Origin of the sequence: Streptomyces sp. SM1 (assembly GCF_002910825.1) — a bacterium.
Lineage (GTDB): Bacteria > Actinomycetota > Actinomycetes > Streptomycetales > Streptomycetaceae > Streptomyces > Streptomyces okerensis.
In genome coordinates this window covers 1-42,473 of sequence record NZ_NEUB01000967.1, presented here as the reverse complement: position 1 = coordinate 42,473, position 42,473 = coordinate 1, and the positions used below count along the sequence as shown (strand labels likewise).

39 protein-coding genes and 1 pseudogene are annotated in these 42,473 nt (G+C 69.0%); 11 read left to right on the top strand and 29 right to left on the bottom strand.

Annotated elements, in window-relative coordinates; translation table 11 throughout:
- Positions 1-176: 176 nt before the first annotated feature.
- From B9S61_RS34055 to B9S61_RS34000, 13 genes are all read right to left on the bottom strand, one after another.
- The gene (locus B9S61_RS34055; protein ID WP_181007656.1) at positions 177-1,067 is read right to left on the bottom strand and encodes a 2-hydroxy-3-oxopropionate reductase; all 891 of its coding nucleotides are present in this window, start codon (positions 1,065-1,067) and stop codon (positions 177-179) included.
- A gap of 34 nt (positions 1,068-1,101) precedes the next feature.
- Positions 1,102-2,304 carry an NAD(P)/FAD-dependent oxidoreductase gene (locus tag B9S61_RS34050; RefSeq protein WP_103545632.1) on the bottom strand — a complete coding sequence of 401 codons (1,203 nt, stop codon included), beginning with the start codon at positions 2,302-2,304 and terminating at the stop codon, positions 1,102-1,104.
- Positions 2,301-3,644: an FAD-dependent oxidoreductase gene (locus tag B9S61_RS34045; protein WP_103545631.1), complete on the bottom strand. Its 1,344-nt coding sequence runs from the start codon at positions 3,642-3,644 to the stop codon at positions 2,301-2,303. The genes B9S61_RS34050 and B9S61_RS34045 overlap by 4 nt, the downstream gene beginning before the upstream one ends.
- A gap of 4 nt (positions 3,645-3,648) precedes the next feature.
- Positions 3,649-5,736: a molybdopterin oxidoreductase family protein gene (locus B9S61_RS34040; protein WP_103545630.1), complete on the bottom strand. Its 2,088-nt coding sequence runs from the start codon at positions 5,734-5,736 to the stop codon at positions 3,649-3,651.
- A complete protein-coding gene (locus B9S61_RS34035) occupies positions 5,729-7,105 on the bottom strand; it encodes a NarK/NasA family nitrate transporter (protein ID WP_103545629.1) in 1,377 nt (458 codons plus the stop codon). Before B9S61_RS34035 ends, B9S61_RS34040 begins: the two co-directional genes overlap by 8 nt.
- A 178-nt stretch (positions 7,106-7,283) precedes the next feature.
- Positions 7,284-8,105 (bottom strand): PAS domain-containing protein, encoded by an 822-nt coding sequence (locus tag B9S61_RS34030; protein ID WP_103545628.1) that lies wholly within the window; start codon positions 8,103-8,105, stop codon positions 7,284-7,286.
- A 25-nt stretch (positions 8,106-8,130) separates the two neighbouring features.
- On the bottom strand, positions 8,131-8,871 hold the full coding sequence (locus B9S61_RS34025) for an SDR family NAD(P)-dependent oxidoreductase (RefSeq protein ID WP_103545627.1): 741 nt from the start codon (positions 8,869-8,871) through the stop codon (positions 8,131-8,133).
- Entirely contained in the window at positions 8,871-9,107 is a 237-nt protein-coding gene (locus B9S61_RS34020; protein WP_103545626.1) for a phosphopantetheine-binding protein, read from the bottom strand. The genes B9S61_RS34025 and B9S61_RS34020 overlap by 1 nt, the downstream gene beginning before the upstream one ends.
- Before the next feature lie 15 nt (positions 9,108-9,122).
- Positions 9,123-10,280 (bottom strand): cytochrome P450, encoded by a 1,158-nt coding sequence (locus tag B9S61_RS34015; protein ID WP_181007655.1) that lies wholly within the window; start codon positions 10,278-10,280, stop codon positions 9,123-9,125.
- Positions 10,268-10,732 (bottom strand): hypothetical protein, encoded by a 465-nt coding sequence (locus B9S61_RS40490; protein ID WP_146065021.1) that lies wholly within the window; start codon positions 10,730-10,732, stop codon positions 10,268-10,270. The genes B9S61_RS34015 and B9S61_RS40490 overlap by 13 nt, the downstream gene beginning before the upstream one ends.
- Positions 10,733-10,794: 62 nt before the next feature.
- Positions 10,795-12,330 carry an amino acid adenylation domain-containing protein gene (locus B9S61_RS34010; protein ID WP_103545624.1) on the bottom strand — a complete coding sequence of 512 codons (1,536 nt, stop codon included), beginning with the start codon at positions 12,328-12,330 and terminating at the stop codon, positions 10,795-10,797.
- 55 nt (positions 12,331-12,385) lie between these two features.
- Positions 12,386-12,754 (bottom strand): cupin domain-containing protein, encoded by a 369-nt coding sequence (locus tag B9S61_RS34005; protein ID WP_103545623.1) that lies wholly within the window; start codon positions 12,752-12,754, stop codon positions 12,386-12,388.
- A gap of 201 nt (positions 12,755-12,955) precedes the next feature.
- Positions 12,956-14,161, bottom strand: coding sequence for an MFS transporter (locus B9S61_RS34000; protein ID WP_258040005.1), 1,206 nt, complete (start codon positions 14,159-14,161; stop codon positions 12,956-12,958).
- A gap of 290 nt (positions 14,162-14,451) precedes the next feature.
- On the opposite strand from B9S61_RS34000, the gene B9S61_RS33995 reads away from it, so the two are divergent.
- Entirely contained in the window at positions 14,452-15,309 is an 858-nt protein-coding gene (locus B9S61_RS33995; protein WP_103545621.1) for a hypothetical protein, read from the top strand.
- A gap of 60 nt (positions 15,310-15,369) precedes the next feature.
- Here the strand turns inward: B9S61_RS33995 and B9S61_RS33990 are convergent, their stop codons facing one another.
- A complete protein-coding gene (locus B9S61_RS33990) occupies positions 15,370-16,179 on the bottom strand; it encodes an ABC transporter ATP-binding protein (RefSeq protein WP_258040004.1) in 810 nt (269 codons plus the stop codon).
- Positions 16,176-17,975, bottom strand: coding sequence for a 2-isopropylmalate synthase (gene leuA / locus B9S61_RS33985; protein ID WP_181007654.1), 1,800 nt, complete (start codon positions 17,973-17,975; stop codon positions 16,176-16,178). Before leuA ends, B9S61_RS33990 begins: the two co-directional genes overlap by 4 nt.
- Positions 17,976-18,163: 188 nt before the next feature.
- Here leuA and B9S61_RS33980 point away from each other — a divergent pair, with 188 nt between their 5' ends.
- Together B9S61_RS33980 and B9S61_RS33975 are read left to right on the top strand one after the other, a co-directional pair.
- Positions 18,164-18,853: a FadR/GntR family transcriptional regulator gene (locus B9S61_RS33980; RefSeq protein ID WP_103545618.1), complete on the top strand. Its 690-nt coding sequence runs from the start codon at positions 18,164-18,166 to the stop codon at positions 18,851-18,853.
- Positions 18,765-19,685: a thioesterase II family protein gene (locus B9S61_RS33975; protein ID WP_103545617.1), complete on the top strand. Its 921-nt coding sequence runs from the start codon at positions 18,765-18,767 to the stop codon at positions 19,683-19,685. Before B9S61_RS33980 ends, B9S61_RS33975 begins: the two co-directional genes overlap by 89 nt.
- Here the strand turns inward: B9S61_RS33975 and B9S61_RS33970 are convergent.
- Positions 19,639-20,670 carry an NADPH:quinone reductase gene (locus B9S61_RS33970; RefSeq protein ID WP_103545635.1) on the bottom strand — a complete coding sequence of 344 codons (1,032 nt, stop codon included), beginning with the start codon at positions 20,668-20,670 and terminating at the stop codon, positions 19,639-19,641. The two genes, B9S61_RS33975 and B9S61_RS33970, sit on opposite strands and share 47 nt — an antisense overlap.
- 319 nt (positions 20,671-20,989) lie before the next feature.
- Between B9S61_RS33970 and B9S61_RS33965 the strand changes: the two genes are divergently transcribed.
- Both B9S61_RS33965 and B9S61_RS42910 read left to right on the top strand, forming a co-directional pair.
- Positions 20,990-22,189, top strand: a complete 1,200-nt coding sequence (locus tag B9S61_RS33965) for a transposase (protein WP_103545616.1) — start codon at positions 20,990-20,992, stop codon at positions 22,187-22,189.
- A 90-nt stretch (positions 22,190-22,279) separates the two neighbouring features.
- Complete coding sequence (locus tag B9S61_RS42910; RefSeq protein ID WP_103545615.1) at positions 22,280-22,465, top strand: chorismate-binding protein; 186 nt, start codon at positions 22,280-22,282, stop codon at positions 22,463-22,465.
- Here B9S61_RS42910 and B9S61_RS33955 read toward each other — a convergent pair whose 3' ends face one another.
- From B9S61_RS33955 to B9S61_RS33930, 6 genes are all read right to left on the bottom strand, one after another.
- Positions 22,466-24,481: an anthranilate synthase family protein gene (locus B9S61_RS33955; RefSeq protein WP_103545614.1), complete on the bottom strand. Its 2,016-nt coding sequence runs from the start codon at positions 24,479-24,481 to the stop codon at positions 22,466-22,468.
- Positions 24,481-25,107, bottom strand: a complete 627-nt coding sequence (locus tag B9S61_RS33950) for an isochorismatase family protein (protein WP_103545613.1) — start codon at positions 25,105-25,107, stop codon at positions 24,481-24,483. Before B9S61_RS33950 ends, B9S61_RS33955 begins: the two co-directional genes overlap by 1 nt.
- Positions 25,108-25,136: 29 nt before the next feature.
- Positions 25,137-25,907: a 2,3-dihydro-2,3-dihydroxybenzoate dehydrogenase gene (locus B9S61_RS33945; protein ID WP_103545612.1), complete on the bottom strand. Its 771-nt coding sequence runs from the start codon at positions 25,905-25,907 to the stop codon at positions 25,137-25,139.
- A 91-nt stretch (positions 25,908-25,998) separates the two neighbouring features.
- Positions 25,999-27,171 carry a 3-deoxy-7-phosphoheptulonate synthase gene (locus tag B9S61_RS33940; protein ID WP_374936268.1) on the bottom strand — a complete coding sequence of 391 codons (1,173 nt, stop codon included), beginning with the start codon at positions 27,169-27,171 and terminating at the stop codon, positions 25,999-26,001.
- 392 nt (positions 27,172-27,563) lie between these two features.
- Positions 27,564-29,153: a class I adenylate-forming enzyme family protein gene (locus tag B9S61_RS33935; protein ID WP_103545610.1), complete on the bottom strand. Its 1,590-nt coding sequence runs from the start codon at positions 29,151-29,153 to the stop codon at positions 27,564-27,566.
- 16 nt (positions 29,154-29,169) lie between these two features.
- Complete coding sequence (locus B9S61_RS33930; protein WP_103545609.1) at positions 29,170-29,715, bottom strand: SRPBCC family protein; 546 nt, start codon at positions 29,713-29,715, stop codon at positions 29,170-29,172.
- Between the two features lie 171 nt (positions 29,716-29,886).
- Here B9S61_RS33930 and B9S61_RS33925 point away from each other — a divergent pair, with 171 nt between their 5' ends.
- From B9S61_RS33925 to B9S61_RS33915, 3 genes are all read left to right on the top strand, one after another.
- Positions 29,887-30,378, top strand: coding sequence for an Rrf2 family transcriptional regulator (locus B9S61_RS33925; protein ID WP_103545608.1), 492 nt, complete (start codon positions 29,887-29,889; stop codon positions 30,376-30,378).
- Between the two features lie 75 nt (positions 30,379-30,453).
- A complete protein-coding gene (locus tag B9S61_RS33920) occupies positions 30,454-31,698 on the top strand; it encodes an MFS transporter (protein WP_103545607.1) in 1,245 nt (414 codons plus the stop codon).
- Positions 31,695-32,795, top strand: a complete 1,101-nt coding sequence (locus tag B9S61_RS33915) for a thiamine pyrophosphate-binding protein (protein WP_103545606.1) — start codon at positions 31,695-31,697, stop codon at positions 32,793-32,795. Before B9S61_RS33920 ends, B9S61_RS33915 begins: the two co-directional genes overlap by 4 nt.
- Before the next feature lie 78 nt (positions 32,796-32,873).
- Here the strand turns inward: B9S61_RS33915 and B9S61_RS33910 are convergent, their stop codons facing one another.
- Positions 32,874-34,445, bottom strand: a complete 1,572-nt coding sequence (locus B9S61_RS33910) for a class I adenylate-forming enzyme family protein (RefSeq protein WP_103545605.1) — start codon at positions 34,443-34,445, stop codon at positions 32,874-32,876.
- 85 nt (positions 34,446-34,530) lie between these two features.
- Complete coding sequence (locus tag B9S61_RS33905; RefSeq protein ID WP_103545604.1) at positions 34,531-34,965, bottom strand: GNAT family N-acetyltransferase; 435 nt, start codon at positions 34,963-34,965, stop codon at positions 34,531-34,533.
- A gap of 589 nt (positions 34,966-35,554) precedes the next feature.
- Between B9S61_RS33905 and B9S61_RS33900 the strand changes: the two genes are divergently transcribed.
- From B9S61_RS33900 to B9S61_RS33890, 3 genes are read left to right on the top strand one after another with little or no spacing between them, the layout of a single operon-like run.
- Positions 35,555-35,887: a hypothetical protein gene (locus tag B9S61_RS33900; protein WP_103545634.1), complete on the top strand. Its 333-nt coding sequence runs from the start codon at positions 35,555-35,557 to the stop codon at positions 35,885-35,887.
- Between the two features lie 13 nt (positions 35,888-35,900).
- Positions 35,901-37,415, top strand: a complete 1,515-nt coding sequence (locus B9S61_RS33895) for a helix-turn-helix transcriptional regulator (protein ID WP_103545603.1) — start codon at positions 35,901-35,903, stop codon at positions 37,413-37,415.
- Positions 37,415-37,987, top strand: a complete 573-nt coding sequence (locus B9S61_RS33890) for a transcriptional regulator (RefSeq protein WP_103545602.1) — start codon at positions 37,415-37,417, stop codon at positions 37,985-37,987. Before B9S61_RS33895 ends, B9S61_RS33890 begins: the two co-directional genes overlap by 1 nt.
- Before the next feature lie 98 nt (positions 37,988-38,085).
- Here B9S61_RS33890 and B9S61_RS33885 read toward each other — a convergent pair whose 3' ends face one another.
- The 5 genes and pseudogenes from B9S61_RS33885 to B9S61_RS33865 form a co-directional block, all read right to left on the bottom strand.
- Positions 38,086-38,859: an NAD(P)H-dependent oxidoreductase gene (locus B9S61_RS33885; protein WP_103545601.1), complete on the bottom strand. Its 774-nt coding sequence runs from the start codon at positions 38,857-38,859 to the stop codon at positions 38,086-38,088.
- Between the two features lie 154 nt (positions 38,860-39,013).
- Positions 39,014-39,424 (bottom strand): ectoine synthase, encoded by a 411-nt coding sequence (locus tag B9S61_RS33880; protein ID WP_103545600.1) that lies wholly within the window; start codon positions 39,422-39,424, stop codon positions 39,014-39,016.
- A gap of 63 nt (positions 39,425-39,487) precedes the next feature.
- Positions 39,488-40,729 carry an NAD(P)/FAD-dependent oxidoreductase gene (locus tag B9S61_RS33875; RefSeq protein WP_103545599.1) on the bottom strand — a complete coding sequence of 414 codons (1,242 nt, stop codon included), beginning with the start codon at positions 40,727-40,729 and terminating at the stop codon, positions 39,488-39,490.
- Positions 40,726-40,902 (bottom strand): annotated as a pseudogene (locus B9S61_RS33870) (ferredoxin); the annotation flags it as partial. The gene B9S61_RS33875 and the pseudogene B9S61_RS33870, both read right to left, overlap by 4 nt.
- 66 nt (positions 40,903-40,968) lie before the next feature.
- Positions 40,969-42,270: an IS4 family transposase gene (locus B9S61_RS33865; RefSeq protein WP_258039752.1), complete on the bottom strand. Its 1,302-nt coding sequence runs from the start codon at positions 42,268-42,270 to the stop codon at positions 40,969-40,971.
- Between the last annotated feature and the right edge of the window lie 203 nt (positions 42,271-42,473).

Here is a 42,473-nt window from a genome sequence, read left to right as displayed (position 1 = left end):
CATGAGCACCCTCTCTTCGTGCCCGCAGGCATTTGGAAAGACTCGTCTAGGCCATCGTGGTTCTCCTCGGTGCCGGTACGACCCATGGTGGTCGGGTTCGCCTCGGGGACGGAGCCGGTCATGGGGTCTTGACATCGCCGCCCGAAATTTTTTGGCAGTCGGGCCGGACGTATCTCCTACTCCTGCGGTCGGCCGTGTCCGCTCAGGAGTTCGACGCCACGCAGCAGGGCGGAGTGATCGAGCCCTCCGTCTCCGCGGGCCACGGCGGACGCCATGAGCTGCGCAGCGACGCTGCCGAGGGGGATGGCGGCACCGATGGCACGTGCGGTGTCGGTGACGATGCCCATGTCCTTGTGGTGGAGGCCCATCTTGAAGCTGGGCGTGTAGTCGCGGTTCAGGAAGGTGATCTTCTTGCGGGTGAGGACGTTCGAGCCAGCGAGGCCGCCGCTCAGTATGTCGAGGGCGGTTTCGAGATCCACGCCCGACTTCTCGAGGAAGACCACGGCTTCCGCGCACGCCTGCATGTTGATTGCGAGAACCAACTGGTTGGCGGCTTTCACTGTTTGACCAAGACCATGGGTACCGCAGTGTGTGATGGTCCTGCCGAGGGCTTCGAAGACCGGCCTTGCCTCCTCGAAGGCGTCGGCATCACCGCCGACCATGATCGACAGGAGTCCTTCGACCGCACCGGCCTCACCGCCTGCGACCGGGGCGTCCAGGACACGGATGTCGTGTGCGGCGGCGTTGCGCGCAAGTTCGATCGAACTCTGCGGGGCGATGGTGGACATGTCGATCAGCAGCACCCCCGGCAGGGCATTGGCCAGGATTCCCTCAGGGCCGTAGGCGACCTCCTCGACCTGGGGCGCGTCCGGAAGCATGGTGATCACGACCTCGGCGTCGCGGACCGCTTCGCGTATCGACGCGGCGGTTCGTCCGCCTGCCGCAAGCAGAGGCCCTGTCCTGTTGTCGCTGCGGTTCCAGCCGTGCACGGTGTATCCGGCTTTGCACAGGTTGACAGCCATCGGACTGCCCATGGTGCCGAGGCCGAGGAAAGCGATCGTCTTCAACGCAGAGTTCCTTTGTGATGGCGATGGGGAGGGTTCAGGGCAGGAGCAGTTGCTCCAGGTCCGCGGGGGGCCGACGGCCGATCAGTGATCGGACCGTCGTCAAGGAACCGGTGTCGCCTGCCAGGATTCCTCCCAGCAGGTCACCGCTGTGCCGGCTCAGAAGGATCTTGGCGTAGCGGTCGGATCCCTCGGCGAAGACGGCTTCGACCGCGGGGCCGTCGTCGGGACCGGTGGTGCCGAAGGTGGCGATCTCCACGCCGAGAAGCTTCAGAGTGGTCGAGGCGTCGGTGCCGTCGAAGGGCTCAGGGGTCTGCCCCGTCAACTGGCGTGCCACGCTGTCGGCCATGCGGTATCCGGGAGCGACCAGGCCGTGGCAGCGTCCGTTCACGGCAGCGCATTCACCGATGGCCCATACCCGCTCGTCACCGGTGTGGCAGAGATCGTCGACGGCGATGCCGCCGCGCTCGCCGCGCTCGAGGTCCATGGTGCCGGCCAGTTCGTCCCGTGGCCGGATGCCTGCGGCGAAGAGCACCACGTCGGCCTCCAGGACGGTCCCGTCCGAGAGCGTGACAGCACGCACCTTGCCATCGGCGCCGGCGTCGATCGAAGCTGTGGCCGTGCCGCAGTGCACCCGCAGGCCAAGCCTGGTGACATGGCGGAGCAGCACCCGTGCGGCGCCCGCATCGAGCTGCGCCGGCATCAGGTGAGGGCCCGTTTCCACGACATGGGGGCGCATACCGAGCAGACGCAGGGCGTTCGCTGCCTCCAGGCCGAGAAGCCCGCCTCCGACGACGACGCCCGGGCGCCCGGGACGCGCGGCGGCGCGTAGGGCATCGAGGTCGTCGAAGGTGCGGTACACGAAGCAGCCGCTCAGGTCGCGTCCGGGAACCGGGGGAACGAACGGACGCGAGCCGGTGGCCAGTACCAGGGCGTTGTAGGGGATGCGGTCGTCGTGGGCTGTCCGGGCCGTACGGGCGGCTCGGTCCACGGAAACGACAGGGCAGCCCAGAAGGAGGTCCACCCGGGGGTCGTTGAGGAGATCCGCCCCGGCAAGGGTGAGGTCACTCTTGCTCTTGCCGTCCAGATAGGAGGAGAGGCCGACGCGGTCATAAGCGGGGTAGTGCTCCTCGGCCGCGATGACGATGCGCCAGGTACGGTCGGTGTCCAGGGCTCTGAGCTGGTCGACGAGCCGGTGGCCGACCATGCCGTGCCCGGCGACGAGGAGCGTCCGCGTCACGATGCCTTCTCCAGTTCGCTTCGGGTTTCCCGCGCCCAGGCGCCGCACAATTCCTCCACGGACCGGCTGCAGCCGCCGCAACCTGTTGTGGCCCGGGCCGCCTCGGCGAGCGCCGTGACGGTGTGAGAGCCGGCCTGCCATGCCTGGAACAGCGTCTGCCTCGAGACGTTGTTGCACAGGCAGACCGGCGCGTTCTCGTTCACTTCGGCGCTGTGCGACGCCGGCCTGGGAGGCAGGCCCAGCAGCAGGCCGAGCCGGTCGGAGGGAAGCCGCTGCCCCTGCCGGTGGAGCAGTCTGATCGTGGCGATGGCCTGCGGCAGGCCGAACAGCACGGCGGCAATGACGCGCTCGTCACGCAGTGCGAGACGTGCATAGCGCCGGTTGGCCCGGTCGGTGAGGCTGATCAGCCGAGTGCCGGGCTGGTGCAGATCGGCGAGTGAGCCGATGGTGCACACGTCGGCCACGTCGGTGCCCAGGCGCAGCGCGGACGGGCGAGGCCTGTACGCCGCAGCGCGGCCGGTGAGGATCTCGGCGAGGGTTTCGGCCTGCTCCCAGGCGGCACCGACGCCCGCCATGAGGTGGCCGTCGTACTCGGCACAGTCACCGATGGCGTGGATACGGGGGTCACTCGTACGTAACTGGTCATCGACCACGATGCCGTCGTGTACGTCCAGATCGGCGTCGAGGGCGAGCCGGGTGTCGGGGGCGGCTCCGGTGCACAGGGCGAGCGTGTCGGCGCGGAGCGTGGTTCCGTCCTCCAGACGGAGGTGGCCTGGCACGCGGCGCACAGCGGTCTTGCCGCCGATCACGGTGACCCCGGCCTGCTCCAGTTGTTCGGAGAGCATTGCGCTGCAGGTTTCGCCCAGCCGCGTGTACAGGGGATAGGGGGAAGCGCAGACCAGGGTGGTGTCGACGCTGCGAGCGGCGAGCGTGCTGGCGGTTTCCACCGCGAGGGCGTCCTCGCCGAGGACGACCACGGTGTCGCCGGTGATCCGGGCCCTGCCGGAGGCCGTGCCCAGTGCGACAACTCCCTCCGTCAGGTACCCCTTTGCGCTGACCAGACCAGGGATGCCAGGGATCAGGGGTCTTGCTTCCGGTGCGAGGACCAGCGTGTCGTAGGGATACGCGGTCTCCGTCCCGCTCACGTGTGCCAGTACCCGGTGCCGTTCCCGGTCCAGGGCAGTCACCGTGCGGGTGCCGGAGGGGAACGGCGGCCGGCGGCGGGAGTCCGCGGGTTCAGCCGCCAGCGTGGTGAGGGTTCCCTCGTAACCGTGGTGGCGCATACGTTCCGCGAGCCGCTGGGCCACCGCCCCGTTGTCGACGATCAGGACGTTGTTCAAGGCGTCACTCCTGGTAAGGGGCGATCCGCACGGCGCACACCTTGAATTCGGGCATGCCGCTGCGCGGGTCCAGAGCCGGGTGGGTGAACAGGTTCGCCCGGCCTTCGTCCGGAAAGTGGAAGGGCACGAACACGGTGTCCAGACGCATCGTCGCGTCCAGCCTCACCCGGGCCGTCATACCGCCGCGCGCGGAGGTGACCCGCGCGAGGCTCCGGTCGGCCAGCCCGCACCGGGCCGCGGTGTCGGGGTGGACTTCGAGGAACGCCTCGGGAACCGGCTCGTTCAGCTCCGCGACCCGGCGTGTCTGGGCTCCCGACTGGTAGTGGGCCAGAACCCTGCCGGTCGTCGCGTAGAGGGGGTACGAGGGGCTGATCTCTTCTGCCGGTCCTCGATAGTCCACGTCTGCGAACCGGGCCCTGCCGTCGGGGTGGGCAAACCGGTCAAGGAAGAGCCGAGGTGTGCCCGGATGCGGCGCCCGAGTGTCCGGGCAGGGCCAGTGCAGGGTCTCTCCGGCGTCCAGACGCTCGTAAGTGATGCCTGAATAGTCGGCCCTTCCGCCGCGGGACGCGGCGCGCAGCTCCTCGAAGACCTCGCGCGGATCAGCAGGGTAGCGGCCGGCCCGCTCGCCCAGCCGCACGGCCAGGTCGTGCAGGACCTGAAGGTCACTTCGCACCTCCGGCGGAGGCGGCAGCAGCGGACGGCGGCGCAGCACCCGGCCTTCGAGGCTGGTCAAGGTTCCCTCCTCCTCCGCCCACTGCGTGACGGGCAGCACCACATCGGCCATGCGGGCTGTTTCCGAGGGCACGAAGTCGGCCACGACCAGGAGGTCGAGTGATGCGAGCCGCTCGGTCACGTGCGAGGCGTGCGGGGCTGAAACGGCCGGGTTCGAGCCGAAGACGAGCAGTCCTCGCGGTCCTTGCTCCCTGCCCAGCACGTCCAGAAGCTCATAGGCGCTGCGCCCGGGACCTGGCAGGCCGGTCGGTGCCACGCCCCATACACGAGCGACGTGGGCCCGCGCCGTCGGATCGCTGATGGAGCGATAGCCAGGCAACTGATCGGCCTTCTGCCCGTGTTCCCGGCCGCCCTGACCATTGCCCTGCCCGGTCAGGCACCCGTACCCGCTGCCGATCCGCCCCGGCAGTCCGAGGGCGAGTGCGACGTTGATGAACCCCGCGACGGTGTCGGTCCCCTTGCTGTGCTGCTCGACGCCTCGGCCGGTCAGGACGTACGCGCTCCGGGATTCGGCGAGCATGCGAACCGCTCGGCGCTGAGTTCTCGCGGCAACACCGGTGATCTCCTCGACTCGCTCCGGCCACCATGCCATGGCGCGTTGCGCTGCGGAGTCGAAGCCGTAAGTGCGCTTGCGGACGTAATCCTGGTCGATCAAGCCTTCCACGACGGCGATGTGCAGCAGGCCGAGGGCGAGTGCGAGGTCGGTGCCGGGTGCGGGCTGCAGGTGAAGTGCCGCGCGCTGGGCCGTGGCAGTGCGCCGGGGATCCATGACGATCAGTTGGCTCTGGTCGAGGTGCTGCATCAGCGGCGGCATGGTCTCGGCGACGTTCGCCCCCGCCAGCAGTACGGTCTGGGCGCTCCTGAGGTCGGCGACGGGGAAGGGCAGGTCCCGGTCGAGCCCGAATGCCGCGTTGCCGGCCGTTGCGGCGGACGACATGCAGAACCGGCCGTTGTAGTCGATCTGGCTCGTGCCCAGGGTCACGCGTGCGAACTTGCCCAGCAGGTACGCCTTCTCATTGGTCAGGCCACCGCCGCCGAAGACGGCTACGGCATCCGGCCCGTGCTGAGTGCGGATCCGGTTCAGGCCCTCCGCCACAGTGTCCAGCGCGGTGTCCCAGGAGGCTGGCTGGAGACGACCGTCTGCTCCGCGGACCAGCGGCCGCGTCAGCCGGTCGGCGGTGTTCAGGACCTCGGTGGCAGTCCAGCCCTTCTGGCACAACCGGCCCAGGTTGACCGGGAAGTCCCTCGGCTGCACCTTGACCCCGACAGCGGCGTCACCACGCAATTGTGTGCCGCACTGCAAGGCGCAGTAAGGGCAATGGGTGTTCGCCTCGGGTATGGGAGCGGGCAGTTCAGACACGGCTGGTTTCCTTCGCAATGTCTGGGGCCTTGACTGCGGTCGGAATGCGGTGGAGGTAGACGACCCGGATCACGGTCAGGCACAGCGCGTAGTAGGCAAGGAAGGCGACGAAGGCGGGAGCGCCGGAGCCGGATCCATCGGTGTAGGCGAGTTTGAACGCGAAGTCGATGGCGGCACCGCCGAGCGCCCCGATGGCGCCGGCGATCGCGATGACTGCGCCGGACAGGCGTCGGGCACGGGCGAAGGCATCGCCGGCGTCGCGGCCGGAGGCGATCTCGTCCTCGGCCTTCTTCGCATAGACGGCCGGGATCATCTTGTACGTCGAACCGTTGCCCAGGCCGCTGAGGACGAACAGGGCGGTGAAGCCGACGATGAACATTCCGAACGAGTTCAGCCCGGCCGCCACGATGAGCACAGCAGTGCCCGCACCCATACCGAGGAAGTTCCAGAAGGTCACGCGTGCGCCGCCCATGCGGTCGGCCAGCCGGCCGCCGAGCGGGCGGGCGATGGATCCCAGCAGTGGGCCGAGGAAGGTGTAGCCGACGGCTTCCCGGGGCGAGGCGCCGAACTCGTTCTGCAGGACGAGGCCGAAAGCGAAGCCGTAGCCGATGAACGAGCCGAAGGTGCCGATGTAGAGAAGGGAGATCCACCAGGTGTCGTGGTCTCGGGCCGCCTCGCGTTGGGCGCCGGGCTCGGCTCGTACGGCATCGACGTTGTCCATCTTCCACGCCGACAGCAGTGCGACCACCACGATCAGAGGCAGGTAGACGGCCGCGACGTACGAGGGATGGGTGTCGCCCGCGATGGAGATGACCAGGAGTCCGATGAGCTGGACCGCCGCGACGCCGAGGTTTCCGCCGCCCGCGTTGAGACCGAGTGCCCAGCCCTGGTGGCGCTGTGGGTAGAAGGCGGTGATGTTCGTCATTGAGGAGGCGAAGTTGCCTCCCCCGACGCCCGCCAGGGCACCGATCGCCATGAACACCCACAGCGGAGTGCCGGGCCGCTGAACGAAGTACAGGGCCAGCAGCGTGGGCACCAGCAGGATTCCGGTGGCGAACACAGTCCAGTTCCGTCCGCCGAAGCGGGTCACGGCGTAGCTGTACGGCAGGCGGAGGAGCGAGCCGACGACGGTAGGTGTGGCCACCAGGAGGAACTTCTCGCCGGGGCTGAAACCGAGACCGATCTCGGGAGACATGAACAGAACGAGGACGGACCACAGAGTCCATACCGAGAATCCCACGTGCTCGGAGAGGACGGAGAGGACGAGGTTGCGGCGGGCGATCCGACGACCGCCCTTGTGCCAGGCATCCTCGTCTTCGGGATCCCAACCGATGAGCCAACCGTCTTGTCGGGCAGATGTGTGAGCCATGTTCACTCCGAGTGCGTTACGGGCTTTGTGGGCACGAACAGGCCCCGGCGAGGGTTGCTCGCCGGGGCCCGGCGTTTCTGTTGAGCACCGCTGTTCCGGGGGAGCGGGTGAACCGTGTCTCAGGCCGGGGACATCGGCGGGGAGGCGGCCTGGAACGCGACTCTTGGCACTGTGCGGCTCAGAAGCTGAGGTCCAGCGCCTTGACCTTGTCCCGCTCGCGGTCCGGGTGACTGTCGGGGAAGACGAAGCAGCGGGTGTTCTTGAGCTTGTTGTTCTCGACCTTGGCCGTGGAGAAGATCACTACCGGAACCCGCTCCCCCTTGTTGAGGAAGTCCGCGCGGAAGTCGATGATCGGCGCGTCCTCGCCCCACCGGCCCAGGAAGTCCTCCACGACGTGCTGGTCGGCGTAGATGTGCCGGATGTGGTGTCCGACGTAGGTGTCGGGCTGTTCGCTCGCCCCGACGATCGCGATGTCCTTCCAGTTCGCGTGGGCGACCGTGCCGTCCTCCTCGATGAGGTGGATGGCGACCGGGCAGTGGTCGTAGTACGCCTGGATGAACTTGACCGCGTCTTCACCGACCGGCGTGTAGGGCTCGCTGGACTGGTCCACCTGGTTGATCCATGTCTGGGCGGTGGAGGGGCCCTCGCCCGGTGCGGGGGAGGGAGTCGGATGGGTGGTGACCGGGCGCAGGGCCCAGAAACCGTAGGTCTTGCCGTTGACCTCACCGAAGCCGACGTTGGCGTACCCGGAGGCAAAGTCGGGGTTCGTGAAGGCCGCCTTTTGGTTCTCCACCGGCTTCCCGGCCGTCAGAAGGGCGTCGTAGTCGTCGATGCCCAGGACACCGGCGAGCTTGCTGCCGGCCGCAGCGTTGTCCCTCAGAAGCTCCGTGGCGGCCTTGTTGGCCAGCACCACGGCGCCGTCGGCGTCGGTGACCAGCATGCCGGGAGAGGCCCAGTTGAACAGGTCGAGCAGCTGCTCGGAGGAGGGGTAGTTCGACATGGGTGTCTGTCTGCCTTTCTCTGGGTTACAGAACCTTGCGGCTGTAGTTGAAGACCTGGCCGGTGGGTCCGTTCGGCGGGAACTCAGCGATGGCGACGATCCACTCCGCCACAGTGCGCGGCGACTTGAGCCAGTCCGTTCCGAATCCCGCGTTGATGGCGCGGATGATCTGTTCGTTCACCTCGCCGTCCAGCCCGGCCATCGTCATGGCGGTCGCCACGGGGCCAGGACGTACCTCGTTCGCCACGACGCCGTCGTTGGCGAACTCGACCGAGCACGCTCGCATCAGGGTGGTCATCGCAGCCTTGCTGGCCGCGTACGCCCAGCGTTCGGGCTTGTAGCCGTTTGCCAGACTCGCCCCGACGAACGTCAGTGAGCCGCCGCCACTCTGCTTGAGCAACGGAGCCGATGTCTGGATGAGGTTCAGCGCCGTGCGTACGTTCGTCTCGTAGGTGTCCGCTGCTACCTGCCACTCGACCTTGACGAGGTCTGCCGGTTCCGGCGAGGAGCCGGCGTTGAGCACCACGGCCCTGACCCCGTTCACGGTGGCGTCGCCCGCGGAGGTGAGGGCGGCGCGCACGGCTTCTTCGTCACGCAAGTCGGCGATGAGGTCGACGTAGCCCTCTTCCTTCGCGAGGGCGGGGTTGCCGCGCCGGGACAGGCCGATGACGGTGTACTCCCGGCGCAGGAACTCCGTTGCCACGGCCGCGCCGATCCCGGACGAGGTTCCGGAGACCACCGCCACGCGGGAGACGTCCTCTTTCATCAGGCGGCCTGGAAGACGGTCGCGTCGATGGCCCTGAGCGTGCGCATCGACTCTATGTTGATGACACCCGGGTCCAGCTTCTGACCGTGCAGGCGCTCGATCTCGATGACCATCTGGACGAACTGGAGGCTGGTCACCGTACCTGACTGGATCAGGTCGGTGTCGTCCTGGATGTCGAGCGGCCCCTCGTGCAGTCCGTCGAGCCACTTGCGCAGCGACGCTATCTTGCTTTCCACTGTGTCCTCTTTCTCTTACCTTGTCCGGAACTCGACGGAAAAATCGGCGGGATGGGAGAACGACTGGCTTTCCATGCCGAGGCGGTCGCGGGTGACGACCACATCCGAGCAGCGCTGGATGATCTGCTCGATGAGCAGCGAGAACTCAGCCTTGGCGAGCATGGCCCCAGGGCACGCGTGTGCTCCGACCGCGAACGGGATCGAGCCCTTCAGGCTCCTGCCGATCTGGAACCGGTCAGGGTGGTCGAAGACCCGCGGGTCACGATTGGCGCCGGCGATCGAGGCCAGCACGGCCGAGTGCCGCGGCACTTCCACACCCTGTACGATCAGGTCCTCGCTCGCGAACCGAACGATCGTCTGCACAGGCGGATAAAGCCTCAGGACCTCTTCGACGTAGCGGTCGCGGACCGTCTCGTCGCGAAGCTCGTCCAGGCTGAAGATGCCGCGTCCCATGCAATACACGAGTGAGGTGATGAATGCGCTGCTGGTCTCCGTACCGGCCAGGAAGAACAGCAGCGCCGTCGACCGCACTTCGCTGTCGGTCAGTGAGATGCCCTTGAGATCCCTGGTCCGCTCGATGGTCTCCAGCAGAGACCGCGCGCCTGCGGTCTTGGTCGCCCGCTGTTCCTCGATCATCCGCAGCAGCGCGGTGACGTTGGCGTGTGTCTCGTCGGTCTCCTCGGTCGGGTAATCCAGAAGCCGTGCCAGAGGACGGGTCAGCTCGTGGAACCGGTCTTCCAGCGAGGCGTCGATGCCGAGGATCGTGGACACGATTCCGTACGGCACCTTGTGAGCGAAGGAGTTGTAGAAGTCGTCGGTCTCGATGCCTGCGATGCTGTCGACCAGGTCGTGGACCAGTCCGGGCATCAGTGCCTGTTTGTACTCCGCGATGCGTCCGGCGGACAGAATCGGAGCCAGGAGGGCACGGAAAGCTCGGTGACTCGGCCCGTCGGCGTCGAGCACGTTGGGGCCGAAGGCGCGCGCGCTGGCTTTGAGCGGATGCTCGGCCACGATCGAGGGGTGGGCGAGTGCTTCCTGCACGGCCGCATTGCTCGTCACGGCGAACAGCCCCTCGTCCAGCTGGTGCACATCCGCCGCTGCCGGCAAGTGCCGGTACCAGTACGGCTGTGCCAAGAGGCTCGTCGGCGACTCCACGGTCGCTACGCCGGGCATGTCACATGCCCCCCGACGCCCAGGCCGGCGATGCCGGCAAGCAGACGCATCGCCGCGAGCCATTCGGCGTTGGTCAGCCCCATGGAGCCGGGTTCCGTGTAGAAGGCGGTGAGCGAGCCGTTCCTTCTGTCAGGTCCAAAGATTTTGCAGTGGAAAACTGTCTGACCTCGAAGGCCTCCAGGTGGTACAGGAGGAACGGCCTCCGTCCCGGCAACACCGACCAGTCCGTCGGTGCCGAGCGCCAAGCTCCCGAAGACGACGGCTATTTCCGGGGTGAAGTTTCTCCGGATGAGTTCGAAGACGAGTTTCAGGCGCTCTTCGGGGTCGGGCTGTGCCGCATACCGATCGAGGAGCGCGTTCGCCGCCTCCATGACGCACTCTATCCGGCGTTTACTCTGGATGGATTCGAGCGCAACGGAGAATTTCTCTTCCGTGTGGTTCTGTGTACTCAAGTGTCGATTCCTTGCCTGTGCACGGGGTCTGGCACTTGTGGTTGGGGAATCTCGGCGGGCACTCAGGAGGTGTAGCCGAAGCGCACCGAAAGCTCCCTCTTGTTGACTTTCGTGTTTTCCAGGAGCGGCATTGAGGAGACGAAGTGCACTTTGGAAGGCACCATGTAGGCAGGCAGCGTTTCCCTGAGGCGGCCTTGCATTTCCAGCTCGGTCATGGACTTGTGGGGCATTTCGGCGAACAGGATGATGCGGGGCGTTCCGCTGCGATCCGGGATGGGCATGATGACAGATCGCGTACTGCCCAGAGCGTGAACAGCCGACTCGATCTCTGCCGGTTCAATACGATGCCCTGCAATTTTGATCTGTGCGTCCGTGCGGCCGACAAAATGCATGACGCCGGAGTCGTCCATCCAGCCCTGGTCACCGGTCAGATAGACCGGGATTCTGTCCGCGTCGACCGTGATCTGCTGAAAAACGGCGGCTGTCTGGTCGGGTGCGTTCAGATAGCCGAGGGCGAGCCCCGCTCCGCCGATCGCCACCTCGCCTGTCTCACCCCGCTGAACCGGGGCGCCGTCGCGCGTGACATACAGCTCTGTGCCAGGCACGGGAAGTCCGGCCGGGATTCCGGCCGTCGCATGCGTGTCGTCTTCGGCGATTCGGTGGACCGTGGCGAACACGCATGACTCGACGGGGCCGTAGCCGTTGTACAACTCGATGTGCGGGTAGGCGTTGAGAAGCTTCCGGCAGTTCGCCGCAGGCGGCTTGTCCCCTCCGAGCAGTACGGCGCGCAGACCGCCGAGGCAGTCGATGTCGCCGCCCGCGATCACGTCGAAGAGCGATGGCGTGAGGAAGAGGTGGGTGGCTCCCAGATCGCGCACGTAGGTGCGGATCGCGGGCGGTAGAAGGAGATCGCCCTCGTGTACGACAACGGTTCCGCCGCTGAGCAGCATGCCCCACAGCTCCAGGGTGAAGGCGTCCCAGGCGACCGCCGCCGCGTGGATCATCACCGGATGCTCGCCGAAGTCCATGAAACCCTTCGGGGCGAACAATCTCGTTGTGGCCCGGTGCGGAGACAGAACCCCCTTGGGACTGCCAGTGCTCCCCGATGTCCAGAAGAGGGTTGCGCAGGCGTCCGGCGGGACATGCGGCAGGTCGGCCGGCGCCTCAGGGGGCGAGGCCGTTCCCTGCAGGTCTTCGAAGGTGGTGTGGCTGATCTGCGCCTGGTCGAGGTGAGCGGAACCTGCGGCGTCCGCCAGTACGACCGGGGAGTGCATGGTGCGCAGCAACTGGGTGATGCGAGGGATCGGCCACCTTACGTCCAGGACGCCGTAGGCCCCGCCGGACATGAGAATGCCGAGGAGGGCGGCGGCTAGGTCCGGTGACCTGCGGGCCACGACGGGGACGACGCTGCCGGGCCGCACGCCGTGGCCGATCAGGTGCTGAGCGATGCGACGCGACTTGCTGGCGAGCTCCGCGTAGGTCACCGCTTTCTCGGCGGTGACGACGGCATTCCGCTCCGGGAATTCCCACGCCACCTGCTCGAATGCCTCATGGATGGTTATCTCTGAAATGTCCCTGCCGTATACACTGCTACGCACGTTCGATCCCCCATCGGCGTGGTCGCTGACAAGCGGCGAGTCTTTCCGGCAGGATTTAGTCGAATTTCATCGAGGATGGGAGGATCGAACCGGGGGCGAGGTCGAGTCGCGGAGGAGCGGAGAACTCTAGGAGAACGGCGCCCTCCTTCCCGACGAAGGTGGCCGTGTGGCGCTGGCGGGACGGGATGTAGGCTACGTCACCGGCGTTCAGTTCGTATTCGGTTTCGTCGCAGACGAAGCGGATGGAACCCTCGGTGACGACGACCCACTGCTCGTTCTCGTGCCAGTGCGGCGGCAGGTTGAGGTCTCCGGACTGGTCGGCGACCACCTTGAGGCAGGACATCTCCTGGCCGAACGCGAAGCGCCGGGACAGCGCTATCCCTTCGGCCTTCAGTTCCTCGTGGTCATTCCAGTTTATCTTCATCAGACTTCTCCTAGCTGACGCACAGGTTTCATGGCTCGGGACCTTTCGGGTCCGTGGTGCCGCTACTTGGTTGGACGGAACGTTTCCCGGCCTGCATCAGACGCTACGTAACGGTGAAGTTACTTTCAATGGCCATCTCATATTTCGGGCGTCAAACTGTGGCGCGAGGTGATGTTCCCTGTTGCGAACTGGCCGAGATTCCTATTGCGTGCTGCCGGTATTCGCAGCCCCGACAGGTTCCGGCGCTTGCGGGCCGGGTGAGTCCAGAACGCGGTCGGGAAGGCGCATCGCCATGGCGACGGGGATGACGAATGCGATGAGCAACGCGTAGAAGGCCGCTCGCAGGCCGCTCGAATCAGCCAACCACCCGAACGCGGGGGAACACAGACCGCCGGCAGCCATGGCCAGCCCCAGGGTCAGCCCACTGGCCGTGCCGGGGCGATTGGGCAAGTAGTCCTGGGCGAGCGTGACTTGAGCGGCGAAGGGCAGGAACATGGCGGCGCCGAACAGCGCGGCACTCGCCACGAGGACCGGGAACGCGGGGGCCCAGGCGATGCCCAGCAGGGCGGGGAACGCCACCAGGTACCCGACGCGCACTGAGGTCATCCGGCCGTACCGGTCGCCGACCCAGCCACCCAGCAACGTACCCACCGCGCCGGCTGCGGTGTAGACGGTGAGAACGGCGGCACCCGCCCCCGCGGACTGGCCCAGATCACGCTGCGCATGCAGGGACACCAGCGAGGTGACTGTCACGAAAGGGATGGACCAGCCGATGATGACGGCCACCAGGCGGCCGAAGGCGCGCCAGTCGTCGGCTCGCCGTGTGCTGTCCTCTGCGGACTTTGCCGATGTGGCGGTCACCAGTGGAGCCGTCTCCGTGTAGCCCCGCCATCGCATCCAGGGACCCTTGATGGCCCACAGGGCTGCCATGATCAGGGCGGGGGCGGCCAGCAAGTAGCTCCCGTCGAATCCCGCTGACCCGATGACGAGGGTGACCAGCGCTGGTGCGGCGGCGCCGCCGACCGTCCCGCCAACGGAGAAGACGCTCATCGCCTTCTGTGAGGAACCGCCGGCGGCACGGGCCTGGCTGGTCGCGGGCGGATGATAGGCCGCGATGCCGATCCCGGCCAACGCGACACAGAGCCAGGTGAACACATAATTTCCGGACAGCCCGGCTGCAACCACGCCCAGGGCGGCGGTGATGAAGCCGGCAGGGACGAGCCAGGTCCGTGGCTTGCGGTCGGAGAGAAGGCCGAACAGCGGTTGGAACAGACTGGAGACGCCGCTTGCCGCGAACGCCAGGCCGGAGACCGCGGCATAGCTGTAGTGGCGTTCGGACATCAGGAACGGCAGCATCGCGGGGATCGCGCCCTGGTACAGGTCGTTGACCGCGTGCGTGCTGGTCAAGAAGCCGAGTTGTCCTTTTTTCATAGAAAAATCTGTCCTGTTCGCTGTATGTAGATGCGCAACCGCTCAGGTGCTCAGGTCCTCTGAGGTGTTACCTTACCGAGTGCCACGGGACGCGGAAAGCCCTTCCCGTCAAGGGTGTTGGCCTCGGAGTTCGTGCCGCACGCCCTCAGCGTCCCCGCTTCCCTCGCGAAGAGGAGCCGCAGCCTGCCGGGCACCTGACATGCCGCCCCGACGCTGCCGATGGGGCTTCCTCTGTCAGATGAGGCGTTCACACAAAGGAGCTTCAGATGAGCATCAAGACCGGTGTACGGGTGTCGGAAGGACTCGTCGCACTGGAGGATGAGCCGACGCGGCTCGCCGAGACGCTGGACCGCATCTTCACTCGGTGGGCCAAGGGATCGGGTGCCGTCTCACTGACCGTGCCGCCGCTGTTGCCGGTGGCTGACCTCGCTCTGCTCGACGTCTACCGAAACTTCCCCCAACTCGCCCTCGTCTCCTCGGCCCTGAATGTTTCCGTGGCCGGGATCGAGCAGGTCGGGCAGGAGGCCGTCGCGGGAGAGTTCGGTCCTGGTTCACTGCACGCGGCAGGTCTCGCACTTCCCTCCAGCGCCTGCTACGGCGTGTACCTCCACTACCGGAACCGGCAGGTCCCTCTGGGAGGAGAACTCGTCACCCTGGTGGGGCAGTGCTTCCGCAACGAGGACCACTTCGACGGACTCCGCCGGCTCAAGGCGTTCAGGATGCGCGAGGTCGTGGCGCTGGGAACCCCGGATCAGGTAACGGACCACCTCGGTCGCTCGGCACGCTTCCTGGACGCCCTCGCTGGAGAGATCGGTCTGCCGCTGGAACGCCGCGCGGCCTCCGACCCCTTCTACGACCAGTCCGGAGAGCGCGCCGCCTTCCAGCAGATCGTGCCGGTCAAGCACGAATACCTCTACAGGGGTATGGCGATCGCTTCCGTGAACACCCACAACACCTTCTTCGGGGAGCGGTGCTCCATATCGCTGTCCAGCCACGGGCCGGTATCTACCAGCTGCGTCGGCTTCGGTATCGAGCGGTGGCTTCACGCTCTGGCGGATCACTTCGGCGGGGACTGGGACCAGGCCCAGGGCACCGTCGAGAAGGCTGAGACGTCGCTGGCCTGACGGACCGGGTCGCGGTGGTGCACGCCGGTGGGTGCACACCACCGCGACCACCGCGGGGCCTCAGCCGACTCGTGGTCTGACCGGGCGGCCGGCTCGCACGCTCCAGCGTCCATCCGCGCGCGCGAGGCGGATGGGATGGTCGAAGCACTTGCTGACCTGGTCGCTCGTCAGGACCTCATCGGCAGGACCGGAGGCCAGACAGTGCCCGTCGCGCAACAGCATCACGTGGCTCGTCCTGGGAGGAAGTTCCTCCAGGTGGTGAGTGACCAGGACGGACGCGAGTTCGGCGTAGGTGTGCTGCAGCGTGTCGATCCGCTCGATGAGCTGTTCGCGGCCGGCGACATCCAGGCCGGTCGCGGGCTCGTCGAGGAGCAGGAGCCGCGGGCTTGGCATGAGCGCCCGGGCGATGAGCACACGGCCCCGTTCTCCCTGGGACAGGATCGGCCACCGTGCCCCGTGGCGATCGCTGAGGCCGAGCAGACCGATGAGGCGGTCGGCCGTCGCGATCTGCTCAGGTGCCGGGCTCCAGCGCGGAACAGGCTCGATGGTGTTGGTCAGCCCGGTCAGTACGACGTCTTGGACCTTGAGCGGTGAGCGCAGATCGTGCCGTGGGTTGACGTGGCCGACGTAGGAGCGCAGCTGACGCATGTCGACCCGGCCCAGACGGTGGCCAAGCACCTCGACCGTGCCACGGGTGGGGTGGGCGAGCGCCCCGAGAAGACTGAGCACAGTGCTCTTGCCGGCCCCGTTGGGGCCGAGCAGCGCCCAGTGCTCGCCGGCTTGTACGGTCAGCGACACCTCACGCAGGATCGGATTGCCGTCGCGGACGACATCCACGTCTTCCGCGCGGAGTACGGGGGTTGCGTTCACGAGGAGGCTCGCCCGGAGCGGTTGACAGCAGCCATGACCGCATGGACCGATGCGGTCAGGACGGAGGTGTCCCAGCCCGCGCCCCAGCAGATGACATCGTTCACGCGGCATTCGGCGTAGGCGACGGCCGGGCTGCCCGGGCCGGTTGTGGTGGAGTGCTCGTTGTAGCTGAGGATGTCGACGGCGATGCCGACGGTACGCAAGGCGTCGGCGAGAGCGGACAGCGGCCCGTTTCCGGTGCCCTGGCAGGAGCGCTCCTGTCCGTCGGTAAGCAGCGTGCAGGTGAAGTGGTGCTCGCCGGGAGCCGGTTCCGTGGTGTTCCAGGAGGCCAGGGTGACCGGGCCGTCCAGGGCCGGGGTGACGTAGGCCGTGCGGAAGAGCTCCCACAGTTCCTTGGGGGACAGCTCCTGACCGGTTGCGTCGGTGACCTGCTGCACCGCGCGGGAGAGGTCCGGGCGCATCGCCCGGGGCAGGTCCAGGCCGTGGTGGGTGTGCAGGAGGTGGGCGATGCCGCCCTTGCCGGACTGGGAGTTGATGCGGATGACTTCCTCGTACGTGCGGCCGATGTCTCCCGGGTCGATGGGCAGATACGGGACCGCCCACGGTGCCTCGCCGGCGGGGACGCCCTGCTCGGCGGCCTGCTTGGCGTGATGGGCCATGCCCTTGGCGATGGCGTCCTGGTGAGTGCCGGAGAACGCCGTGTGCACGAGGTCGCCGCCGTAGGGGTGGCGGGGATGGACCGGCAGTCGGTTGCAGTGCTCCACCGCCTCGCGTACCGCGTCGATGTCGGAGAAGTCGATCATGGGATTGACGCCCTGCGCGTACAGGTTCAGGGCCAGGGTCACCAGGTCGACGTTCCCGGTGCGCTCGCCGTTGCCGAACAGGCAGCCCTCCACGCGCTGCGCCCCTGCCAGGACGGCGAGTTCGGCGCAGGCGACGCCGGTGCCGCGGTCGTTGTGCGGGTGCACGGAGAGGATCACGGCGTCGCGGCGCGCGAGGTGGCGGTCCATGTACTCGATCTGGTCCGCGTACACGTTGGGAGTGGCGATCTCCACTGTCGCGGGCAGATTGTGGATCACCGGCCTGTCCGGGCTCGCCTCCCACAGCTCCGTCAGGCTGTTGCACACCTCCAGGACGAAGTCCGGCTCCGTCAGATTGAAGACCTCGGGGGAGAACTCGAACCGGATGTCGGCACCCGGCTGTTCATCGGCACGGCGTACCAGGTAGGTGGCGGCGTCCCGGATCAGTTCATGGACTTCCGCACGGGACCGGCCCAGGACGACGTCCCGCCAGGTGGGCGCGGTCGCGGTGTAGAGGTGGACGAGTGTGCGGGGCAGTCCCTCGACGGAGGCGATGGTCCGGTCGATCAGATCCCGGCGGGCGGCAGTGAAGACGGAGATGGTCACGTCGTCGGGGACGGCGTCGCTGTCGGCCAGGTGCCGGACGAAGTCGAAGTCGGTCTGACTGGCGGAGGGGTAACCTACCTCGATCTCCTTGAAGCCCATGGTGACCAGGAGATCGAACATCCGGCGCTTGCGCTCGGTGTCCATCGGCTCGGCCAGCGCCTGGTTGCCGTCGCGCAGGTCGACCGGCATCCACAGCGGGGCCCGCTCGATCCGTCGCGATGGCCAGGTCCGGTCCGTCAGCGGCAGAGGGACCCGCTGGTGTGCGGGCTGGTAGCGGTGATGCGGCATCGCGCTCGGGCGCTGGGGGTTCCAGCGCGGCGCATCCGCTGGGACGCGACCGGCGGGGGTGCGCAGGGTGGGAAACACCGTGCTCTGGAAAGAGGAAGCCATCGTGCAGAACTTCTTTCGGTCGGCCATCCGGTGACCGGCGCAGCCCGACACCCCGCTGCGGGGTGCCGGTCGTGTCAGGCCCCGCAGCGGCAGCCGAGGAGAAGGAGCTCGTGCAGCAGCATGCGGGGTACAGTAACGACAACTCAGCTCCTCAGACAACCCGAGAGGTGTAGGAAGGTGAACCTCACATGTCACTAGGCGCCTTGCGGCCGTCCCCCTTGGTCGAACAGGCCACCGAGCACCTGCGCGAGCAGATCACCGGCGGTGACTGGTCCGTGGGGACGAAGCTCCCCGGCGAGACAGCCCTGGCCAAGTCCCTCGGGGTCGGGCGCTCGACCGTCCGTGAGGCCCTGCGGGCACTGGCCGGCGCCGGGCTGGTGCAGGCACGTCAGGGATCCGGCGTCTTCGTCATCGCGACCAAACCCAAGGAGGACTGGCCCACCCAGCTCCGCCAGGCGGCCATCACCGACGTCTACGAGGTCCGCATGCTCGTCGAAGTGGAGGCCGCGCAGCTGGCCGCGCAACGCCGGACCGACGACGACACCGCGGCCCTCCACGAGGCCCTGGCCAGACGACGTGACGCCGCGAACGCCGGCAACGCCGAGTTCGTCGAGGCTGACATCGCCCTGCACGAGACTGTGGTCGCCGCGGCGCACAACCCGGTCCTCACCGGCCTGTTCACCGAGTTCGTACCCGTGCTGCAACGACGGCTCCTGGACCTGGTCGAGCTGGTCGGCCTGCGCTCCGACAACCCGAACCACGGCGACGAAGGGCACGCCGTACTGGTGAATGCGGTCGTGCAGGGAGATGCCGCGGCGGCGGGACGCGCGCTGCGGGAGGAACTGGAGCAGACACTCGCCCTGCTCCACTCCCTCTGACCTGCGTCGTTCCTTTTGGAAACGGGTGGCCATGCTCGATACCGAACCCTGGATGCGGCGCTTCCCTGCCGCCGTATCGCCCACTACACCCTGGACAGTCCTGTTTTTCCCGCATTCAGGCGGCTCCGCCGGTTCCTACCAGGAGCTCGCGGCGCGGGTGGCCGACCTGGCCCGGACGGCGTGCGTCCAGTACCCGGGGCGGGCGGAACGCGGGCGAGAGCCCCTCTTCACCGATGTTCACGTCCTCGCGGATCAGGTGGCGGGGGCGCTCATCCGGAGGGGCGAGGCCGGACCGATGATCTTCTTCGGCCACAGCCTGGGGGCGGCGGTGGCCTATGAAGTCGTCCGGCGCATGCCCGACCAGCGGCGCATCGTTCTCGTGGCCTCCGGGCACCCTGCCCCGTCCCGCCTCAAGCTGCCTGCCCTGGACTGTGTCAGCGATGTCCGCGATGACTCGGAGGACCGCGACAAGCCGCTGATCGAGCTGATCAAATCGCTGGGAGGCCCCGACGCCGGCCTTCTGGACCATCCGCTGCTGCGCCGTATGTTCCTGCCCGTCATACGCGGGGACCTCATGGCGCACAGCCGCTACCGCCCCGAAGCGGACTCGGCGGTCGACTGTCCCGTCATCGCCCTCATGGGCACTGCGGATCCCCTCACCAGCACCCAAGACGTACGGGCGTGGGAGCGGCACACGTCCTCGGGCTTGCGCGTCCATGTGCTTCCCGGAGGCCACTTCTTCACTCAGCAGCACACCGGCGACGTGGCGGACATCCTGCGCCGGGTCATGACAGCGCACGCGGGGTCGTCGCGGCAGGGGCCGGCGAGGTAGACCGGGCTGCCCGGACCTCGAGGACCAGCCGCTTGCCGCGCAACTCTCCCCGTTCCATCCGTCGGTGGGCCTCGGAGGCGGCGGACAGCGGCCGGGCATCGACGGCGCGGGGCAGCAGGCGGCCATTCGCGAGCAGCCGGTTGATGGCGCGGGCCGCCTCGGACAGCTCCGCGGCGGTGGCGTGGGAAATGACGAAGCCGACGATCGAGCCGTCCTTCATGTAGAGCGGGCCCGCCGGCAGGTGCGGGACGGAGCGGGCACCCGCCAGCAGCACGATCCGGCCGCGGTGGGCGAGCAACTCGACGGCGACGGCCAGGTCGTTGCTGCCTGACGTGTCGAGATGGACGTCGATGCCCTCGGGACTCGTCTCGCGTACCCGCTCGGTGAGTTCCGGATCCCGGTAGTCGAATACGGTTTCGGCACCGAGGTCGCGGCAGTACGCGGCGTCGCCGGTCGAGGCCGTGGCGATCACCCTGGCACCGGCGTCGGCGGCGAAGCGGACGAGCGCGCTGCCGACGTTGCCGGCCGCGCCGGCCACCAGTACGGTCTCCCCGGCCCGCAGCCGCCCGTGGGTGAACAGGGCCAGGTATGCGGTGGCCGCCGGATGCACGGCAGCCACCGCCGCCACCGGGTCCACCCCCTCGGGCAGGTGGTAGAGGCGGTCGGCCGCCACGGCCACCTGCTCGGCGGCTGCCCCCGGGCGTCCGCCGTGACCCGCGCTGTTGGTCCACACCCAATCGCCCTCGGCGAAGCTGGGAGCGCCCGCGCCGGCGGCGGTCACCGTGCCCACCAGGTCCCGGCTGATCACAGCCGGATACTGGAGCGCCGTCCGGAACACCCCGGAGCGGACGAAAGTGTCCACCGGATTGACCGTGGTGGCCAGTACATCGACCAGGACGTCGGTCGGGCCGGCCACGGGAGAGGGCAGCTCGCCGCAGCGGATGTTCTCCGCCGGCCCCAGCCGCTCGATGAATGCTGCTCGCATGGCCCGGATCATGGCAGAAGCCGAGCGGTCCACAGCCGAACCGGCTGATCGTTTGTCAACTCCGCGGGGTGCTGGGCGCCCTCTCCGGAGGGCCAACGCCCGTGAAGGGAAGGGCTTTCCGTGCTTCGTGGGACTTGCTAAGGTCACATCTCAGAGGACCTGAGAACCTGAGTTGTTCTGGGTCCGCGGCACAGCGAACGAGGCACACGTTCGATCACCCGGTCGTCCCAAGACGCGAGGTGGCTCACCTGGTCCCAGCCGCGCCGCCCAGCGTGACAAGGGAGCCCGGACGGATACCGCAGGCGATGCAGGGGGAGCCATGAGCACTTCCGTTGTGTACGAGTTCGTCGGCAGAGGGCGCGCCGAGGCCCAGGAGCACGTTTTCCGCGACGTGTGCTCGGCGCTGTTCGCCTCGCTGCCGCGGAGCGACCAGCGCCGGAGGGGGACCCAGTACGTGCGGGGACTCCTGGCGGTGGAGGGCCGGAAGTCGATTCGCAAGATCGCCGCTCTGGTGGGCGGCCCGGCGGCGGAGCAGAGCCTGCACCACTTCATCTCCAGCTCCACCTGGGACTGGGTGCCGGTCCGGCGGGCGTTGGCCCGGTACCTTGCCGGCACGGCCGCACCGCAGGCCTGGGCGGTCCGGCCGATCGTCATACCCAAGGCCGGAGAGCACTCGGTCGGCGTCGACCGCAGATTCGTCCCCGACCTCGGGCAGGTGCTCAATGCGCAGCGCGCGGTGGGGATCTGGGCCGCCGCCGAGGAGCTGAGTTTCCCGGTCACCTGGCGGCTGCACCTGGGCCGGTCCTGGCTGGACGACGTGCCGCGCCGCAGCCAGGCGGCGATCCCGGACAGCGCGGGCGCCGAAACGCTGAGCGACTGCGCGGTGGAGGCCTTCCTGGAGCTCATTGCGGACCGCGAGCTGCCCCGGCGGCCGGTGGTGATGGACGCCCAAGAGCTGGACGCCGCCGCGCTGCTGTGGCGGCTGCGGGCGACCGGGGTCCCGTTCCTGGTCCGGGTCGGCAGCGCACTGCCGCTCACACCGGCCGAGGCGCCGCCTGCCGGGCACGGGAGCGACCTGATGCCGGCACATCAGCTCGTCGGTGCGGCACGGGAGCTGCGCCGCCCGGTGCTGTGGTCGGACCACACCACCCAGCGGCGGCTGCGCAGCCACCTGGTGGCGGCGACGCCGGTCCGGCTGCCCTCCCGCGGCCGGATAGCAGCCCCGGCCACGGGCCCCGACCTGCTGCTGCTCGGCACGGGGCCGTGCGGTCCGCACTGGCCCACCGAGTTCTGGCTCACCGATCTAGCGGCCGTGCCCTTGCCCTCGCTGTTCCGGCTGAGCCGCCTGATCGGGCGGGTCGACCGGGACTTCGGCGCGATCACGGAGCAGGTGGGCATCCGGGACTTCGCCGGGCGCTCCTACAACGGCTGGCACCGCCACGTCACGCTGGCGTCGGCGGCGCACGCGGTGGCAGCCCTGAGCGACCGCGCCGATGCCAGAACGCGCTCCGCCTCCTGATTCCCGGCCCCGCGGGGGCGCGGGAAGCCCCCGGCCATGAACTCGTCGCCGACACCCGCCACGGCCGGTGTCGGCGACGAGTCCTGACGCATGTCTGCCCATCGGTGCGCGCGGGCGGTCATCCCGCCGGGTTCGATGACCGACGCGCCGACGGTGCGCACCACGCAGATCACTGACCGGCTCGAAGGCGGCCCGCGTGGTGTCTGCTCCGGCGCCGTCGGCTACTTCTCGTTGACCGGTACTGCCGACCTCGGCGTCGTGATCCGCACCGGGTGATCACGCCCGGCCGGATCCACTTCGGACGGACGGCGTCGTCATCGCTCTGTCGGATCCGGAGGCCGACACCGTGGAGAGCGCTGGCAAGGCCACCCCCCGGGCCGCCCTGACCGGGGAGCCGTCGCCGCTGTGGAGGGAGCCGCGGCCACGGCTCTGCGCAGCGGCCAGGACATCGGCGATCAGGTCCGCGGTCAGCCGTACCCCGTCCCGGGTGAGCACCGATTCGGCGTGGAACTGCATCGACGCGAAGTGCGGGCCGCGCAACCCGTGCACCTCGCCGGTGTCCGGGTCCCGGCTCACCTGGACGGCGCCGATCCCCGGGCAGTCCAGGGTCTCCCAGGCGCTGCGGGCAGCGAAGGTGTTGTAGAAGCCCACCTGCTCCGTGCGGCCGAAGAACTCGATCTCCCGCCGCACCCCCTGGTTCGGCACGTCACGCCGCACCAGGGGCAGGCCGAGCCGCCGGGCGAGCACCTGGTGGCTCAGGCAGACGGCGAGGAAGGGATGCCGCTCGGCCAGCAGGGCGTCCACGCCCCCCCGTAGGCACGCGATCTTGGGGTGACCGCTCTCGCACGGATCGCCCGGGCCGGGGCCCATGACGACCAGGTCGTACGCTTCGAAGGAACAGTCCTCGTCGTACCGGCGGACCGTCACCTCCAGGCCGAGGGAGCGCAGTTGGTGCCCGATCATGAAGGTGAAGGTGTCCTCGGCGTCCACTACCAGGACGTGGCGCCCGGCCAGCGCCGGCTCGGGGCGACGCCGCTCTTCCTCAGCGATGAGCCAGAACTCGGCCAGATCGGCGTTGCGGCCCCGCAGAGCGGCCCTGACCTCGGGGTGCCCGCCCAGGCTGTCCCGGTCCGCCGCCTCCAGTGCGGCGATCAGGCCTGCCGCCTTGGCCGCCGTCTCCGCCACCTCGGCACGCGGGTCGGAGTGCCGTACCAGGGTGGCGCCCACGCCGATTTGGACCCGGCCGGTCCGGTCGATGTCGGCAGTGCGGATCAGGATGGACGAGTCCAGTGTCGGCCCGCCCGCCGCATCGCGGTCGATCAGCGCGATGACGCCGCTGTAGTAGCCGCGTCCCTGGGGTTCGTACCTGGCGATCACGCGGGCCGCGCTCTCCAGCGGGCTGCCCGTCACCGTCGGGGCGAACATGGTCTCGCGCAGGATCTCCCGCGGGTCGAGTTCGGTGCGGCCCTCGATGAAGTATTCCGTGTGCGCGAGCCGGGCCATCTCCCTCAGGTGCGGTCCGGCCACTCGGCCGCCGGCCTCGCAGACCCGGGCCATCATCTTGAGCTCCTCGTCGACCACCATGTACAGCTCTTCGGTCTCCTTGCGGTCGGCCAGGAAGTCCATCACCCCGGTCAGCGTCGGCCCCGAGGCCGGGTAGCGGTACGTCCCGCTGATCGGGTTCATCACCGCCGTGCCCTCGCGCACGCTGACATGCCGCTCGGGCGTCGCCCCGACGAACGTGCGGTCCCCGGTGTGCACGACGAAGGTCCAGTACGCGCCCGACTCACGCACCATCAGCTGCTTGAAGAAGGCCAGGGCGCTGTGCACCGTGTAGTCGGTGATGTCGGCGACGAAGGACCGCCGGATGACGAAGTTGGCGCCCGCGCCGGTTCCTATCTCCTCCGTGATCACCCGCTGCACGATCTCGGCGTAGTCGTCGTCCGCCACGTCGAAGTGCTTGCCGGTCAGCCTGATGGGGCGGTCGGGTATCCGGCCGAGCAGCTCGGGCACCGGGGCCAGGCCGTGCTCGGTGACGGTGAGCGCGATCAGCGGCTCCCCGTCGTCGGGGCTGTCGAAGCCGCGCTCTGCGATGTGCCGGTACGGGACGAGCGCCAGCACCTTGCCGACCGGCGGGATCCGGTCGGTCGTGTCCGCCGTCGAGGTCTCGCCGAGGAGGACGTCGACGGTGCCGGGACTGGTGGTCTCCGGTCGGTGCAGCAGGGCGAAGGCCGGGGGGCTCGGCGCCAGGATCCGCGCCAGCGCCTCCTCGTACCGGTGACTCGGCGTCATCACGCCAGGATCTCCTTCGTGGTGACGACCATGCCGCAGCGGTCCGCCGCGTACCGCAGTGCCTGCCGGTGGTGCCGCTCGGAGAAGTCCGCCACGGCGTCGGCGACGAGAAAGACCTGGATGTCCCGAGTGAAAGCGTCGACGGCGGTCATCAGGACGCCGACGTGCGCGTATACGCCGCAGACGATCAGCTGGTCGCGACCGTGCGCGTGCATGCGCTCCAGCAGGTCGGAACGGTGGAAGGCGCTGTAGCGCCACTTGGTGAACATCCAGTCCCCGGGGGCTGGGGCGAGCGGGTCGACCACGGACCGGTCCGCGGGGTCGACCCGCATGCCGGGGCCCCAGAAGTCCCGCAGCAGGCCGCGATCCTCCTCGGTCATGCCGCCCGGTTGCGCGGTGTAGCCCACGGGCATGCCGAGCGCGGTGCAGTGGCTGCGCAGTGCCGCGATGTTCCGCACCAGCTCCGCCCGCGGAGCCTCCTGCGGGAGCGGGGCTACGAAGTAGCGCTGCATGTCGTGGATGAGCAGGACGGCGCGCGCCGGATCCACCGCCCAGTCGGCGGTGTTGGCGGGCAGGTCGCCCGCGGTCGGCATGCGGTACGGCTCGATGGTGGGTATGCCGGCCATCGCTTCCCTTCGGTCGGGCCGGACGTCGGTCAGGCGCCCAGCGCCGCGCCGCCGTCGACGGTCAGGTGGCTGAGGGTGATGTGGGAGGCCTCCGCGGAGAGCAGGAAGACGACGGCGTCCGCGATGGCGGAGGGCTGGGCGATCCTGCCGAGGGGGATGCCCACCCGGAAGGAGTCCGGGTCGCCGTGCACGGTGGCCGCGGGGCCGCTTTCGTCCTGCCACATCGAGGTGAGCATCGGGGTGTCGGTGGAACCGGGTGCCACCACGTTGCAGCGGATCCCGTACTGGGCCGCCTCCAGGCCCAGGCTCTTGGTGAACATGGCCGCGGCGGCCTTGGACGCCGCGTAGGCGGCCATCGCGCTGCGCGGCACGTACGCCGCGTTGGACGCGACCGTGACGACGGCCCCGTGCCGGCGCCGCGCCATGCGGTCGACCACTGCCCTGGAGGTGTGGAAGACCCCGTTCACGTTGACTGCGAACGTCGTACGCCAGTCTTCGTCGCAATAGCCGAGAACCGGGCCGAGGCGCAGCACGCCGGCGGCGTTGACCAGGTACTCGACGGGGCCCAGCCGCTGCTCTACCTCCTCGACAGCGGCCTCGACAGCGTCGGCGTCGCTGACGTCCACCGGGACACCGTGCACGGTCAGGCCCTCCGTGGCGAGCTTGTCGGCCAGGTCGGTCAGGCGCTGTTTGTCCCGGTCCATCGCGGCCACGACGGCGCCGCGCTTGGACAGGGCCCGTACCACCGCTGCGCCGATGCCTCCGGCCGCTCCGGTGACGATGGCAACCGTGTGTTCCACGTCCTCCGTGCCTCCCTGTCTCCCTGTCTCCGTGTCTGCGGGTGTTCTGCGGGGGTGTGCACTGGTGCCGCCGGGCTGCGAACGGCCGGACTCAGTCCTGCCAGGCGGCGACGACCGCCACCGCCTGCTCGGGGTTGAGCCTCGGATCGCACAAGGACGTGTCCGTGTGGCCGACCCGGGCGAGGTGCGTGTCGTCCTGGGCGCACTCGGTGACGTCGTCCGGCGTGGTCTCCAGGTGCAGTCCGCCGGCCACGCCGCCCGCGGCGCGCACCGCGCCCTGGAAGCCCTCCACTTCGCGCAGGACGGTCTCCACCAGACGGGTCTTGAGGCCGTCCGGCGTGGTGACGGTGTTGCCGTGCATGGGGTCGGTGAGCCAGATGACGGGGTGTCCCGCTCCCTTGACGGCGCTCACCAACCGCGGCAGCCGCTCGCGGACGTGGTCCGCTCCCATCCGGGAGATCAAGGTGAGCCTGCCGGGCTCCCGGGTCGGATCGAGCCGCTCGCACAGGGCCAGCAGTTCATCCGGGGTCATGCTCGGGCCCACTTTGCAGGCGACGGGGTTGGCCACCGTCGCGAGCAGGTCGACGTGGGCCCCTTCGACCTGCCGGGTCCGCTCTCCGATCCACGGCCAGTGGGTGGAGGCGAGGAGCAGGCCTCCGTCCTCCGTGGGGCGGGTCATGGGGATCTCGTAGTCGAGCAGCAGCGCTTCATGGCTGGTCCACACCTCGGGGCTGATGCCGGGCCAATGGGGCTCGCTCAGCCAGCCGAGGTGGGTCATCGCCTCGCCGGCGGCGGCGTAGCCGATCAGCAGCCGCTGCGGATCGGGGCGCCTGCGGGCGGGATCCGGTTCCGGGCCGTTCACCATGTGCCCTCGGAAGACTGGCAGTTCGATGCCCCCGACCATCTCGGTCGGATTGCTGCGCGGCTTGGCGAACTGCCCCGCGATCCGGCCGACCCGGAGCACCGGCCGGTGGGTCACCATCCTCAGCACGCCCGCGAGGACGTCCAGCAGACCTGCCTTGCGGGCGACGGAGCCCGGCTCGCATTCGGCCGGGTCCTCGGCGCAGTCGCCTGCCTGCACCACCATCGCCTCGCCGGCGGCGACCCGGGCCAGCAGGGCGCGCAGCCGGGCCACGTCGGTCGCGCTGACCAGCTGCGGCCGCTGGGCCAACTCGGCCGTGACGCACCTGAGTTCCGGCCGGTCTTCCCATAGCGGCTGATGCAGGACCGGCCGGTCGACACAGCCGTCCAGCAGAGATGTCAACAACGGTCCCCCAAGGGTGGGTTGGTGAGGGGCCCCGGCTTCTCGCGGGGGCACTGGAAAGGCTCGGCCTCGGCTGCCGCTTGCGACAACGTCGGTCCGCGCACTCCGTCAAGTGCCGAGGACTTCATCAAGTCGGCCGCGCCGTGCGTCTGAGATGGAGACTCGTCCGGCAGGTATGGGTAGTTCGTGTCCGTGCGGAAGTCGCAGCCGCCGGTAGTACGGGCAGTTCACGTCGCGGGCAGAAGCCGCTGCCGCGGCGGCTCGGGCATCCAGCGCCGTGACAGGCACGTTCGCCCCGTCGCGACGCCCGGCACGCTCCCCGCAGCTCTTCGAGCAGGAGACTGTCATGACGCCGCTCCTTGACGGGTGAACGTTGCCTGCCTCAACACGTCCTAGCGGCTCCGTTTCCCTTCGGTGGCTGAGCCGGCCGCAAGCAGCCGGGCGAGTTCCAGTCGCTTGATCTTGGTCGTGGCCGTCTGCGGCAGTTCGCCGTGCTGCCACTGCACCGGATCGCGCATGGGTGGCAGTTCGGCGGCGGCGGCGCGCCAGGCGGCCGGGTCGAGCGGCGTGTCGCCGCGGGTGCACACGACGGGCACCGGGCGGCCGTCCTGGTCCGGGACGATGATCACCTCGACCAGCTGCGGCAGCTGGCTGAGCAGCGCGTCCTCGGCGGCCAGGGTGCTGCCGAATCCCTCGATCAGGTCGACCTCCCTGTCGAGCAAATGGATGCAGCCCCACCTGCTGCGGTACCCGACATCGCCCATCCGCCACCAGCCGCCGGGCGAGAGCTGCCGGTCGTAACGTTCCTGCTCGCCCAGGTAGGTGACCACCCGTCCGTTACTGCGCACCTCGATGTAGCCCGGGTGGTCGGCTGACGGGGGGCGGCCGCCCCGGCTCACCACTCGCACATCGGTGAAGCCGGGGAAGGGGAAGCCGACGCAGCGGCCGTCGTCCTCCAAGGAGCGCCGCCGGGTGAAGCCGCGGGCCACCGCGGGGCCCACTTCGCTCTGCCCGTAGAGCTGGCCGAAGACCGGCGACCGGCGGCTGGTCGCGTGCAGCAGGCGATGCACGGTGCGCGGATGGATGGCGTCGAAGGTGCTGCTGAACAGCTTGACGTTGGACAGCGGGCCGCGCGGGTCGTCCGTCAGCTCCTCCCACTCCACGAAGGAGTTGGGATGCGCCTCCAGGATGCCGGGCTTGAGCCGGGCGAAGATCTCGGCGACGTGTGCGGCGTCCGCGTCGCGCAGCATCACTATCGGGAAACCCCGCAGGAGCGAGATGGCCAGCGCGGTGATCAGCCGGGAGTGCACGAACGAGACGTGCATGGCGATGGTCTCCCGCCCGCTGATCAGCGGGGCGAGGACGGATGCCTGGGGTCGGTAGCGCGACTGCAGGCTGAAGCCGGTGTGCACGGCCAGTTTGGGGATGCCGGTGGTGCCGGAGGTGTGGGTGATCAGCGTCGGATGGTCGGCGGGCATGGTGACGGGGTCGGCGCGGGCGGCACCCGCCAGCGAGCCCAGCCCGATGCCTGCCGGATGGCTGCCGGAGGTGAGCAGCACCTGCTCGGCCGCGTCGGTCGCGTCGCCCGGCAGTTCGCGCTCGAGCTTCGCCTGGTCCGTGATCAGGTGGGGCCGGCCGGTCCGGCGGACGAGCTCCGCGGCCGTCGCGCCGTCCAACATGGGTGAGAGCAGCACCGGCACGGCGCCGACGCGGGCGACCGCGCAGGCGAGCAGCGTGATGTCGAAGCCGTCGGACTTGTAGACCACCACGCGGTCACCCGGCCGGACATCCGCCGCCCACAGCCGCGAGGCGAGGTCGTCGATCAGGTCGGCGACCTCGGCGATGGTGGCACGGCGGCCCAGCTCCGGGGCGATGTCGAGGTCATGGTCCAGGATGAGGACGTTCGACGCATGCCGGGCGGCAGCTCGCTCGAAGAGCCTGCCCAGTTGGATACCTCTGTTCCCCACGCGTTGCAGAAGCACCTGACTGCCCTTCGGTTCAGTGCTGCTCGATGACGGCCTTGATCCGCTGGAGGGTGCTCGTCAGGTCGTGCTGGAGTTTGTCGGACCACTCCGTGAAGAAGCGCTGCCTGGCCTGGCCGTCCATCCCGGCGGTGATCCCTCGTATGCCCTCGGTGGCCCGGCCCATCCGGAAGTGGTGCACGAGCAGACTGCCCTCCGGCGCCGGAGCGATGTCGAAGCCCCAGACACTCTCCTGACGGCGGCCCGCACTGTCGCGCATGGCCCACCGGAAGGTGCGGCCCGGTTCGGCGGCCACCACCTCGGCGTACGTGGTCCACCTGCCGCGTACGACCGGTGCCCAGGCAACGACGTCCGCGCTGCGGACGTTCTCGCCCCGGAAGACGGCACCGGCCGTGGCCGGTTCGCCTTCCACCCAGATGCCGCCCTGGCATTCCGGACTCCACTCGGCGCTCCGCGGCATGTCGCTGATCAGCGTGTACACCTCGGTGGGTGCGGCATGCACCGACGTCTCGGCACTGACTTGGAAGAGGTCGGCGGTTTCGGAAGTCGTCGTCTCAGCCATGGCAGGAATCCTCGCCATGGGCCGGGAGGGGGGTCAAAGGCGTGCGGCCGGGTCTGTCAAGTCGCGGACTTGTCACGGTGCCCTGAACGCCGACTATCTGACGGCGCGTCACCAGACGCATCCCGTCCGGATGGAGTGGCGCGGAGAATTCTGGATAGTTAGTATCCAGGTATGCGCATGGGTGAAGGCGTGGAGTGGGGGCTGCACTGCTGCCTGACGCTGGCCTGGCTCGACAACGGGCCGGTGCCCTCGGCGAAGCTCGCCGCCCTCTTCGATATCTCGCCCACGTATCTCAACAAGTGCCTCCAGCGCTTGGTCAGAGCGGGGGTCCTCACCTCGATCCCCGGCCCGCGGGGTGGCGTGCAGCTCGCGCGAGCCCCGGAAGACATCACACTCATGGATGTCGTCGCCGCCCTGGAGGGACGCGAAACGCTCTTCTGCTGCACGGAGATCCGGCAGCAAGGGGCAGCGGGCGCGGAGACCTCCGCGCGTGAGTTCGCGCAACCGTGCGGCATCGCCACCGCGATGCGCCGAGCGGAACTGGCCTGGCGGCGCGAGCTCGCCGGGCAGACCATTGCCGATCTGATGGCCTTGGCGCCGACCAGCTCCGCGCGCCGGATCCGCCACACCTACGACCGCATCAGCGCCCGCCCCGGAGTATGACGCAGGGGCCGGCGGCCGTCGGCGTCCGCGGATCCCACCGCTTCCTGGAAGGGCCGCAACAGATGGAGATTCTGGATGTCCAATGTCCTGAATAGGGATTCGAGGGCCAAGCCCACACCACAGCAGACTCCTGCCGGGGACGGCGGGCTCGCGCCCACCTTCGTGCTCGCCCTGGGCACCTTCGCAGTGGGCACGGACGCCTTCATCACCGCGGGCTTCCTCCCCGCCATGGCCCACTCGCTGCACGTGTCCACCTCCGCCGCCGGGCAGTCCGTCACGCTGTTCGCCGCGGCCTACGCCGTCCTGTCACCCGTGCTCGCCACGCTGACCGCGCGGCTGCCCCGGCGGGCACTGCTCGTCGGCGCGCTGACCGTCCTGGGCCTGGCGAACCTGCTTTCCGCGCTCGCGCCGAACTACCCCGTTCTGATGGTCAGCCGAATCATCGCCGCCGCCGGAGCCGCCGCCTACACGCCCAACGCGGGGGCGGTCAGCGCCGCACTGGTCCGTACGGAACTGCGCGCGCGGGCCCTGGCCGTGGTGATCGGCGGACTGACCATCGCCACCGCCCTCGGTGTGCCGCTCGGCAACGTCGCGGCGCGCTGGACGAGTTGGCGCATCGCGTTCGGGGGAGTGGCGGCGCTCTGCATGCTGTGCGCGGTCGGCGTCTTCCTGGTCATGCCCCGGCTTCCCGGAGCCGGCCGGGTGCCGCTGCGCACCCGGCTGGCCATGCTGCGCAGGCCCGGCGTGCTGGCCGTGCTGCCGCTGACGACCCTCGGCATGGCCGCGTGCTACACCGCCTACGCGTACAGTGTCCCGGCCCTCGGGGCGGTGGGCGTGCCCGGTTCCGCCATGGTCCTGATGCTGTTCCTGTACGGACTCGGCGCCGTGGTCGGCAATCTCCTCGCCGGCCAGGCCACCGACAGGGTCGGCGCAGTGCGGGTGCTGACGGTCGGTTACGCCGTCATGGCGCTCACCTTCGCCGTGCTGGCCTGGATGGCAGCCACCTCCACCAGGGACCTCACGGCCCTGGTCGGCGTGCTCGCCTTCACCTGGGGAGCCAGCAGCTGGTGCCAGACACCCCCGCAGCAGCACCGGCTGATCGCCGCCGCCCCTCAGGAGGCCCCGCTGGTGGTGTCGCTGAACTCCTCCGGCATCTACCTCGGCATCGGCCTGGGTACGGTCATCGGCGGACTGAGCCTCTCGTCGGGACTGGGACTCACCTATGCGCTGGGAGCCGTGCTCGCCGTGGTCGCCCTGGTCTGGCTGGTGGTCACCGCCCGCGCGGCCGACGTCCGGACCACAGAGGAGGAGGGACGATGACCGTTCTGGACACGCCCACGAGTGCGGCTCCTGGCACCGTCCCGGAACCCGTCGGCCCACCCGTCACCGGCGCGGACTGCCTGATGCGCGCGCTCGAGGCGGCGGGCACCGACATCGTCTTCGGCATGCCGGGCGGCGCGATCCTGCCCGCGTACGACGCGCTGCTCGACGCCTCGGCCATCCAGCACGTACTGGTCCGCCACAAGCAGGGTGCCGGCCACGCGGCCGTCGGATACACCCTGGCCACCGGCCGGGTCGGGGTGTGCATGGCCACCTCCGGCCCTGGAGCGACCAACCTTGTCACGGCGATCGCCGACGCCCACGCCAGGAGCGTGCCGCTGGTGGCGATCACAGGTCAGGTCCCGCGCTCCCTCCTCGGCAGGGACTCCTTCCAGGAAGTCGACATTTGCGGCATCACACGGTCGATCACCCGGCACAACTTCCTGGTCACCGACGCACATGAGATCGCTGACCGAGTACTGGAAGCCTTTCGACTGGCCGCTGACGAGGAGGCCGGGCCGGTGCTGGTGGACATCACCAAGGACGCGCTGCAGCAGCAGGTGTCCGCACCCGCGATCCAGTACACCCCGCCGGCGCAGCGTCCTGGCCTCGTCCCCGCCGTGCCCGCGATCCCGGCAGGCAATCACACGGATGCCCCGTTGACTCCCGAGTCGGTGACGGCCGCCCTGGCCCGTGGTTCGGAGCGGCCCACGGCGTACGTGGTCGGGCCCGGCGGCCACGCCCTGTGGGCCGAGGAGTGCCCCAGCGCAACGGCGGGGCCGACCGGGTACGCCGTACCAGCCGCCCTGGGTGCCGCCTTCGGCCGCCCGGACCTGACGGTCTGGGCGGTCACCGGCGAGGACTGCTTCCTGGCTACGGGCCGGGAGCTGGCCACCGGGGCCCTGAACGGCATCCCCTTCAGGGTCGCCGTGCTGCGCCGTGACGCCGACCGTCCGCAGGCGGACTTGGTGGGCCTGGCCGAGTCGATGGGCTGCGTCGGCATGCGCTGCACCACCCCGAGTGAACTGGACGCCGCGATCCGGCGCTCCGGCACCGTCCAGGACCGGCCGGTGCTGCTGGACGTCGTCCTCCCATGACGGGGCACGGTCTTTGAGGCCGGGCGGGATCCTGCCCCGGGCCCCGCCCGGTCCTCCTTCGGAACGCCGGCCCGGCTGTCAGCGACCGTCCTGAGGCTGCGTCAGCAGCCGTGCCAGCTCCAGGCGTTTGATCTTGGTGGTGGCGGTCTGCGGCAGCTCGTCCAACCGCCGCTGCGCCGGCGCGGCGAGCGCGGGCAGGTCGGCCACCGCCCGGCTCCAGCGCGCCCGGTCGAGCGGCTGGTCGTCGCGCGTGCACACCACCGGCACGGGCGTGCCGCTCTCGTCCGGGACGATGATGACTTCCAGTAGTTCCGGCAGCCGGGTGAAGAGCTTGTCCTCGATCTCCAGCGTGCTGCTGATACCCGGGATCTCGTCCACCTCGCGGTCCAGTAGGTGCAGGCATCCCCACCTGGTGCGGTAGCCGAGATCTCCCATCCGCCACCAGCCGTCCGGCGAGATCTGCTGGTCGAAACGTTCCTGCTCGCCCAGGTAGGTGACGATCCGTCCGCCGCTGCGCACCTCGATGAAGCCGGGCGAGTCCTTGGCGGGCGGACGCCCGTTGCGGCTCACCACCCGGACGTCGGTCATCCCCGGGAAGGTCCGCCCCACGCACCTGCCGTCTGCGCCGAAGCGGTGGCGCCGGGTGTACGTACGGGCTGCGATGGCGCCGGTCTCGCTCTGACCGTAGGTCTGGGCGAAGAACGGCACGGCCCGCTCCGAGGCGGCCAGCAGGGTGGCCACGGTGCGGGGATGGATGGCGTCGAAGGTGTTGCTGAAACAGCACACCCTCGCCAGCGGCTTCGCCGGGTGGTCCGCGAGTACCTCCCAGTGCAGCAGCGTGTTGGGATGCGCTTCGATGACACCCGGCGGTACCCGTGCGAACATCTCGGCCGCGTCCTCCAGGGCGTCGTCGCGCAGCAGGATCAGCGGATGGCCGCGCAGCGCGAACAGCGCCGCCCCGCTGATCATGCGCGAGTGCGCGAATGAGACGTGGACGGCGATCGGCTCCCGTCGCCCCACCGGGGCCAGCAGCACCGACTGCGGACGGCAGCGAGCCAGAATCGTGTGCCCCGTCTGGACGGCCAGCTTCGGCAGGCCGGTCGTGCCCGAGGTGTGCGTGATCAGCGCCGGCAGGTCCTGCGGCATGGTCACCGCAGGCACGCGCTCGCACCCGGCCAGCGAGGCGAGCGACACCGCCCCCGGGAAGCTGCCGGCGGCCACCAGCACCCGTTCCGACAGCTCGAAGACCTCGGCCGGCAGGTCCCGCGTCAGCTTGGCCTCGTCCGTGACCAGGGTGGGCCGACCGATCCGCCGCAGCAGTTCGGCGACCGTGGCGCCGTCCAGCTTCGGGGAGAGCAGCACCGGCACACCACCGACGCGCGCGACGCAGTAGGCGAGCAATGAGATGTCGAACCCGTCCGACTTGTGGATGACGACCCGTTCTCCCGGGCGCACCCGCGCGGCCCACAACCGGGAGGCGAAGTCGTCGATCAGATCGGCCAACTCCGTGAGCGTCAGGCGGCGCCCGAGCACGGGCGCGATGTCGAGATCGTGGTCCAGATAGACGGGACTCGCCGGATGGCGGGCCGCCGCTCGGTCGAAGACCGTCCCCAGCTGGATCCCCTTGTTGGCGACACGCTGCAGAAACATGCCCAACATCCTGGGACGCAGGCAGCCTGCTGCCAACGCGGGCCTGCGCACTGTGTCAACTCATCGTCCGCGCAGGGAGCTGGCCTCATCCGATCTCCAGAGCGAAGTGGAACGCGCTGATCGCCATCGAGCGCGCGTGGTAGAAGCGGTGCGCGCCGTGGTTGGCCACTCCGGAATCGAGTTCCACGCGTGCGCACCCCGCCCTGCGGGCGCGTTCGACCAGTGCGTCCATGAGCCGCGCGCCGATGCCACAGGACCTGAGCTCCGGATCGATGACGAGGTCGTCGATGAAGAGTACCCGGCCGCGGCTGGTGGAGGTGATCCGGTGCCCCGCGACGCCGACGCACCGGCCGTCCTCCCGGTACACACCGGTGTAGACAAGACCGTGGGAGTACGCCTCGGCTGCGAGCCCGACGAACCGCTCGGGGGTGAGCCGGGGGCGCAGGGCGCAGATCAGCGGCGCCACATCGGCCACGAGGGCACGTTCACCCGGCATGACATCCACCAAGGTCAGCTCCATAGCCGGACTGTACGGGGCAGGCCCTGCGAGTGGTCCGCGATCGGGGCGAATACGTCAACTGCATGAGGGCGCGCTCTGCTGCCGCAACGGTGTTTGCTGTTCCAGGGCCGCTTCGGCCGGTGGGGATGACCAGCTCGTCGAGGTCCCTGTGAAACGAGACGAAGCGGGAAGCGGGAGCGGGCCCGGCGAGTTCGAGGAGCACGTCGCTGCCCGGGCGCAGCTGGAAAGGGCGACCCGCGCAGTCCGGATCTGGTCGGTGCCGGGGCGGACTTCGCTCGGCGGGGCTAAGACGAGGATCTCCAGTGGGGTCTCGCTGCCGCATTCGCTGCAGCGGCGGATGTCCGCGTCGGGGGCGAACCGCAGGTGGACCAGCTCGGCGCGGGGTGTGCCGCACGAGGTGCAGATGCCCTCGCGGACGCCGCGCAGTACCTCACCGTGGGCCTTGGCCATGTGTCTCTCCCTGGTTGCCTGGGCGGCGGGCTCGTCTGTCCGCCGGGCGCGTTGGCAACTCTTTAACTTGTTGCGAAGTTATCCCGTTGCTGGTAACTTCGCAACAAGTCAAAGAGTTGTCTGGCGGAGGGTGGACGGGGTGCTGCAGATCCAGCTGGGAGCCGAACGGCCCGCTGACGCGGACGACGGGCTGGGACGCACCACGATCGGATGGCATCCCGGAATGTCGGAGGAGGAAGCCTGGCAGGCGGGGCGCGGCATCTGGAAGTTCAACGCCGACCGGGCCCTGTCCCATGACGAGGTGCAGATCATCAACACCGACGGCACGGTGCTCGCCGTCGCGAGGATCACCGGGATCTCCAAGCACGGCGACCGCTACGCCCTCGAGGGCGACCTGCTGCGCGGTGATGCGCGCGTGGGCCGGCCCACGCCGAGCCCGCACCTGTCCCGCAACCCCGTCACCTACATCTGAAAGCCGCGGACCGATGAGCGACTTCGACGCGATCGACTCGCTGCTCGCCTCCCTCACTCCCCAGCCCGCGCTCCCTGAGGCGCAGGTACGCCGCGGGCTGCGCGAGCGGGCCGCCCTGTCGAAGGCCCAGGTAGCCCGGACCCTCGGGGTGAGCCCCGCCACGGTCACAGGGTGGGAGACCGGCCGGGACCCCTCCGGGGAACTCAGAACGAAGTACGCCTACCTCCTCGACGGCCTGGCCGCGAAACTCGCACCCTCCTCCCCACCGCCCACAGACGAAGCCACCGCGCCCCAGCCTGCACAGGACGAGAGCACAACGTTCCCGGCACCCGGGCCGACCGCAGGCGACGACATGGACGACGTCGAAGCTCTGGCCGCGCCCGAGCCGTGCGTCCTGTGCGGGCAGCCCGCCCGCCACCATGTCGCCGGTTTTCCCCAGCACCTCGACCCCGCCCAATGCGCCACCACAGCTCCCGCACCCGACACCCCCGCCCAACGGTCGGAGGGCCGCACGGCGAAGCCGGTAAAGGCCGTGCCCGCGGGCCGGCGTGTGAGGGCCGCGTCCGACGCCGAGCCGTCCGGTCCGATCGCGGTGGCCGTTGCCGAGGCGCTCGAGGCGCACGAGGGCGATGTGGAGGCGGCGACGGCGGCGCTGGTGAAGAAGGCGATCCCGGACGCCATGGCGCTGTTGGATGCGACGCGGATCGGCGGGCGTTACGACGTGATCGCGCACCCGTGGATGCCGGACATCCTCAAGAAACAGTCCGCGCACGGCGCCGACCAGATCTGGGAGGCCCGCCCGAAGTGGACGCGGGCCGAACTGCCCCCGGGCGAGCATCAGGTGACCGCCCTCGACATCAACGGCGCCTACCTCTCCGCCCTGAAGACCCACCTCCCGATCGGCCAGTTGGAACACTCCGCAGGCGGGGTCGGTCACGACCGGCGCCGGGCCGGCGTCCACCTGATCACCCCGTCGCACTGGGACCGTGAGGACGTGTTGCCCAACCCGCTCGGCCAGCGCGACGAGCCGGGACCGCTGTGGGTGACCGAGCCCACGCTCCGTCTGCTGCTGCGCCTGTCCGGTCCCAAGCACGGGCTGTGCGAGCCGCCCGAGATCCACGAGTCGTACACGTCCGGGGCGACCGAGGGCCTGCTGGAGAAGTTCCGCATCGTACTCAAGGACGCCCGTGACACCGCGATCGCCGCCGGCGACGAGGTGACGCTGGAGTACGTGAAGGCGATGTACTCCAAGTTCGTCTCCACGATGGGGACCTCGAACTACAACCGTCAGCTGTACCGGCCGGACTGGATGCACCTGATCCGCTCCCAGGCCTTCGCCAACCTGTGGATGAAGGCGCTGAAGGCCCACGAGGCGGGACTGACCGTGGTACGGGCGATGGGTACCGACGAACTCCACGTCATCGGCGACTGGCGGCGGGTCTTCGGTGAGGGCCGCGGCGTCACCGAGGTCAAGGTCAAGGACGTGTACACGGCCGGCAGCGCGCACGTGGCGGGAGGGGAGGGCTGATGCCCGAGCGGAACCATGACTTCGGGAAGTTCGGAGCCCGCGGCATCAGGGGAAGCGACCTGGTCGCCCGCCAACTCGACGCGCTGGCCGGCTTCATCGCCACTTCCGTCACCACCCGGCGCGGGCTGCTCGCCCGCCTGAACTACCTGACCACGTCCCCCACGGCATGGAAGGCCGCCCGCGCGGCCGGGCTGAGAGTCACCGACCGCACGCTGAAGGCATGGCTCGCCGGCACGCAAAAGCCCTCGAAGGCCAATCTGGAACGCATCGAAGGGGCCTATCGCACGGTGCGCCGCCACAACGTCGCCCGCCACCTTTTGAAGCGCCTCAACTCCGGCGGCGGCACCCGGGTGGAGATCCACCCTCTCAACCAGTCCCAGGTTCCCAGGCCGTACCAGCGCACTCTTGAGTACCGGCGGATCAACGTCCGTCGCTGGGAGGGCATGGTGACTGCCTGGGCCGCCGGCGACAGCCGCGCCCTCGACGACGCCTGGACCACCGGCGTCCTGCCGGACCTGGGCAGTCAGTGGGGCCAGTACGAGTACGTGACGAACATCGGCTTCGCGGCCTGAGGGCCGTCCTCACCGTCGCCAACGCCACCACGCCGGCCCACGCGCACCAGGCGCTCGCCGCAGTTCTTCCACGGCGGCTGACGAGGACGGCCTCGTCGTCAGCTCTCAGTGCGGTAGTGGGCGGCGGTCCCTGTGGCGTGCGGGTTGAGTTCGGGGCGCAGGACCAGGTCCTCGTCGTAGTCGCCGCGGTTCTGGTGGCGGAACGGCAGCGGTCCGGTGTACGGAAGGTCCTCGAGACGCTGGCACAGGACGTTCGCGTGGAAGGCGTACGCGGCCTCGTCCACACGGTCGGCTCCGTGGACGAGCAGCGGGGGCAGGACCTCGATCCCCGCGTACCACAGCGTGCCGTGCTGGAGAGGGAAGAGCAGGTCGTTGAGCTCACCGTTGACGCCGCGAGGGCCGAGGCTCGCCTCCCGAGCACCGGCACTGACGACGACCATCGCGCGCTTACCCGCGAGCGCCCCCTCGCCATAGCGCACTTGGCGCCCCCGGGCGTCGCGGACGCCGAAGGCGAACCCGCCGACGAAGACGCGGTCGAACCAGCCCTTGAGGATGGCCGGCATCCCGTACCACCACAACGGGAACTGCACGACGAGCGTGTCCGCCCAGGACAACTTGTCGTGTTCGACGGCGATGTCAGGGGACAACGCGCCCCGTTTGAAGGCCTGCTGGGCCGCGCTGCCGACGACGAGCCGCTCGCCGTCGGGGTGGGAGAAGTCACTGGCCCTGACGACCGGGTCGAACTTCATTGCGTACAGGTCGCTGGTGCGCACCTCGTGCCCCTGGTCCAGGAGGTGTTGGACACCGTCGCGGTACAAGGAGCCGTTCAGGGAACGGGGTTCGGGGTGGGCGGTGAGCCACAGGACTTTCACTGTAGGTTCCCTTCTGGCAGATCCATGATCGTGCGCACCTACCCGGCCCGTCCTGGGGCAACCCGCCGCCGGGACCGTCCCGGACGCGGTGACGCCGAGTCCCTGCCAGTGGCCTGGCAGGGACTCCAGGGATGCGCGGGTGTCGCGGCGCGGCCTACTTGGTCTCCACCACCTCGTCCGTCAGCAGCGGATAGACCCCGTTCTCGTCGTGGTCCTCACGGCCGGTGAGGGCCGGGGTGAAGATGCACAGGAACGTGCTGTCCTCGATCGGCTTGATCGTGTGGTTGTCGGCGTCGTCCAGGATGTGGAGGGTGCCGGGCGTGATGACGTGTTCCTCGTTCTCGTCGCGGTCGACCAGAATCATCTTCCCGGAGATGCAGAAGACGGCTTCCACGTGGTTCGCGTAGCAGATGTCGGTCTCGGTTCCGGCGTACACGACGGTCTCGGAAACCGAGTACCCGAATCCATCCGAAGCCAGCAGGATGCGCTTGCTGCGCCACGCGCCGCTCGCCGCCGTGACATCGCGGTCAGTACCTTCGATCTCCGAAATCCTGCGAACCTGCATGATATTCCTCCTGATCGTTCTCGAATTCTTGGCGCTATGACAAATGAGGTGAGGTCGATAGGGCTAGCGCGTTTTCAGCGACTTCAGGAGCTCGATGTAGAGGCGGTTGAACTGGGCCCCTTTGTCCAGGTAGGCCGCCCCGACGATCGTGCTCTCCCGCAGGTATGTGACGAGGACTCCGTCACCGGGGCGTTCGAGGTCGCCGCGAACGATCTCCATGGAGTCCGCGTTCCTGGAGTTCCCCGCGATCTGGATGCGAAGTCCGAATACTTCGGTAGCCATGCTGGGGAAGTACGCGATCCGGGTCATCTTCGATCCGTATCCCAGAGACGACGCTAGCGTCTTCCCAGCGATATTGCCGGTGTCAATCGCATTTTTCCAGAATTCCATGCGGGTTAGCTTTTCCGTGCCCCACGGGTCGGGATAGCGGGCGATGTCGCCGGCTGCGAAAACGCCATCGCACCCCAGTACGCGCATATACTCGTCGACCCGTACCCCGTCAGACAGGTCCAGGCCGTTCCCGTCCAGCCATTCCACGTTGGGAACGCTGCCGATGGCCTCGATGAAGAGCGGTCGTTCGGACGCCGCCCCGGGAGGCGACGCCGCATGTCCGCCTCCGGAGCGCCTTCCCGAGCGGTCGCAGAGGAGCTCCTTCGCCGCCTCGCCTGTCAGCAGGGTGACGCCGTTCGCGGTGACCCAGCGTCCGAGCGCTCGCGCGACGTCCTCGCCCAGGATGTTCTCGAAGGGCCCGTGCCTCATCGCTTCGAGCATGACCACGTCGCAGCCGTACTCCTTGGCCAACGAGGCCAGTTCGCACGCGACGAACCCGGCGCCCGCGATCGTAACCACCTCTCTCCTATGGAGCTCCTGGTGGATGGAGTGCGCGTCGTCCAGACCGCGCAGCGTCCTGTGCGCGTGCGAGGCGCACTCCTCGTCGTCACGGGCGGCGGTCCGTGGGCGTACTCCCGAGGCGACTACCAGGCTGTCGTAGGCGAACGTTCCGCCGGTGCTCAGGCGCAGGACCCTGCCGCGCAGGTCCGCCGCCTCGACGCGGGTGCCGAGGTGCCAGTCGAGCGCGCTGGTCTCGGCCCCCTTGACTCTCAGGTCCTCGGTGATGGCCGCCCTGAGGTCGGCCGACGGCGGGTACCGCTTCTTCGTGAGTCCCGGCCGGTTGTACGTGCGGTGGGCCTCGTCCCCGAAGACGGTGATCCTGGCACCGGTTTCGCAAGTGAGGACCGATTGGGCCGCCCGCAGGCCGGCTATGCCGGAGCCGACGATGCCGATGCGCGGCGCTGCGCCAGTCATGCGGCGTCACGGTCCATGACGATCGCCTGCAAGGGGCACGAGTCGATGGCGTCCTCGATCGCGTCGAGGTTTTCCTCGTCGAACGTCTCCCGGTACGCCAGCTTCCCGTCGGCGTCGAGCTCGAAGTGATCCGGCGCCGAGATGGCGCACAGGCCGTGGTTCTGGCACTTGACCTCGTCAACGGTGGATCTTCATGGTCTCCTCCGATCGGAAGCGCGGTTTAGGCCAAGGCCATGAAGTTATGGGCTGATGGGCCCTGTCAACAGGATGTCGATGCTGATGGTGGCCTTGTAGGTGCGTCGGTCCATGCGCAGGCTCTTGTACGCGTATCGGGACAGTGGTCGCTTGACGGCGCGGGGACTGACGCGGAGTCGGCGTGCTGTCATCGGCTGGTTCAGGACGGCGCGGCCGATGGTTCCGACGAGGTCGACGGCGGTGTCGGCGATCACGCCTGCGGCCTGGATGACCTGGTCGCGGGCGGTTTGGAGGGCGATGCTGGAGCTGGCCCGGTCGGGGTCCGCGTCGGGGAGGGTCGCGGTGGCGTCGGCGATGGCGATCCGGATCAGCTGGTAGGCGGTCAGCAGGGCGTAGACCTCCTGGGCGATGCCGGCCATGGTCCGGGCGCGCAGGACCCGGCGTCCGAGCATGGACTTCTTGATCGCGAAGAAGGCGGATTCCGCTTCCCACCGCTCGTGATACTGCTTGACCAGCTCGAATGCCGGGTGGCGGTGGTGGTCGAGCAGGGTGGTGGCCAGGCGGTAGACGCCGGTGGTGCGGCCGGCGGTGGTGGCGATGGTGATCTCGCATTCGATGATGCGGACCTCCAGCGTGCCGATCCGGGACAGGAACGAGCCGTCGTCGAAGCGGTGCAGGACCGGTGGCTTGCGGGTGGCGGACAGCCGGGCGAGGAACGCGGCGCCGGTGTCCGCGACCGTGGTCAGGAAGGCGTTGGAGGACAGGCCGCGGTCCAGCAGGACGATCATGCCCTCGTGCAGGGAGCGGGCCAGGCGCTTGCCGTGGGTGGTCTCGCCGCTGGTGCGCGGGCCGAAGACGGCGTCGATCACTGCCCGGGTGCCGCAGGCGACCAGGGTGACCAGGCAGATCTGCGGATAGCCCGAGGTGGCGTACTGGTTGGAGCCTTTGCCCAGGTGGGCTCGGGTGGCGGGACCGTCGGGGACATCGAGGTACGTGCCGTCGACGGCGACGACCAGCAGTCCCGCCCAGCGGGCCCCGGTGGTGCGGATCGCGCTCGCCGGGCCGCGCAGCAGGTCGAACAGGGCCCGCATGGGGCGAACGCCGAGCCTGGCGCGGGCGTGCCACAGTGCCGTCGCGGTGATCTTCGGGACAGGCAGGGAGCGCAGTGCGGAGGTCATCCTGGCCCACACGGCCGGATAGCCGCACTCCTCGAACAGAGCAGCAGCCAGGAGGAGGTAAACGACCACCCGGGCAGGGAGTTTCCGCAACCGCTGCTGGACGGCCCCGCACTCGGCCAGGGCGGCGTCGGCCATCTCGAACGGGACGATCTGCGTCAGCTCACCCAAGTGACCCGGAGCGAAAAGACCGTCGGCTACCGCGATCTCGCGGCTGATGACACACTGACCCGACAGCGGAGCCTCCGGTGCTGTGAACGGCTTGTCTTGGCGGACCAGCCAGTTCTACCGGGGCTCCGCTTCTCGCGTCCGGCGTTCCTCCAGATCAGACCCCACCTGCAGCCACGAACCCGACCCATAACTTCATGGCCTTG

Bases quoted from the DNA above. Each gene is read 5' to 3' on its own strand.
- B9S61_RS33965 (WP_103545616.1), top strand. From the start codon at position 20,990: ATGAGCACTTCCGTTGTGTACGAGTTCGTCGGCAGAGGGCGCGCCGAG.
- B9S61_RS33910 (WP_103545605.1), bottom strand. From the start codon at position 34,445: ATGTTTCTGCAGCGTGTCGCCAACAAGGGGATCCAGCTGGGGACGGTC.
- B9S61_RS33875 (WP_103545599.1), bottom strand. From the start codon at position 40,729: ATGACTGGCGCAGCGCCGCGCATCGGCATCGTCGGCTCCGGCATAGCC.
- B9S61_RS42910 (WP_103545615.1), top strand. From the start codon at position 22,280: ATGTCTGCCCATCGGTGCGCGCGGGCGGTCATCCCGCCGGGTTCGATG.
- B9S61_RS34025 (WP_103545627.1), bottom strand. From the start codon at position 8,871: ATGAAAGAGGACGTCTCCCGCGTGGCGGTGGTCTCCGGAACCTCGTCC.
- B9S61_RS34035 (WP_103545629.1), bottom strand. From the start codon at position 7,105: ATGGCTCACACATCTGCCCGACAAGACGGTTGGCTCATCGGTTGGGAT.
- B9S61_RS34015 (WP_181007655.1), bottom strand. From the start codon at position 10,280: ATGCCCGGCGTAGCGACCGTGGAGTCGCCGACGAGCCTCTTGGCACAG.
- B9S61_RS33895 (WP_103545603.1), top strand. From the start codon at position 35,901: ATGAGCGACTTCGACGCGATCGACTCGCTGCTCGCCTCCCTCACTCCC.
- B9S61_RS33915 (WP_103545606.1), top strand. From the start codon at position 31,695: ATGACCGTTCTGGACACGCCCACGAGTGCGGCTCCTGGCACCGTCCCG.
- B9S61_RS33975 (WP_103545617.1), top strand. From the start codon at position 18,765: ATGCGGTCGTGCAGGGAGATGCCGCGGCGGCGGGACGCGCGCTGCGGG.
- B9S61_RS33950 (WP_103545613.1), bottom strand. From the start codon at position 25,107: ATGGCCGGCATACCCACCATCGAGCCGTACCGCATGCCGACCGCGGGC.
- B9S61_RS33905 (WP_103545604.1), bottom strand. From the start codon at position 34,965: ATGGAGCTGACCTTGGTGGATGTCATGCCGGGTGAACGTGCCCTCGTG.
- B9S61_RS33920 (WP_103545607.1), top strand. From the start codon at position 30,454: ATGTCCAATGTCCTGAATAGGGATTCGAGGGCCAAGCCCACACCACAG.
- B9S61_RS33925 (WP_103545608.1), top strand. From the start codon at position 29,887: ATGCGCATGGGTGAAGGCGTGGAGTGGGGGCTGCACTGCTGCCTGACG.
- B9S61_RS33890 (WP_103545602.1), top strand. From the start codon at position 37,415: ATGCCCGAGCGGAACCATGACTTCGGGAAGTTCGGAGCCCGCGGCATC.
- leuA (WP_181007654.1), bottom strand. From the start codon at position 17,975: ATGGCTTCCTCTTTCCAGAGCACGGTGTTTCCCACCCTGCGCACCCCC.
- B9S61_RS34005 (WP_103545623.1), bottom strand. From the start codon at position 12,754: ATGAAGATAAACTGGAATGACCACGAGGAACTGAAGGCCGAAGGGATA.
- B9S61_RS33880 (WP_103545600.1), bottom strand. From the start codon at position 39,424: ATGCAGGTTCGCAGGATTTCGGAGATCGAAGGTACTGACCGCGATGTC.
- B9S61_RS33930 (WP_103545609.1), bottom strand. From the start codon at position 29,715: ATGGCTGAGACGACGACTTCCGAAACCGCCGACCTCTTCCAAGTCAGT.
- B9S61_RS33995 (WP_103545621.1), top strand. From the start codon at position 14,452: ATGAGCATCAAGACCGGTGTACGGGTGTCGGAAGGACTCGTCGCACTG.
- B9S61_RS33970 (WP_103545635.1), bottom strand. From the start codon at position 20,670: ATGCGAGCAGCATTCATCGAGCGGCTGGGGCCGGCGGAGAACATCCGC.
- B9S61_RS34030 (WP_103545628.1), bottom strand. From the start codon at position 8,105: ATGTCGAACTACCCCTCCTCCGAGCAGCTGCTCGACCTGTTCAACTGG.
- B9S61_RS33980 (WP_103545618.1), top strand. From the start codon at position 18,164: ATGTCACTAGGCGCCTTGCGGCCGTCCCCCTTGGTCGAACAGGCCACC.
- B9S61_RS33955 (WP_103545614.1), bottom strand. From the start codon at position 24,481: ATGACGCCGAGTCACCGGTACGAGGAGGCGCTGGCGCGGATCCTGGCG.